Raw genomic sequence first — 55,012 nt, 5'->3', positions numbered from 1 at the left:
CCGCCGGTCTACCCGACGACACCCGTCCTCGCCGCGGAGCACCGCGGCGGCACGTCCGAAGGAGCACGTCATGACCGGAACCCAGATCTTCGTCAACCTGCCCGTGGCCGACCTCGACAGGTCCAAGGCGTTCTACACGCAGCTCGGGTTCTCGATCAACGAGCAGTTCACCGACGAGAACGCGTCGTGCGTCGTCATCAGCGACACGATCTACGTCATGCTCCTGACGCACGACTTCTTCCGCCGGTTCACGTCGAAGGACATCGTCGACGCCCAGAGTGCGACCGAGACCATCAACGCGATCAGCGCCGAGTCCCGCCCGGGCGTCGACGAGCTCGCCGACCGGGCGCTCGCCGCGGGCGGGTCGCAGACCAACCCGCCCCAGGACGAGGGCTTCATGTACTCGCGCAGCTTCTCCGACCTCGACGGGCACCTGTGGGAGGTCATGTACATGGACCCGAGCGCGATCGAGGGCTGACCTGCCGGGACACGACGGGCGGCGGCGCCGGGGAATGCCTCGGCGCCGCCGCCCGTTGCCGCCTTCATGCGAGCCATCACCTACTCCCGCTACGGCGGAGCCGACGTCCTCGAGCTCAGCGAGCTCCCCACGCCCAAGGTCGGGCCGGACACCGTCCTGGTCCGGGTCAAGGCCACGAGCGTCAACCCGGTCGACTGGAAGGTCCGCGAGGGCTACCTCGACGCGGTCATGGACGCGACGTTCCCGGTCGTGCCCGGCTGGGACGTCGCGGGCGTCGTCGAGCAGGTCGGCCTGGACACGCCCGAGCTCTCGGTCGGCGACGAGGTCTTCGGGTACGTGCGCAAGGACGTGGTCTCCGGCGGCACGACCGCCGAGCTCGTCGCGGCCCCGGTCCGCACGCTGGCCCGCAAGCCCGCGGCGTGGACGTGGGAGCAGGCTGCCGGCGCACCGCTCGCGGGGCTCACTGCGCTCCAGACGATCGACCGCGCCGGGGTGGCGAGCGGTCAGACCGTGCTCGTGCACGCGGCCGCGGGTGGCGTCGGGTCGATGGCCGTGCAGATCGCGGTCGCCCGTGGCGCTCGCGTGATCGGCACGGCGTCCGAGCGCAACCACGAGTACCTGCGCTCGCTGGGCGCCGAGCCCGTGACGTACGGCGAGGGTCTCTCCGGGCGCGTGCGCGCCCTCGCGCCCGACGGCGTCGACGTCGTGCTCGACTACATCGGCGGCGAGGCGCTGGCCACCACGCTCGACGTCCTGCGCGACGGCGGCACGGTCGCCTCGGTCGTCGACGCGGCGGCCCGCGACGAGCTCGGCGGGCACTACGTGTGGGTCCGCCCCGACGTCGAAGGTTTGACCGAGCTGGCCCGCCTCGCCGACGCCGGCCAGCTCACGGTCGACGTCGCCGAGGTCTACGACCTGGCCGACGCCGCGAAGGCCCACGAGGCGAGCCGGACCGGGCACGTGCGCGGCAAGGTCGTCATCACGGTCTGAGCCGCCCGTCCGGCTCCGGCGGGGTGCGGATCCCTCGTGCGACTCGCTGCGCGTCGCACGCCAGGGCTCTGCACCCCGCCGCCGGTCGGTGACGTACCGTGAAGCCCATGCCCGCCACCGTCCCCGCCCTCGTCGCCGCCGACTCCGCACGCCTGCGGACCCGTGCCGCCCGGCACGCCCGCTCGCTCCCGCTCGCCGTCGCGGGGCTGGCCGTGTGGGTCATCGCGGGGCTGGGCCTGCTCGACGGCAGCTGGTTCTGGCTCGTCATGCTCGTGCCCGCAGCAGGGTTCCTCGCGACGTACGTCGTGGCCTTCGCCCTGCGGCTGCCCTCGGGGGTGGGCGTCGGGAGCGACGGGTACGGGATCGCGCTCGTCCTGAGCGCACTGATCGCCTTCTTCCTCCCCTGGATCATCTGGACGACGGGCGTCCCGTTCCTCGTAGGGCTCGGCCTCGTCGTCCTGGGGCTGCGCGCCTCCGACCGGTTCCTGTGGGTGGCAGGGCTCGCGACGATGGCCGCGTCGTTCGGGATCGCGACCCTCTCGTCGCCGCTCTTCTTCCCGCTCTCGACGCCCGGCCTCATGGCGATGATCGCCTTGGGCCTCGCCCTGCTGGCAGCCGCACTGGTGGCCCTGCGCGGTGAGCGCCAGACCCTCGCCTCCGGGGACGGCGCCCTGAGCATCGGCGACCCCGCGACCGACAACCTGCGCGTGCTCGCGGTGCTCGGCGACGCCGACGAGGCCGACCAGCCCGCGCTCGCCCGTCTCACGGGCGTCGAGGAGCGCAACCTCGCGGCCCGCCTCCACGACCTCACCGAAGCGGGCCTCGTCCATGCCCGGATCACGAAGAACCGGAACTGGGCGCAGATCACCCGCGAGGGTCGCGAGGAGCTGCGGACCCGCCGCGAGGCGCTGCGCGGGGTCGCGGAGCACCGCAAGGCCTGACCCCCGCCCCCGGGCGCGGCGCACCCGGGCCGCGTCCGCCGTCGGGCACCTCGCCCGGCGCACCGGGGGGAGCGGTGGCAGGCTGGCCCCATGAGGGAGTTCACCGCACAGGACTTCGCCGCGCGCATCGACCGCGCGGCCGCCCAGGCCCGGGACGCCGGCCTCGCCGGGGTGCTGGTCACCCCCGGGCCGGACATGACGTACTTCACGGGGTACACACCCACGGCCATGACCGAGCGCATCACGCTGCTCGTGGTCCCGGCCGACGGCGAGGCGTCGATCGTGGTGCCCGTCCTGGAGCGCCCCGACCTCGACCGTGCGGCCGGTGCCGCGACCCTGCACGTCACGGCGTGGACCGACGGGGTCGACGAGTACGCGGTCACGGCCGACCTGCTCGACACCGCGGGGCACTACGCGATCTCCGACTCGGCGTGGGCCATGCACCTGCTGGGGCTCCAGCGCACGCTGCCGGGCTCGTCGTACTCGGCGATGACGCAGGCCCTGCCCATGCTGCGCGCGGTCAAGGGACCCGACGAGATCGAGCGCCTCGCGGCCGCGGGCGCGGCGAACGACGCGACGTTCGCCGACATCGTCGAGATCCGTTTCAGCGGGCGCCGCGAGCTCGACGTCGCGGCGGACCTCGCGGGCTTCCTGCGCGACCACGGGCACTCGCAGGTCGACTTCACGGTCGTCGGCTCGGGGCCCAACGGCGCCAACCCCCACCACGAGGCGGGCGACCGGGTCATCCAGGAGGGCGACATGGTCGTGCTCGACTTCGGCGGCCTCAAGGACGGCTACGGCTCGGACATGACGCGCATGGTGCACGTCGGGGGCGACGTCACGGACCAGCAGCGCGAGGTCTTCGAGGTCGTGCGAGCCGCGCAGCAGGCCGGGGTCGACGCGGTGCGGCCCGGCGCGACGTGCCAGGACGTCGACCGCGCCGCCCGAGCAGTCATCACCGAGGCCGGGTACGGCGAGCAGTTCATCCACCGCACGGGCCACGGGATCGGGCTCACGACGCACGAGCCGCCCTACATGATCGAGGGCGAGGAGCAGCCGATCGTGTCCGGCATGTGCTTCTCGGTCGAACCAGGGATCTACCTGTCGGGGAACTTCGGGGTGCGCATCGAGGACATCGTGGTCGCGTTCCCGGACGACCTGCCCGACGGCGCCCGTCGCCTCAACAACGCACCGCACGACCTGCACGTGGTCGAGTAGGCGGAACGCGTCTCACGCCGCCGGGGCGTCGGCGGCGCCCGCCGCCACGACCTGCTCGTTGCGGATGCCCGCCCAGCTCACGAGGCCGCCCGCGACGAGCAGCGCGGCGGTGACGATCAGTGCCCGGTGGAACCCTGCGACGTCGAGCACGGGTCCGATGACGATCCCCGCGCACGCGATGACCACGAGGCCCGCGATGCGCGAGACCGCGTTGTTCACGGCCGACCCGATGCCCGCGTCCGCGGCCGGGATCGAGCCGAGGATCGCCGCGGTCAGGGGCGCCACCGTGACGGCGAGGCCCAGGCCGAACAGCAGGATGCCGGGCAGGAGCTGCGTGAAGTAGCCCGCCTCGGCGGTCGTGGTGAGCATGAGCAGGTACCCGCAGCCCGCGATCAGGGGGCCCACCGTCATGAACAGGCGCGGCCCGTACCGGCCCGCGAGCGCCCCGAAGCGTGAGGACAGGAACAGCATGAGCAGCGTCACCGGCAGCAGGGCGAGGCCCGCGAGGGTCGCGCTGTAGCCGGCGACCTGCTGGACGAACAGGGTCACGGCGAACCCGCCGAACGCGAGCGCCCCGTAGATCGCGGCCGTCGCGACGTTGCCCGCGGCGAAGTTGCGCACCGAGAACAGGGACAGCGGCAGCATGGGGTCGGGGGCACGCCGCTCCCAGACGAGGAACGCCACGAGCGCCGCGATCCCGACGACGAGCGGCACCCACACGACCGGGCTGCCCCACCCGAAGCGCCCGTGCTCGATGAGCGCGAAGACGGGCCCGGCGAGCCCGACGGCCGCGAGCACCGCTCCGCGCACGTCGATGCGCCGACCGGTCTCGGTGTCGCCCTCCTCCATGCCGCGAAGGATCCACAGCGTCACCGCGACGGGCAGGAGGTTGATGCCGAACACCCAGCGCCAGGACAGCGTGTCGACGAGCACGCCGCCGAGCAGGGGTCCGGCGATCATCGCTGTGCCGGTCCACGCGGTCCAGGTGCCGATCGCCTTGGCCTGCGCGGCGCCGCTGAACGAGGAGATGATCATCGCGAGCGAGCTCGGTACGAGCAGCGCGCCCGCGATGCCCTGCAGCCCGCGCGCGACCACGAGCACGACGCCCGTCGGGGCCAGCGCGCACAGCACCGACGTGAGCGCGAACCCGACGAGCCCCCACCACATGACGCGGCGGCGCCCGTGGACGTCGGACAGCGAACCGGCCACGAGGATGAGCGACCCGAGCGTGATGAGGTACGCGTCGACGACCCACTGCTGGAGCGCGAGCCCGTCGAGCACTCCCCCGGCCAGCTCGTCGGCGATCGCGGGCAGCGCGACGTTGACCACCGTCCCGTCGAGGAACGACACGAACGAGGCGAGGATCGCGACGAGCAGCACACGGCGCTGGGCGGGTGTCACGGCTCCACGCTAGCCCCGTCCTCGAAGCGCCACCGGGTCGCGGTGTAGTCCTCGCCGCGCCCGTACGCGTAGACCGTCGTGGGCTGCACCCGGAAGACGTACGCCTCCACGGTGGCCTGCTCGCCGGGCTCGGAGCCGTCCGCGGGCGCCTCGCTGTCCCAGAAGGCGCCGTCTCGCACCTCGAAGTGCCAGTCGTACTTGCACGCCCAGCGGTCGGCCAGGCGTTGCAGCAGGTGGTGCTCGGTGATCCGCTCGGCGGCCCCGTCGAGCACGACGTCGAGCCCCGCGCTCAGGAGGTTGGTCCCGGTGGTCAGCACGCACCCGGGGTTCGCCGCGAGGTTGAGCGCCTTGCGCTCGGTGCGGCCGGTGCAGAAGTGGAGCGCCCCGTCGGCCCAGACCGCGATGAGCGGAGTGACGTGCGGGCGCCCGTCGGGGCGGACGGTGGACAGCCAGAAGATCTCGGCGCCCTGGAGCTGAGCCAGGGCGTCGGCCCAGGAGGTCGGTGCAGCGCCGGGGGACGAGAAGTCCGTCATGAGGACCCCGGCGGGCGCGCCGCCGGGCTCGACGGGCTGGGCGGACTCGGCGGCGGGCTGGTCGGGTTCTGCGGCCATGGGAGATCCTCCGTCTCTGGGTGGCTCCGTCGCCACACCGTCCCTCTCCGACCGGCGCGGGCGCCCGAACTCATCGGCAGCTCGGGGCGAGGGCCGCCCGGTTCGCACCGGTGGCAGCGCTCACGCGTTCGGGGCAACGGTCGTCCCGGTTCCACGACGGCGGACCGTGACCCCTGTCCCGCCCGCCTCGCCCGACGGGGCGCCACCGTCTCTCGCCCCGATCCCCGTGCCTGACCCGTCCAGGGGGACGCCGTCGTCGGCGCGCGCCGACTCGACCTCGAAACCTCCGTCGGCGAGCAGGCCGTGGTCCGCCTGCGCGGCCTGCCCTTCGCTCGTGAGGTAGTCGCCCAGGAAGATCGAGCTCACCATCTCCAGCGCGAGCGGCTGGAGCGAGCGCAGGTGCACCTCGCGCCCGGCCGCGAGGCGGAGCTCTGCCGTGGGGCACACGAAGCGCACCATCGCGAGGATGCGCAGGCACCGCTGGGGCGCGAGGTCCCACGTCCCCGCGAGGGGCGTCCCGTCGAACGGCACGAGGAAGTTGACGGGCACGGAGTCCGCCCCGAGGTCGCGCAGCGCGAACGCCACGTCGACGAGGTCCTCGTCGCTCTCGCCCATGCCCGCGATGAGCCCCGAGCAGGGCGAGAGTCCGGCGCCCTTCGCCCGCGCCACGGTCTCGACACGGTCCGCGTACTCGTGCGTGGTGCAGATGTCGGCGTACGTCGCCTCGGACGTGTTGAGGTTGTGGTTGTAGGCATCGGCGCCCGCTGCGGCCAGCCGCTCGGCCTGGCCGTCGCGGAGCAGGCCGAGGCACGCACAGACCTCGACGTCGGGGTGCTCGCGCTTGATCCCGTCGACCATCGCGGACACCCGTGCCACGTCGCGGTCGCTCGGCCCGCGCCCGCTCGCGACGAGGCAGATGCGCCGCGCCCCGCCTGCGACCCCGGCCCGGGCGGCGGCGACCGCGTCCTCGGTGCTCAGCCACGAGTACTTCAGGACCTGTGCCGTGGACCCGAGGCGCTGCGAGCAGTACGAGCAGTCCTCGGGGCACAGGCCCGACCTCACGTTGACCAGGTAGTTGAGCCGCACCCGCCGGCCGAACCGGTGACGACGCACGCGCCCGGCCGCGGCGACGACGTCGAGCAGGTCGTCGTCGCTCGTCCGCAGGACGGCCACCGCCTCGGCGCGCGTCGGCGCGGTGCCGGCGAGGCCGCGGGCGACGAGGGTGTCCAGGAGGTCGCGGACGTCCGCAGGACCGGTGTCGTCGTGGTCGGAGGAGGGCTTCACGACCACGATCCTCCTCGCGCGCCAGCTACCTCTCCCCGGCCTGCCCCGACAAGGCGAGCCGCTTCCCCTTGGGCCGGACCACAGCACGTCGTGGGGATCCTCCAAGGCCCTCGCCCGCACGTTGGCGACAGCCGAGGTCTCGACACCATACCTAGAGGTAGGTATGGTGTTGGCATGACCGACACCGACCTCCCGAGCCGCGAGCGCCTCGTGCGCGCGGCCCGCGACCTGTTCTGGGCACAGGGCGTCGAGGGCACGAGCCCGCGCCAGGTCCTCGAGGCGAGCGGCGTGGGGCAGGGCAGCCTCTACCACCACTTCCCCACCAAGCACGACCTCTCGCTCGCCGCGATCAGCGCGACCACCCACGACGCCCTCTCGTCCGTCGCGAGCGACCTCGAGGACGCCGACCGCTCACCCGCCGAACGCCTCGTGGCCTACCTCGAACGGCCGCGTCCGGCGCTCGCGGGCTGCAAGGTCGGGCGTCTGACGAGCGACCCGTCGGTCATGTCGGACGACGAGCTGCGCGGCGCCGTCCGCGACTACTTCGCGGGCCTGGTCGCGCGGGTCCAGGCGGTCTTCGAGGAGACCGGCCTGCCCGACGACGCCGCGCACGACCGCGCGTACGCGGCGGTCGCGATCGTCCAGGGCGGGTACGTGCTCGCGCGGGCCCTCGACGACCCGGCGGCGATGAGCGCCGCGGTCGAGGGGTTCGTGTCGATGCTCGGACCGGCGCTGGACCCGAGCACGGCGGCACGTCGATGAGCGCCGGGCCGCACGGCTCGCCAGGCCCCGGCGACCCCCGGGACGAGCGCTCCGCCCGTGAGCCCTCGTCGCTCCGTGAGCGCCTCCGCGCCCTGCCGACCTTCGCCCCGGGACTGCCGACCCTCGAACCGGACGCGACGCCGTCGGACCCCGTGACGCTGTTCCGCGCCTGGATCGAGGAGGCGATCGACGCCGGGGTGCCGCTCCCCCACGCCATGACGCTGGCGACCGCCGGGGCCTCCGGCGAGGTGCACGCGCGCACCGTGATCCTCAAGGACGTCGACCCCTCGGGATGGTGGTTCGCGACCGGCTCGACGAGCCCCAAGGCCCGCGACCTCGCAGAGAACCCGCACGCCGCCCTCACGTTCCTCTGGCCAGTCCTGGGACGCCAGGTCCGCGTCACCGGGCCGGTGACGCCCGCCGACCCCGCGACGAGCGCGGCGGACTTCCTCGCCCGCTCGGACGGCTCACGCGCCGCCGCGCTCGTGGGCCACCAGAGCGAGGCCCTCGCGTCCCGGCAGGAGTACCGGGACGCCTTCGCGGGCGCGCTCGCCCGCGCGCAGCACGACCCGACGCTGATCGAGCCCACCTGGACCGCCTACATGCTCGCGCCGACGTCGGTCGAGTTCTGGCAGGCGTCGGACGACCGCGGACAGACCCGGCTGCGCTACCGCGCGGTCGGCCACGACTGGGAGAAAGGGCTGCTCTGGCCATGACGAGGACCACGCAGGACACCAGCACGGGCATCACCGGCACGCACACCACCTCCGACGCGACGCGCGCCGCACGCGCCGACGCGGGTGCCGCGCTGCACCAGCTCGTCGAGGCCGTCCGCACGCTCGACGACGCCGCGCTCCGCTCCCCCAGCGCGCTCGACGGGTGGACCGTCGGGCACGTGCTCTCCCACGTCGCGATGGTCGGCGACGCGCTCGCCCGCCAGACCGAGCTCGCGGCCCGCGGCGAGACGGCCGAGGTCTACGAGGGCGGGGCCGAGGGCCGCGCGGCGGGGATCGAGTCCGGCGCGACCCGCTCGCGCGACGAGCACCTCGACGCGCTCGGGGCGGCAGGCGCACGGCTCGACGCGGCCTGGGACCTGACCGACCGCACGGGGTGGGACGCACCCGTGACGTATCGCGACGGGGCGGTCGCCGACGTCCTCGACTGCTGGTGGCGAGAGGTCCGCATCCACGCGACCGACCTGGGCGAGGTCAGTACCGCCCAGGGACTCACGCCGTCCGCGACCTGGGAGCTCGCCTTCACCGACCACCTGCTCGACTTCCTGGGCCTGCGCCTGGCCGAGCCCGTGCTCGTGGCGCGGGACGAGGACGGGGCGCGCGCCGTCGTCGGGCCCGAGGGCGTGCGGGCCGCCGCCCCGGGAGCAGACGACGCGCTCACGACCGTGACGGGTTCCGCGGCGGACGTCGCCGCGTGGCTCGCAGGACGCGAGAGCGCCACCACCCCGGTCGCACGCCGCGGCAGGGTCGCGGTGGACCTGCCCCCGCTCGCGCCCTGGCCGTCGGGCGTCCCCGTGCGTCGCCGAGCGCCGGTCAGGCCCTGACCAGGACCGTCCCGTCCTCGACCGCGACCTCGAAGGTCGCCAGGGCCTCGGGCTCCTTGCCGCTCGGGTCGAGGCACCGCCCCGTCGTCAGGTCCCAGACCTGCTTGTACATGGGCGAGGTGATGGTCGGGGTCTCGCCCGCCGAACCGACGATGCCGCGCGAGAGCACGTTGGCCCCCGAGTAGGGGTCGCGCTGCTGGACCGCGAACAGCCGGTCGTCGGCCAGGCGGAACACCGCGACCTGGGTGCCGTCGACCAGCGCGGCGACGCCGCGCTCGGGCACGAGCCGCTCGAAGGGGCAGACCGTCGTCCATGCCGTCGCGCTCACTTGCGGACCTCCACCGTGCGGGCGATCACCGGGTTGTTGTCGGACGGCTCGCCGGGGCGGGCCGGTCGCACCTGCCCGCGCACGCCCGTGTAGGCGAGGTCCGGGTCGTGCTGGTCGGGTGCGTTGACGAACGACACGAACCGCGACAGCCGGTCCGGGTCGTCGAGGGTCTGGGCCCACTCGTCGACGTACGACTCGACGTGCCGCGCGACCTCGGCCTCGAGGTCGGCCGCGATGCCCAGCGAGTCCTCGACCAGGACCTTGCGCAGCTCGACGATCCCGCCGGGGAAGTCCGCGACCCAGGGGGCCGTGCGCTGCAGGCGGTCCGCGGTCCGCACGTAGTACGCGAGGAAGCGGTCGACCACCGCGACGAGCGTCTCGTCGTCGAGGTCCTCCGCGAGCAGCTCGGCGTGCCGGGGCGAGAAGCCGCCGTTGCCGCCCACGTACACGTTCCAGCCCTTCTCGGTCGCGATCACGCCCACGTCCTTGCCGCGCGCCTCGGCACACTCGCGCGCACAGCCCGAGACGCCGATCTTGAACTTGTGCGGCGACCGCAGCCCCCGGTAGCGGAGCTCGAGACGCACGGCCATGCCCACCGAGTCCTGCACCCCGAACCGGCACCACGAGGAACCTACGCACGACTTCACCGCGCGCAGCGACTTGCCGTACGCCTGCCCCGACTCCATGCCCGCGTCGACCAGGCGGCGCCAGATCTCCGGGAGCTGGTCGATCCGGGCCCCGAAGAGCCCGATCCGCTGGGCGCCCGTCACGCGCGTGTACAGGCCGAAGTCCTGCGCGACCTGCCCGATCACGATGAGCTTCTCGGGCGTGATCTCCCCGGCGGGGACGCGCGGCACCACCGAGTACGTGCCGTCCTTCTGCAGGTTGGCCAGCGCGCGGTCGTTGGTGTCCTGGAGCGCAGCCTGCTCTCCGTCGAGGATGTACCCGCCCCACAGCGACGCGAGGATCGAGGCGACGACCGGCTTGCAGACCACGCAGCCGCGGCCCGTGCCGTGCGCCGCGACGATCTGGGTGAAGGTGCGCAGCCCGTCCTGCCGCACGAGCGCGAAGAGCTCGGCGCGGGACATCGTGAAGTGCTCGCACATCGCGTTCGACACCGTGACGCCGGCCGCCTCGAGCGTCGTGTTGACGATCTTGGTGAGCACGGGCACGCACGACCCGCACACGGTCCCGGCCTTGGTGCACGCCTTGACCTCGCCCAGGCTCGTGCAGCCGTGCTCGGTCACCGCCCCGCGGACCGTCCCGGCGGTGACGTTCGCGCACGAGCAGACCACGACGTCGTCGGGCAGGTCGCCGCCGAGCGCCGGGGCGCCGCCCTCCGGGGCGAGGAACGCCGACGGGTCGGCGCCCAGCGAACGCCCCAGCAGGGGGCGCAGCGACGAGTAGAGGGCCGCGTCGCCCACGAACACACCGCCGAGCAGGGTCCGTGCGTCGTCCGAGACGACGAGCTTGCGGTAGGTCCGCGCGACCGGGTCGGCGAACGTGACCTCGAGCGCGCCGGGCGTCAGCCCGAACACGTCGCCGAAGCTCGCCGCCTCGATGTCGACGCCCTTGAGCTTGGTCCCCTCGGGCGCCGGGGAGTAGGTCGCGCTGCCGCCGAGCAGCCGGTCGACGACGACGTCGGCCATGGCGTTGCCCGGCGCGACCAGGCCCACGCACTGGTCCTCGAACGACGCGCACTCCCCGATGGCCCACACGGCGGGGTCCGAGGTGTGGCACGCCGCACCCACGACGACGCCGCCGCGCTCGCCGATCGCGAGGCCCGCCTCGCGCGCGACGCGGTCCCGGGGCCGGATGCCGGTCGAGAAGATCACGACGTCGGCGGGGATCTGCGACCCGTCCGACAGGTCCATACCGCCCACCGCGCCGTCGCCCGCGGCCGTGAGGCCCGTGGCGCCGGTCGACGTGCGGACGTCGATCCCGCGGTCGGTCACGAGCACGCGCAGCGCCTCGCCGCCCGCGTCGTCGAGCTGGACGCTCATGAGGCGGTCGGCGAACTCGACGACGGTCGCGGCGGCGCCGAGGGTCTGGAGCGCGGCCGCGGCCTCGAGCCCCAGCACGCCTCCCCCGACGACGACGCCGTGCAGCGGACGCCCCAGGCGTGCGGTGCGCAGCCCGACGTACTCGCGCAGCCCCTCCAGGTCGGCCAGGGTGCGATAGCTGAAGACGCCCGGCAGGTCGGTGCCCTCGGTGCGCGGGGTCCAGGCCCAGGAGCCCGTGGCCAGGACCAGGTGGTCGTAGGCGAGCACGCGCCCGGACCTCGTCGTGACGGTCTGCGTCTCGCGGTCCACTGCCGCGACCGCGTCGCCCGTGACGAGCTCTGTGCGCTGGTCTTCCCAGACCGAGGGCTCCATCGTCAGGTCGTCCGCCGAGCGGCCCGTGAAGTACTCGGACAGGTGCACGCGGTCGTACGGGGCGCGGTCCTCGTCCCCGACGACGGACACGTGCCACGCCCCCTCGGGAGAGCGTGCGATCATCTGGCTCACGAACCGGTGGGCGACCATGCCGGCGCCGACCACCACGACGCGGCCGGGGGTGGGAGTGCTCATGTGGGGGGCCTCACGAGAAGGGTCGGGCGCGGACGGGGCGAGTCGGGTCGCGGGGGGCGGGTGCGACCGTCGTGACCATCCTGGCGCATAGATACGAGGTTTCTGGTCAAAACACCAGATCAGCGCGTCGCGAGGACCTAGGACGCGACGTCCAGGGACCTTGGTCCCGAAAAAGTGTGACGCACGACCGTGACGGACGGCACAGCATGTGCACTCCTTCACAAGCGTAAAATCGAGCGGTGGCGACTAAGAAGACAACGGGTCAGAACACCATCGACGTAGCCCTCATCGGCGGCGGCATCATGAGTGCGACCCTCGGCGCCCTCCTGAAGCTCCTCGAGCCCACGTGGACCATCAAGGTCTTCGAGCGCCTCGACGCGGTAGCCCAGGAGTCCTCCAACCCGTGGAACAACGCTGGCACCGGCCACGCTGCGCTCTGCGAGCTGAACTACACCCCCGAGAAGGCCGACGGGACCGTCGAGATCTCCAAGGCGGTCACGATCAACGAGCAGTTCGAGGTGTCGCGCGAGTTCTGGCACCACCTGCTCACCGGGGGCCACCTGCCCGAGCCCGCGAGCTTCATCAGCCACACCCCGCACATGACGTTCGTGCGCGGCGCGGCCAACGTGGACTACCTCAAGCGCCGCTTCACCGCGCTGAGCGCCCACCCGCTGTTCAGCGAGCTCGAGTTCACCGACGACCCCGCGGTCATCGCGCAGTGGGCACCCCTGCTGGTCCTCGACCGGGACGGCGACGAGGCCGTCGCCGCGACCCGTGCGACGAGCGGCACGGACGTCGACTTCGGCGCGCTCACCTCGCAGCTCTTCGACTTCCTCACGGCCCACGACGTCGAGCTCAACCTCCAGCACGAGGTCAACCGCCTCAAGAAGCGCAAGGACGGCACCTGGGACGTCACCGTCAAGGACGTGTCCTGGAACGCCAAGCAGGGGCCGCGCACCGTCAACGCCCGCTTCGTGTTCGTCGGTGCGGGCGGCGGCGCCCTGCCGCTGCTGCAGAAGGCCGGGATCAAGGAGGCCAAGGGCTACGGCGGCTTCCCCATCAGCGGCGAGTTCCTGCGCACCGACAACCCGGAGATCGTCGCCCAGCACCAGGCCAAGGTGTACGGCAAGGCCGACGTCGGCTCGCCGCCCATGTCCGTCCCGCACCTCGACACGCGCGTGGTCGACGGCAAGACGTACCTGATGTTCGGCCCCTACGCCGGGTTCAGCCCCAAGTACCTCAAGAAGGGGTCGCTGCTCGACCTCTTCACCTCGCTGCGGACCCACAACATCGGGTCCATGCTCGGCGCAGGCCTCAAGAACATCGACCTCACGCAGTACCTGGTCGGTCAGCTCGTCGCGAGCCCCGAGGCCAAGTTCACGGCGCTCCAGGCCTTCATGCCCACGGCTCACCCCAAGGACTGGGAGAAGATCACCGCGGGCCAGCGCGTGCAGGTCATCAAGAAGGACCCCGCCAAGGGCGGTGTGCTCGAGTTCGGCACCGAGGTCATCGCGGCCGCGGACGGCTCGATCGCCGGCCTGCTCGGCGCCTCGCCGGGCGCCTCGACCGCGGTGCCTGCGATGATCGACGTGCTCGAGCGCTGCTTCCCGCAGCACTTCGCCACGTGGCGCCCCGCGCTCGGGGCCATGATCCCGAGCCTCGGCCAGGCCACGTGGGAGGCGACCGAGCTCGACTCGCTCTCCGCCTCCGCGGGGCCCTCGGAGGAGGCGGTCGGCGCCCGCTGACCCCGCCCCCGCAACGCACCGCGCCCCGGTCTCCTTCGTAGAGACCGGGGCGTCGTGCTGTGCGAGGCCCTCGTGTCGCGGGGGGGCACCGTAGCCTCCGGCCCAGCGGATGGGCGGCGCCTACTGCCGCGCCTGTGCGAGCACGTCGGCGACGGCGTTCCAGAGGTCGACACGGGCCTGGTGCGTCGCTGCCGGTTCCGCGCCCGGCTCGTCCAGGGCGATGGGCTGGTAAGGGGCCGGGACGATGAAGTGTCCCGCGTCCTCCTGCACGATCGCGCGCACCTGCGTCGGGTCACTGAACCGAGACGTCGCCTCCGTGAGCAGCAGGCACGCTTCCCACACGGGGTCCGCCCTCCCGCACGCGAGCACCGTGGGGCCGACGATCGCGTCGACGTCCACGACCGCCTCCGGAGGTGGCGGGACGCCCCACCGATACTCGGCGCACGGCAGGCCCTCTCCAGCAAGAGTCCAGGCGGGCACCCCGTGGTTCGGGTACCCGCAGTACAGGCGGCCCGCCCCAGTCGGCGCGAACGCGCCGTACACCTCGTCGGGGTGGTTCGCGGCGAGCCAGAGCGCCATCTCCCCGCCGCGGGACTGGCCGAACGTGAACACCCGTTCGGTGTCGACGCCGGGCTGCTCCCGCAGCCACGCGAGCCCGGTGAGGAAGGTCTCGACGGGCACGTTCTCCAGCTGCGGCGGCTGCCCGGGGCTCTTGAAGTAGCTGATCGCCAGCGCCGGGTACCCGAGCGCGGCCAACGAGATGGCGGTGGCTCGGGCGTTGCCCAGTCCCCCCTCGGACCCGCTGAAGACGAGCACGGCAGGCGTGGGGTTGTCGGCGGCGAAGTCGGTGGGCACGGCGTAGGCGGCGACCATGCCGTCGTCGGTCACGTCCTGGACGTCGACATCGGCCCCGTAGCCGCGCCGCTCGACGACGGCCTCGGTGAGGACGTCGTCGTCGACGCTCACGACGAGGCGGACGTCGTGATCCGCCGACAAGGCGCCCGGGCTGGACGCGCTGGTACCGGTCATCGACCAGAACGGTCCCATCGCGTCGGCCGTCGTCCACGACCCTTCGGTCGGCGCCGTCGTCGCGAGGTCCACCCGCCCGTCCTCGTCCGCCACGAACGTCGCACGCGACGACATCGCGCTTCCCTCGAGCTCCGTCGTCGCGACCAGTCGCACCTCGCGACCCGCGCCGAGCCCGGTCAGCGTGATCGCGAGCGGGTCGAACGCCCCGTCCTGCGGGGCGACCTCGATCGCCGGTTCCTGCTCGGGCGACGCAGAGCACGCCGCGAGAGCCAGCAGCGAAGCGGTCAGCAGGAGGGCAACGGCAGGGGCATGGTCACGTCGTCGGGAGGCCATGGGCAAATGTTCCCGTACCTCACCAATTCGGCACAACCTGCCACGCCGGACGGTCGGCGCAGCCTTGGTCTCATCCTCGAAGGCCTCGCGCACCGACCAGGTCGACCTGTCGGTGCGGGTCCCCCCGCCCGGCCGGCGGCAGGCTCCAGCCGTCGTTCGTCCCGGCGGGGAACCGACCCCCGACCGGTGGGCGCCGGAGCGCCATCACCACGAGCGGCGCCACGAGCGCCGCGACCACGACCACTCTCATCACGAGCTCCACGATGTCCATGCGTCCAGCCTGGTCCGGCATCACGACCCGCACGAGTGGCAGGAGAGACAGGTGTCGACAAGATCCTGCCACGGGCGTAGCGTCGAAGGATGTTGCGCACAGTGGCGGCCGTCGTCGCCGACGGACTGGCCCCGTTCGAGTTCGGCGTCGTGTGCGAGGTCTTCGGCCTCGACCGCACGGACGACGGCGTCCCCCCGGTCGACTTCCGCGTGTGCGGTCCGGTCGCGGGCGAGCCGGTCCGCACCAGCATGGGCGCCTCCCTGGTCCCCGACCACGGGCTCGACGCGCTCGAGGACGCCGACCTGGTCGCGATCCCCGCACTCACGATCCGCGACGAGTACCCGCCCGAGATCGTCGACGCCCTGCGCGCGGCCCACGCTCGCGGCGCGGTCCTGCTGAGCGTCTGCTCGGGCGCGTTCCTGCTCGCCGCGGCGGGGCTCGTCGACGGGCGCCGCATCACGACGCACTGGCGCCACGCGGAGGACCTCAAGGCGCGGTTCCCGCAGGTCGAGGTGGACCCGGACGTGCTGTTCGTCGACGACGGCGACATCGTCACGAGCGCGGGGACGGCCGCCGGGATCGACGCGTGCCTGCACATCGTGCGCAAGGAGTTCGGCAGCGCGGCCGCCAACGCGATCGCGCGGCGCATGGTCGTCCCGCCCCAGCGCGACGGTGGGCAGCGCCAGTACATCGACCGCCCCGTGCCGGTGTGCGAGGAGCAGAGCATCCGCGACGTGCTCGCGTGGATGAGCGAGCACCTCGACGAGCCGCAGACGGTCGAGGACCTCGCGCGGCGCGCACACCTGTCGACGCGCACGTTCGCGCGGACGTTCGTCGCCGAGACGGGCACGACGCCCATGCAGTGGCTCGCGACCCAGCGCGTGCACCATGCGCGGACCCTGCTCGAGGAGTCGGGGCTCGACCTCGAGGAGATCGCGCGGCTGTGCGGGTTCGGGTCGGCCGCGCTGCTGCGGCACCACTTCCGTCGCGCGGTCGGCGTGCCGCCCACGGACTACCGGCAGACGTTCCGGCACGCGTCCTGACCGCAACCCGGTGAGGCGCGCGCAGGGCGGGCGCTCCGCCGTCGGGCCGTGTCCCACGTTGCACGACGGCGCCACGCACCTAGTGTCGAGAGGGTCAGGTCCCGTCCGACGTGAGGTGCCCACATGACCATCCCCACCACCCTGCTCTCGTCCGGCCACGAGATGCCGCTCCTCGGCCTCGGGACGTGGCCCCTCGACGACCACGCGTCGGCGAGGGCCGTGGCGGGCGCGATCGGGCTGGGGTACCGGCTGATCGACACGGCCTCGCGCTACGAGAACGAGATCGGCGTCGGGCAGGGCATCGCGGCATCGGGTGTGGACCGCGCCGACCTGTTCGTCACGACCAAGCTCCGCGGCGCCGACCAGGGGTACGACGCGACGCGCGACGCCCTGCGCGGGAGCCTCGACCGCCTGGGCCTCGACTACGTGGACCTCTACCTGATCCACTGGCCGCTGCCCCGCCTCGACCGGTACGTCGAGTCCTACCGGGCGATGATCGACCTCGCCGCCGAGGGCCTGATCCGCAGCGTCGGCGTCTCGAACTTCCGTGAGCACCACCTCGACCGGCTCATCGCCGAGACGAGCCACGTCCCCGCCGTGAACCAGATCCAGCTCTCACCGGCGCTGGCACGCGCGGGCCTACGACGCTTCCTCACCGAGCGCGGGATCACGGTCGAGGGCTGGAGCCCGCTCGGGCAGGAGGAAGGCGTGCTCGACGAGCCGGTGATCCAGGCGATCGCCGCGGCCCACGGGCGGACCGTCGGTCAGGTCGTGCTGCGCTGGCACGTGCAGCAGGGGATCGTCACCATCCCCAAGTCGGCGAGACCCGAACGCCAGCGGGCGAACGCCGAGATCTTCGACTTCGAGCTCACCGACGACGACATGACCCAGATCGCGAGCCTCGACCGCGGCGAGGACGCCGCGCGCGACTCCGACGAGCACGAGGAGTTCTGATGAGCGACCTGCCGACCGTCACCGTCCTCGGCACGGGCACCATGGGCACCGGCGTGGCGCACTCGCTCCTGCGCGAGGGCTTCGAGGTCACGGTGTGGAACCGGACCGCGTCGCGCGCCGCCCCGCTCGCCGACGCCGGGGCGCGCGTCGCCCCGACCGCGGCACAGGCGGCCCACGGGGCGGACGTCGTCCTGAGCATCCTGTTCGACGCCGCCGCCGTCCTCGACGTCCTGGACGCGGCGGGCCCCTCGGTGGGCACCGGAGCCGTGTGGGTCCAGGCCTCGACGGTCGGGCGCGAGGGAACCGCCCGGATCGTCGAGCGCGCCCGACAGCTCGGCGTGACCCTCGTCGAGGCCAACCTGCTCGGCACCAGGCAGCCGGCCGAGGACGGGCAGCTCACGGTGCTCGCCGCCGGGGACCCCGACGTCCTGGCCGGCATCTCCCCCGTGCTCGACGCGATCTCCGCGAAGGTCGTGGTCGCCGGGACCGAGGTAGGGCAGGGAACGGCGCTCAAGCTCGCGTGCAACGCGTGGCTCGCCGCGATCACGGCCGCGACGGCCCAGTCGATCGCGCTCGCGCGCGCAGAGGGCCTCGACCCGCACCTGTTCCTCGACGCCATCGGGGGCGGAGCGTCCGACTCCCCCTACGCCCACCTCAAGGGCGCCGAGATGATCAGGGGCGGGTTCGCGCCGCAGTTCGCGCTCGACGGGCTGCGCAAGGACATCGGGCTCATCTCGGAGGCCGCCGCAGGGGCCGGGCTGGACCCGGCACTGCTGGACGCGCTGTCTGCCCTGTACGACAGCGCGTCGGCGCGCGGGCACGGGGGCGACGACATCGCCGCTGTCTACACGGCGTTCGGCGCACCGCGCACGGGGGCGACGGACTGAGAGCGAGGCAACCCGCACCCAACCTCCCTGCTTCCTCCACGCCGATCGCGATGTCACACGTAGACTCTCACCATCTGTACAACGGGCATCTCGCTCACCCCGCGGCTGGGAAGTCGACCCCCAGCCCTGTGAGGGATGTATGACCGACACTGCAGTCCGCCCCGGATTCCGCCCGACGAAGCCGCGCACCAGCGACGGCACGAGCGTCACCAGCACCTACACCGAGCTCTCCAAGCGCATCCGCGAGGCCGGGCTGCTCGAGCGGACGCACGGCTACTACGGCTGGGTCGCCGCGATCCTCACGGTCGCTCTCGGCGGCGCCGTCGCCGGCTTCGTGCTCCTGGGCGACTCGTGGTTCCAGCTGCTCATCGCGGGCGCGCTGGGGCTCATCCTCACGCAGTTCGCGTTCCTCTCGCACGAGGCCGCGCACCGCACGATCCTCACGTCCGGTCCAGCCAACGACCGGGTGGGTCGGTTCCTCGCCAACGGCGTCGTCGGGATCAGCTACTCGTGGTGGATGAACAAGCACACGCGCCACCACGCGAACCCGAACCGCGTCGGCAAGGACCCGGACATCGAGACCGACACCATCTCGTTCCTCGAGGAGAGCGCGGCCGAGCAGAAGGGCTTCCTCGCCCTCATCACCCGCCACCAGGGCTGGCTGTTCTTCCCGCTGCTGACGCTCGAGGGCATCAACCTGCACATGATCTCGATCCGCTCGCTGCTGTCGTCGGCGAAGAGCCGGGCGCGGACCATGGAGCTCGTGACGATCGCCGTTCGCCTCACGCTCTACGTGGGCGTCGTGCTCTGGTTCCTCCCCCTGGGCATGGCCTTCGCGTTCCTCGGTGTACAACTGGCGGTCTTCGGTGTGTACATGGGCGCGTCGTTCGCCCCCAACCACAAGGGCATGGCGATCATCCCCGCGACCAGCAAGCTCGACTTCCTGTCCAAGCAGGTCCTGACCTCGCGCAACATCACGGGCGGGCGCGTCATGAACGTCCTCATGGGCGGGCTCAACTACCAGATCGAGCACCACCTGTTCCCGAGCATGCCCCGCCCCCACCTCGCCAAGGCCCGCCTCATGGTCCGCGAGCACTGCGCGCGCCTGGGCATGCCGTACACCGAGACCAACCTGCTGGCGTCGTACGCGATCGTCGTCCGCTACCTCAACCGCGTCGGCCTCTCGGCACGCGACCCGTTCGACTGCCCCATGTTCAACCAGCTCCGCAAGGTCTGAGCCTGCGCCCCTCTGGTCCTGTCAGAGCCGGCGTGACGCAGAGGTCACGCTCGTCCTGACACATCGGGCTCCGCGGGTCCCGCCCCGCCGAGCGCGCGCACCGGCTGACGCAGCACCGTCCGCAGCTTCTCGGGCGCCGTGCGACGCACGTCGCTGAGGTAGATCTCGTGGTGCGGGCCGTTGAACGTCAGCCCGTGCTCGGGCAGGTACTCGTCGTGCAGCCGGGCGAGCGTCGGCGCCTCGTCGTCGTAAGACCCGACGTGCAGGACCTGCACCGCGTCCCCCTCGTCGTACGTCGCGAAGCGCACCCGGTCGAGCGCGGGCAGCCCTTTCTTGCGGCGCGTCACCTCGGCCACGTCGTCCACGAACGCGTCGGTGAGCCAGTCGGGCTGCAGCACCATGAGGGTCCAGCTCCACGCGTCCTTGTCGCGGCGCACGAACGCGGCGGGGTCCTCCGCGGTCCACAGCCCTTCGAGCGGCCCGACGACGTAGTCCCTGCCCAGGTCCTTCTTGCTCGCGAACTTCACGGCGTAGGAGAGCGAGAACAACGCCTCGACCGCCTCGGTGTACGCCGGAGCCGTGTTCGGGTCCCCCTCGCCGTCGATCTGCAGGTACGCGAGCGGTGGCACGACGACCCGTGTGAACTCACGGGGCGGAGCGTAGAGCTCGCGGTGCTCCTTGCGCAGGTCGACCTTGTCCATGGTTCCTCCGAGACGAGCGACGGGTCGAGCGCGACCTGAGCGCGCCCGGTGCGCGGCGCCGTCGGGCCGGGACGACGAGGAGGTGAGCCACGTCGCTCTGCCTGACGACGTCGCCCACCTCCTCAGCCTCCCTCGCCCCGCGCGGGTTCGCACTCCCGCGCCGGGCCTCAGAGCGCCTGGATGATGTTCTCCACCTGATCCTTGGCGTCTCCGAAGAGCATCGCGGTGTTGTCCTTGAAGAACAGCGGGTTCTGGACCCCCGCGTACCCCGTGGCCATCGACCGCTTGAAGACGATCACCTGCTTCGCGTTCCAGACCTCCAGCACAGGCATGCCGGCGATGGGCGAGCCCGGGTCGTCGAGCGCGGCCGGGTTGACCGTGTCGTTGGCCCCGATGACGAGCACCACGTCGGTGTCCGGCAGGTCACCGTTGATCTCGTCCATCTCGAGGACGATGTCGTAGGGCACCTTGGCCTCGGCGAGCAGGACGTTCATGTGCCCGGGCAGGCGGCCCGCGACCGGGTGCACCCCGAACCGGACCTCGATGCCGCGCTCGCGCAGCCGGCGCACGAGGTCCGCGACGGGGTACTGCGCCTTGGCGACCGCCATGCCGTAGCCGGGCGTCACCACGACCGAGCGCGCGTGCTTGAGCAGGTCGGCGACCTCGGCCGCCTGGATCTCGTGGTGCTCGCCGTAGTCCTGGTCCGAGGCCACGACCGTGCCGCCCTCGGCCCCGAACCCGCCCAGGATGACGCTCACGAACGAGCGGTTCATGGCCTTGCACATGATGTAGGACAGGATCGCACCCGAGGACCCGACGAGGGCGCCGGTGATGATGAGCAGGTCGTTGCTGAGCATGAAACCCGCCGCGGCCGCGGCCCACCCGGAGTACGAGTTGAGCATCGAGACGACGACCGGCATGTCGCCGCCGCCGATCGAGGCCACCAGGTGCCAGCCCAGCGCGAGCGCGACGACCGTCATGAGGATCAGCGGCAGCAGCCCGTGACCCGCGATGAACCATGCCATGAGGCCTCCCGAGGCGACGAGCGCCCCGAGGTTCCACCAGTTGCGCCCCGGCAGCATGAGCGGGTTCGACCGGATGCGCGCCGACAGCTTGAGGTAGGCCACGATCGAGCCCGTGAACGTCACCGCGCCGATGAGCACGCCGAGGAAGACCTCGACCAGGTGCACGACGTCACCCTGCTCGGTCAGGTACGAGTTGAAGCCGACGAGCACCGCCGCGAGCCCCACGAAGCTGTGCAGGAGCGCGATCATCTCCGGCATCTGCGTCATCTCGACGCTGCGCGCCCGCCACGTCCCGACGACCGCGCCGATCAGGAACACCATGGCGATGAGCAGCAGCGTCACCATGACGGGACGCTCGCTGTCCTTCATCGCGAGCGCGACCGTGGCCACGAGGGCCAGACCCATGCCGGTCATGCCGAGCAGGCTGCCGCGACGGGCCGTCTCCTGCTTGGACAGGCCCGCGAGGCTGAGGATGAACAGGACTGCTGCGATGACGTAAGCAGCCTGGACCAGGGAGGTCAGCACGGGTCAGGCCTCCTTCCGGAACATGCCGATCATGCGGTAGGCCACGAGGAACCCACCGAAGATGTTGACGGAGGCCAGGGCGGCCGCGACGAAGGCGATCGTGGTGACCACCCAGCTCGAGTCGCCGATCTGCAGGAGCGCGCCGACCAGGATGATCCCGGAGATCGCGTTCGTCTGGGCCATGAGCGGGGTGTGCAGCGAGTGGCTCACGTTCGAGATGACGTAGTAGCCCACGACCACCGCGAGCGCGAACACCGTGAAGTGCCCCACGAACGCGGGCGGCGAGAACGTGATGGCGAGCGCTGCCAGGACCGCGGCCAGGGCGTACCCGACCGCCCGGCGGGTGCCACGCCGTCGGGCGGCGTCCAGCGCGGTCGCTGCGTCCAGCGCGGCCTGGGCCTCGTCCACCACGGGCGGTGCCGGGGCCGCGGGGGCCGCGGCCGAGACCGCGACCGGGGGCGGCGGCCACAAGACCTCGCCGGCCTTCGCGACCGTCATACCACGCAGCACCTCGTCGTCGAGGTCGAGCACGACCTGCCCGTCGCCGCCCGGGGTCAGGAGCTTGAGCAGGTTGACGATGTTCGTCCCGACGAGCTGCGAGGTGTGCTTGGGCATGCGGCTCGTGAGGTCCGTGTACCCGAGGATCACGACGCCGTTCTCCGTGACGACGCGCTCCCCGGGCACCGTGAGCTCGCAGTTGCCGCCGCCCGAGGCCGCGAGGTCCACGATCACGCTGCCGGGGCGCATCGCGGCGACCATGTCGGCGCTGATGGTGCGCGGCGCACGACCCCGCACCAGGGCCGTCGTGACGACGATGTCGGCGCGCGCCGTCTCGGCCGCGTACATCTGGGCCGTGAGGCGCTCCTGCTCGGCGGTCAGCGCGCTCGCGTAGCCGTCGGTGCTGACCTCCTGGCGTGCGCCCTCGGCCTGGACGAACTCCGCGCCCATCGACTCGATCTGCTCGCCGACCTCGGGCCGCACGTCGAACGCGCGCACCTGCGCGCCGAGGCTCGCGGCCGTGCCGATCGCGGCAAGACCTGCGACGCCGGCGCCGATCACGAACACGGTCGCGGGCGCCGTCTTGCCCGCCGCGGTGACCTGGCCGGCGAACATGCCGCCGTACTCCTCCGCAGACTCGATCACCGCGCGGTACCCCGCGACGTTCGACATCGCGCTGAGCACATCGAGCGACTGGGCGCGCGAGATGCGCGGCACGGCGTCGAGGGCCAGCGCCGTGACGCCGTGGTCCGCGAGCTGCTGCACGAGGGCCTCGTTCGCACCGGGGGCCAGCATGGCGACCAGGGTCACCCCCTCGCTCAGCGACGCGACCTGCTCGGCCGACGGGCTGTTGACGGCCGTGACGACGTCCGCTCCCCACGCCTGCGCCGCGTCCCCCAAGGTCGCGCCCGCCTCCGCGTACGCCTCGTCGGGGTAGCTCGCGCGCTCACCGGCACCGTGCTCGACCACGACGTCGTACCCGAGGCCCACGAGCTGGGCCACCGTACGGGGGGTCGCGGCGACGAGCCGCTCGCCGGGACGGGTCTCTCTGGGCACGCCGATGCGCATGCTGACCTCCTTGCTCGGATGGCTGCACGGTATCGGTACGGCAAAGAAAGCGCCGCAAGGCACGCATCGTGGACGAATGTCGTCCACGCGGATCACGGTCCGGGGGGCGAGACAGGCGGTCCGGTCCGAGGCGGGTGCGTACGCCGGCGGCGCGGAGACCCGTCTCGGACGGGCGCACCCGTCTCGCCTGCGCCGCAGGTCCGCCCCTGCCCGACGGCGCCAATCACCTGGCATCTGCCACTCGCCGCTGGCTAGGGTCGCGTCATGAGCGCATCCGGCCCGCCCGACGCCCGTGGGCGACTCGTCGAGGACCCGTTCGACCACCGCGTCACGGCGTCCGGGACCGTCCTGGCCTACCGGGGCGGGCGTCTGGTGGCGACGATCTCCGGCGCCCGGGCGGCGCGACTGATCGTTGCTCTGGAGACGGCTGACGAGGACCGGACGCAGCACCTCCTGGCGCGGGCGACCGGGAACTACCGCCGGGGGAACGAGCGACGGTGACGCCGGCCGAGGCAGCCTGCCCCGTCCCGGGCTGATGCGGCGCACCCGTGAGCCCGCGATCCTTGTGGGGACGAACGGCCTACCCGTGACGTACGACACATTCGGTCCGTAGCGGGTGAAAACAACCCCGGACAACGACGAAGGCCGCCTCCCTCGCGGGAGACGGCCTTCGTGTCGGGTGGAGCTGAGGGGACTCGAACCCCTGACCCCCTGCATGCCATGCAGGTGCGCTACCAGCTGCGCCACAGCCCCAGAACCAGTGCTGGCCCCGTGCTCCCGTGAGGTTTTCCCCCTCGGAAGCATCGCTAGTTTATGCCGAAGTCGGCTGGAAAATCCAATCGGGTCCAGACGCCCACTCGTCGAGCGAGAAGTCCGCTCCGACGTTGTGCGCGACGAGCCTCCACGCAGGGTGGGCGTTGGCCCCCGAGCGCTGCAGCTGGGACCAGTGGACGTTGTTCAGCCCGGAGATCCCCCGCCAGGTCGACGGGTCCAGCCCGAGCATCGCGGTGATCACGAGCGTGATCGCCGCACCGTGCGACACGACGACGAGGGTGTCCGTCTCGTCGAGCGCGTCCGCGTGCTCGGTCACGGACTCGACCATGCGGGCCGCGACGTCGGCCCGCGACTCGGCGCCCGCACGCGCGGGCTCCTCGCCACGGCGCCACGCCGCGTACTCGTCGGGCCAGCGCTCGGAGAGCTCCTCGCCCGTCATGCCCTCCCACTCGCCGAACCCACGCTCACGCAGGCGCTCGTCGAGCGAGACGGGCAGCCCCGTCGCCTTCCCGTAGTACCTGGCGGTCTCGGCCGCACGCGTCAGGTCCGACGCGACGACGACCGTCGCGGCGTGCGCGGCCGCGAGCGACCGTGCGCCCTGCTCGGCCTGCCAGTGACCGACGGCGTCCAGCGGGATGTCGACCTGCCCCTGGAGGCGCATGGCCGCGTTGTACTCGGTGCGCCCGTGGCGCAGGAAGACGACGGTGCGAGCGCTCACGCCTGCGAGTCCTCCGCGAGGTGGATCGAGCCGTCGGACACGTCGCCCGCGTCCGAGGAGCCGTCCCCACCGCGTGCGTCCTCGGGCAGCTCGATGGCCGGGCAGTCCTTCCAGAGGCGCTCGAGCGCGTAGTAGACCCGGTCCTCCGAGTGCTGGACGTGCACGACGATGTCGCCGAAGTCCAGCAGGACCCAGCGCGACTCCGACTTGCCCTCGCGGCGGATGGGCTTGACGCCCACCTTGTGCAGCTCTTCCTCGACGGCGTCCACGATCGCGGACACCTGCCGTTCGCTCGTCCCCGAGGCGATCAGGAAGACGTCGGTGAGCACGAGCTGCTCACTGACGTCCAGGGCGATGATCTCTTCGGCCTTGCGGTCCGATGCGGCGCGGGCCGCGATCACCGCAAGCTCGACAGCGCGTTCCGTTGCAGTCACGACTCTCCGTGTGTTGTCTCGAGGCCCGTCAGAAGGACGGGCCGTGGTGGTGCGTGGGGCTCGAAGCAGTGGCTTCGACGCCGACCTGCGCGGCGGGCTCCGCGGTGCTCGGCCCTTCGCCCAGGAGGAGCTTCCAGATCAGCAGGCCCAGGACGAAGGCCACGGCGATGAGGATCAGGTAGTGCAGCCAGGTGTACGCGTGCCCCGGAGGCCGCTCGTCCACCTCGTCGTCCTCGTCGTCCTCCGCACCGCGGGCCGCGAGGCTCTGCCGCGCTCCCCCGGCGACGGGAAACGGTGAGTCCTCGTCGGGTCCTTGGGCCGCGGCGCTCGGCGCCCCGGGGAACAGGGACGCAGGCGCAGGCGGCTGGGCCGGGGCCTGCGTCTCCCACGGGAGGGCAGCACGGGCCGGTTCCGGCGCCTGCTGCGCGAGCCCGCTGGGAGCGCTCTGCTCCCACGGCAGCGCCGCAGGGGCAGGCGCGGGGGTCGCAGCGGCACGCGGGGTGTCCGGCGCGGGCGTCCGTGACGACACCGACTCCCGCGCGGGCGGGAAGGGGGAGGTCGCGCTCTGGGGCGCCGGCTCGGGGACCGTCGGACGCGTCGGCGTCGCGAACGGCGACGGGGCGGTCGACGGGGCCCGCATGCTCTGGCGGACCGGGGGCGTCATCCCGGGGGGTGGGGACTGGGCAGGACGGATCGCGACCCGCTCGGCCGTCTCCTGGATCGGGGTGAGCCGACCGGTCTCGTCGACGCCGCGCATGCCGCCCGTCATTGACGGCGGGCGCACGACGGGCGCCGGGGTCGAGTAACCGTCCGAGGGGGTAGGGGCCGACACGTCACGCATCGAACGCCGCGACGGCGGCGGGGCGGCCGGGGCCTGGGCCGGCGGCGGGGCGTAGCCTCCCGACGCGGACGGCGCGCCTCCTGCCGCCTGCTCGGCCGCCGCGGCTTCACGCTCGCGGATCTCTCGGCGCGTCAACGGGCGGACGGGCTGCATGCTCCCGTGCTGATCACTCATGATGCTGATCCTCTGTACAGGCCGTGCTTCGCGATGTACTGGACGACTCCGTCCGGCACCAGGTACCAGACCGGTTGGCCGGCCTCCGCTCGTTGACGGCATTCGGTCGACGAGATGGCGAGCGCCGGGATCTCCAACGTGGAGACGACCCCGGGCGGCAGGCTGTCGACACTGAGCCGGTGTCCCGGACGGGAGACCGCCACGAAGTGTGCCATCTTCCAGAGGTCGTCGGCATCCTTCCAGGTCAGCATCTGCTCGATCGCGTCGGCGCCGGAGATGAAGTAGAGGTCCGCCTCGGGGCGCAGCTCACGCAGGTCGCGCAACGTGTCGACGGTGTAGGTGAGCCCCGGACGGTCGACGTCGACCCGGCTCACGGTGAATCGCGGGTTGGAGGCGGTCGCGATCACCGTCATGAGATAGCGGTGCTCCGGCGCGCTGACCTTCTGGTGCTGCTTGAAGCTGGGCTTCCCGGTGGGGACGAAGATGACCTCGTCGAGGTCGAAGCGGGCCGCGGCCTCGCTCGCCGCGACGAGGTGGCCGTGGTGGATGGGGTCGAACGTGCCACCCATCACCCCCAGCCGGGGCCTCCTGCTCGCCGTCATCTCCGAAGGATCCACCAGCGCCCGGGTCAGTGGCGGGTACCGACGCTACGGAAGGCGTAGGTCACGAGGAGCAGGCCGACGAGCACCCCGAAGGCGACGATGCCGAACCCGACGGGCGGGATCGGGAGGTGGGTGACGGCTTCGGTGTTCTCCTGGGCAACCTGTGCGGCAGCAGCGAGCACGATGTCCTCCTAGTGGTTCTGAGCGTGGTGCGGGTCAGCGGGTGATCTGCGCGGGCGCCGATCGCCGTCCAGTCTCTCACGGTCGTGCTGGACGTCGAGCAGCATGTGATCAGGGACGCACGTGGCCGTCGCCGTGCACGACCCACTTGGTCGTCGTGAGCTCGGCGAGCCCCATGGGGCCGCGGGCGTGGAGCTTCTGGGTCGAGATGCCGATCTCCGCACCGAGCCCGAACTGCGCCCCGTCGGTGAAGCGGGTGGAGGCGTTGACCATGATGGCCGCGGAGTCCAGCTCGGCCACGAACCGCTCCGAGGAGGCCAGGTCCCGGGTCACGATCGCCTCGGTGTGCCCCGAGGTCCAGGTGCGGATGTGCTCGATCGCCGCGTCGAGGTCCGGCACGACCCGCACCGCGATCTCCGGGGCGAGGTACTCGCGCGCCCAGTCGTCGTCGGTCGCGGCGAGGACCTCCACGCCGTCCGGGGCGAGCTCGGCCGTCCGGGGGTCACCGTGCAGCACGACGCCGGCGCCGTCGAGCGCCGCGAGCGCCGCGGGCAGGAACTGCGGCGCGGCGTCGGCGTGGACGAGCAGCGTCTCCGCCGCGTTGCAGACCCCGACGCGCTGCGTCTTGGAGTTCAGCAGGATCTCCAGGGCGCTGGACTGGTCGGCCGACGCGTCGACGTACACGTGGCAGTTGCCCACGCCGGTCTCGATCACGGGCACGGTGGACTCGCGGACGACGGTCTGGATGAGGTCCGCTCCCCCGCGCGGGACGAGCACGTCGACGAGGCCGCGCGCGTGCATGAGCGCGACCGCGCCGGGACGACCATGACGGTCGATCGACTGGACGAGGTCCGCGGGCAGCCCCTGGGCCACCAGGGCCCGGCCGAGGACCTCGACGACGACCTCGTTCGAGCGCGCGGCGGCCGAGCCTCCGCGCAGGATCACGGCGTTGCCGCTCTTGAGCGCGAGCCCCGCGGCGTCCACGGTCACGTTGGGTCGCGCCTCGTAGATCATGCCGACGACCCCCATGGGCACGCGCACCTGGCGCAGCCGAAGGCCGTTGGGCAGCGTCGAGCCGCGGACGACCTCTCCGACCGGGTCCGGCAGCGTCGCGAGCTCGCGCAGCGCGTCGGCGATCGCGACGATCCGCTCAGGGGTCAGCGCGAGACGGTCGAGGAGCCCGGCGGACGTGCCGTTCGCCCGCCCTCGCTCGAGGTCCTGCGCGTTGGCCGCGACGATCTCCGCGGTGGCCGCGACCAGGGCGTCGGCCAGCGCGTGCAGCGCGGCGTCCTTGGTGGCTCGCGTCGCGGTCGCGAGCGTGCGCGAGGCCACCTTGGCGCGGCGGGCCGTGTCCTCGACGTCGCGGGCGACGGACGGCGCGGAGGCCGTGGGGTCGTTCGCCTGCGGGCCGCCCGTGACGGCGGTCGCGGGCTGGTCGAGGTCGGAGGCGGGGCTGAGCGCGGTCATGCGACGAGCCTACGACGCACGCGCCGTGCCTGTCTGCGGCGTCCGAGACGTGAAGCGGCCCGACGCCGTCGCGCGCCCCCGTCGTAGAAGACCGGCCGTGCGGTGGCCTGGTCAGGGCCGCCCCGTGGTTCCTGGGCCCTCACTCGACGTCCGCGAGCGCCCGGCGCCCCGGTATGGCCGCGACCAGCTCGCGCGTGTACTCCTCGTGCGGGTCGAGGAGGATCCGGTCGGCGGTCCCCGTCTCGACGAGGTGCCCTCGGTGCATCACGCCCACGTGGTCGGCGACCTGCCGGACCACCGCGAGGTCGTGCGAGATGAAGAGGTACGCCAGCCCGTGCTCGGTCTGGAGCGCGCTCAGCAGGTCCAGGATCTGGGCCTGGACCGAGACGTCGAGCGCCGAGACCGGCTCGTCGAGGACCACCAGGTCGGGGCGCAGGGCCAGGGCGCGCGCGATCGCGACCCGCTGACGCTGCCCGCCCGACAGCTCCCGAGGCCCCCGCCCCAGCGAGGTCGCCGGGAGCGCGACCTGGTCGACGAGCTCGCGCACCCGGGCCCGGCGCTCGCGGGGGTCCCCCACCTTGTACGCGCGCAGCGGCTCCTCGACGATCTGCTCGACCGTGAAGCGCGGGTCGAGGGACGCGTACGGACTCTGGTACACGACCTGGAACCGTCGGCGGAGCCTGCGCAGCTCCTCGCCGCGGGCCGCCGTGAGATCCGTCCCGTCGAGCACCAGCGAACCGGCCGTCGGCTGCTCGAGGCGCAGCACCAGGCGCGCGGTCGTGCTCTTGCCCGAGCCCGACTCGCCCACGAGCGCGAACGTCTGCCCGGCGTGCAGGTCGAAGCTCACGTCGTCGACCGCGACCAGGGAGCGCGACGCGGCCCCGCGCGGTAGCGGGAACTCCTTGCGCAGCCCCCTCGCCTCGAGGAGCGGGGCGGACGGCGCGGCCCGGGCGTCGTCGTCGGGCCTGGCGGCCGGCCGTGCCGTGGCCCGCACCGCGGCCCCCGAGCCTAGGCGGGTGCTCGCGAGGCTCGGCGCGGCTGCGATGAGCTCGCGCGTGTACGGATGCTGCGGGTCCGCCAGGACGCTGCGTGCGGGCCCCTCCTCCACGACCCGGCCGTGCCGCAGGACCACGATGCGATCGGCACGGTCTGCGGCCACCCCCAGGTCGTGCGTGATGAGGAGCACCGCCGTGCCGAGCGTCGAGCGCAGCAGCTCGATGTGGTCCAGGATGCGGCGCTGGACCGTGACGTCGAGCGCGCTCGTCGGCTCGTCGGCGATCACGAGGTCGGGCCCGGCGGCGATCGCGATCGCGATGAGGACGCGCTGGCGCATGCCGCCCGAGAGCTGCGACGGGTACTGCCGGGCGCGAGCGGCCGGGTCGTCGAGGCCCGCCTTCTCCAGGAGCTCGACCGCGCGGCTGCGCGCCTCGCGACGACGTGCGAGCCCGTGGATCACGAGGACCTCCGCGACCTGGTCCCCCACGCGCTGGACCGGGTTGAGCGAGACCGTCGGGTCCTGCGGGACCAGGCCGATCCTGCGGCCGCGGACCTCGCGCCACTCCCCCTCGCTCAGCCCGGTCAGGTCCCGCCCGCCGAACCCGATCGTGCCCGACGTACGGCGGCCCCCGCGCGGCAGCAGGTTGATGACCGCGTGGGCCGTGGTGCTCTTGCCGGACCCCGACTCGCCCACCAGCGCCACGACCTCGCCCGCGCGGACCTGGAGCGAGGCCCCGTCGACAGCGGGCGCGTCACCTCCCGTCGTCGTGCGGTAGCCGACGTGGAGATCCCGGACGTCCAGCAGGACGTCGTCGGGCACGGGGACGCTCATCGGTCCTCTCCGTCCTTCTCGAGCGAGCGAGAGACGCGGTTGGCCGACAGCACGACCGCGACGATCACGAGCCCCGGCAGCGTCGTGAGCCACCACGCGGCGGCGAGGTAGTCGCGCCCGCCGGACACCAGCGCACCCCACTCCGGGGTCGGGGGCGCGGCCCCGTAGCCCAGGAAGCTCAGGGCCGAGATCGCGAGGACGGACGACCCCAGCTCGAGCGCGGTCAGCGCGACCACGGGGCCCGCCGAGTTGGGCAGGACGTGACGTCGCAGCACCGTGTACCAGCGCACGCCCGACGCACGGGCGGCCTCGACGTACGTGGTCGACGACGTCCGCAGAGCCTCCGCACGCATGACGCGCGCGAACGCCGCGATCGTCGTGATGCCGACCGCGATCGCCACCTTGACCGTGCCGAACCCCAGCACCGTGATGATCGCGAGCGAGAGCAGCAGGCTCGGCACCGCGAGCAGCACGTCGACCACCCTCCCCACGACGTCGTCGACCCACCCCCGCAGGAAGCCCGCGAGCAGGCCCAGCAACGAGCCGACCGACAGCCCCAGCGTGACCGCGATCACGGTCGCGCTCAGCGAGAGCCACGAGCCGTGCACCACCCGGGCGTACACGTCGCGCCCCAGGTGGTCGGTGCCGAACAGGTGCTCGCCGCTCGGCGCCTGCAGGCGGTCCGCCGGGACCCCCGTGATCGGGTCCTGGGACGCGAAGACGCCCGGTGCGAGCGCCCACGCGACCACGAGCAGCAGGAACAGCACCGCGAGCAGCAGGCCGGGGCGGCGCAGCACCGCGATCCCTGCCCGGCCGAGCGCGCGCAGCGACGACCGCGCTCCCCTGACGCGGCGGTCCGTGGCGTCGAGCGGGGCCGGGTCGGTGAGGGACGGCCGCGCGTCGGGCCCGTCGAGCGGGGCCGGCCCGTCCGGCGCGGGAGCGTCCGGGGACAAGGTCTCCGGGACGGTGTAGGTGTCGAGTCGTGCGGTCATGATGTCCTCCTCCGTGCCCTCACGCCGCGGCGGAGGGCTGGCGGGTGGTGATCCGGGGGTCGAGCACGGGGTAGAGCAGGTCCACCAGCAGGGTCACGACGACGAAGACCAGGGCCGAGAAGACCACGATCGCCTGGACCACGGGCACGTCCTGCTGGTTGACCGCGGTCACCGTCAGGCGACCGACCCCGGCCCGGGAGAAGACCGTCTCGGTCACGACCGCACCGGCCAGGAGTCCCCCGACCGTCACGCCGAGCACCGTGAACGCCGGGATGGACGCGTTGCGCAGGGCGTGACCGAAGTGCACGCGCGCACGCCCCGCGCCCTTGGCCCGAGCGGTCTCGACGTAGGGCTCGGCCAAGGTCTGGCGCAGGCTGCGCGAGAGGACCTGCGCGAACGCGGCGCTCGCCGGGATCGCGAGCGTGCACGCCGGCAGGACGAGGCTCTCGAACCCCTCGTTGCCCATGGCGGGGAACAGCCGCAGCTCGAACGAGAACCACTGGAGCAGGAGCAGCCCCACCCAGAACGTCGGCAACGAGATGCCCAGGGCCGGCAGCGACGCGAGCGCGTGCCGGAGCCAGCGGGCACGCGGGAAGGTGCTCGCGAGCGCGAACGCGGCTCCGCCGACGAGCGCGAGCCCGAGGGCCAGGGCCGTGAGCTGCAGCGTCGGCGGCAGCGCCTCGGCCAGGAGCTTGGTGGCGGGCGCCCCCGAGGAGAACGAGCGCCCGAAGTCCAGGTGCACCGCTCCCCACAGACCGTGCGCGTACTGGACCAGGACGGGGCGGTCGAGCCCTTGCTCGGCACGCAGGCGCGCGACGAGCTCGGGGTCCGAGAGGTCACCGTCGGCTCCGGCCGCCTTGATCGAGGCCGCGTCGCTCGGCAGGACGTAGAGCAGGAAGAAGGAGATCGTGAAGGCCGCCCACAGGACGAAGCCTCCCTGCCCCAGGCGGCGGGCGATGTACCGGCCCATGGTCGGCTCCTCTCGGGTGGTGGCGCGCAGGTGGTGACGCGGGTCGTGACACGCAGGTGGTCGGCTCGGTGGCGGGAGCGCCGGCCCGGCGGGACGCTCGCGACGCGTCCCGCCGAGCCGCTGCTCAGTCCTGCTGGACCCAGGCGCCGTAGAAGTCGAGGCGGGTCGACGCCTCGAAGCCCAGGCCCTGGACCGTGTCGGCCGCAGCGATCGTCGTCGAGAGCTCGTAGACCGGGATCGCGTGCCCCTGCTGGACCAGGAGACGCGCAGCCTGGGTCACGAGCTCCTGCCGCTCGGCCGGGTCCGTCGACGCGGCCGAGCGGTCGAGCAGGTCGTCGACCTCCTCGGGTGCCCGCTTGTTGATGTTGCGCGCGTTGGCCGAGAAGATCGTGCGCAGCACGTCGGGGTCCGAGCGCGTCAGGTTGTAGTAGTCGAAGTCGAAGTCCCCGGACTTCTTGAGCTCGGTGGACTCGGCGACCGTGACCTGCTTGAGCTGGAGGTCCACGCCGATCTTCGCGAGCTGCTGCTGGACGAGCTCGAGCGGCTCGGCCACCTGCCAGAACGTGACCGTGGTGGACAGCCGCTGACCGTCCTTGACCCGCACACCGTCGGCGCCCTCGACCCAGCCGGCGTCGTCGAGGAGCGCCTCCGCACCGTCCGGGTCGTACGCGAGGTCGTCCGAGACGTCGGCCCACAGCGGGGTCGAGTGCGACAGCACGCTCGTAGCAGGCTCGTCCTGCGGGGTCAGCAGGGTCGCGGCGATCTCCTCGCGGTCGATGCCCTTGCTGATCGCCTGCCGCACCGCCGGGTCGGCGGCGAGCGGTCGCGACTCGTTGGGGAAGAGGTTGAAGACGACGCCCGGGTTCGCCCGGTACGCGAGCCAGAAGCCGTTGCCGTCGAACTGCGGCAGGTCGACCGTGCTGATGGCCGCGGTCGCGTCGATCTGGCCCGAGAGCAGGCTGCCGGTACGCACGCTGGCCTCGGGCACGAACTTCACGGTCACGGTGTCGAGGTACGCCTCCCCGGTGTGGTCGTCGGCCCCGGAGGCCCAGTCGTAGCCGGCGACCTTCTCGAGCACGACCTCCTGGTCGAACGTGTAGGACCTCACCGCGAACGGCCCGGAGCCCACGAACTTCCCGGCGCACCGGTCCTCGACGCTGAGCGCGGCGGAAGCGGGCGAGAGCAGTCCGAGCGAGAACGTCGAGGACGCCTGGAGGAACTGCGCGCTGGGTGCCGAGAAGTCGACCCGCACGGTGCGGGGGTCCACGACCGTGGTTCCCTCGTACCCGACGAGGTAGCCAGAGCCGAGCGAGGCCGCCGCGCCGAGCTCGACGATCTTGTCGAAGTTCGTCTTGACCGCGGCCGCGTCGATCGGCGTGCCGTCGGCGAACGTCGGCCCCTCCCGGAGCGTGAACGTGAAGCTCGTGGCGTCCGCGTCGACCTCCCAGCTCTCCGCGAGCCACGGCAGGATCTCGCCCGTGTCCGGGTCCTGCGCGGTGAGCGAGGCCACGGTCTGGCGGGCCGAGGCGATCGCGTCGTTGTTCCCGACCTGCTGGGGGTCGATGCAGTGCGAGTCGACCGTGACCGCGAAGGTGAGGTTGCCGCCCGGGACGGGCTCCGCCGTCGGGCCGGGGGACGTGCCGTCCGCGGTGCTGCCGCCACCGGAGCCGCACGCCCCGAGCAGGAGCGCCGTCGCGGCGAGCGAGGCCGCGACGAGCGCGCGGCGGGACGGGGCCGTGCGGCCGCCGGGGCCCGAGGGCCAGGTCGAGAGGGACATGCGAGCAGTGCTCCTTCGGTCGTGCGCGCCGTCGGTCCGGCACGGCCGGGGCGCTGAGGGGTCGCCGACGGACCGTGGGTGCGTCGGATCGACGCCGGGCTCACGGTGAGCGGCGGTGGGGGCCGTCAGGGGACGGCGAGGGTGGGACGGGATGTCGGCAGCACGTCAGGAGCGGCGAGGGGTCAGCCGCGTGTCAGCGACAACAGAGCACGAGGGTCCCCGCGTCGAGGCAGCGGACACCCCTGCCGTCGAGCCCCTGTTGCGTTCCGAGTGCGCGCATCGCCCGTTCCTCCGTGTGCTTACCGCGCCCGACGGGTCGCGGTCAGGTACCACCCGGAGCACCCCGTCACGTCGAAGGGTTGCTGGCCAGCGAGCCGGGTCTTGGCGCTGGCGCTCTTCACCTGCCGCACAGGAAAGCCGCCCGAGGCCACCGAGTCAAGGGGTGAGCAGACCGTCCCACCCCGTGAGACGACTCAGGACGCCTTGCGCTTGCGCCCCACGAGCACGAGGTCGTCGCGGTGCACGATCTCGCGGTCGTACCCCTCGCCGAGCTTGTCGCGTAGCTCGTGCGTCGAACGGCCGAGCAGGTCCGGGATGTCGCTCGAGTCGAACGCGACGAGGCCGCGCGCGATCACGCGCCCGTCGGGGGCGACGAGCTCGACGGGGTCGCCCGCGTCGAAGTCTCCCGTGACGCCGACCACGCCCGCGGGCAGCAGCGACGCGCGTCCGCCCAGCACCGCGGCGACCGCCCCCTCGTCGAGCTCGAGTCGTCCGCGCGTGCGGGCCGCGTGCGCGAGCCACAGGCGCCGGCGCGTGGTGCGCTTGCCCGTCACGGCGAACCAGGTCCCCACCTCGTGCCCCGCGAGCGCGCCCTCGGCGTGCGCGGCCTTGGTCAGGACGACCGGGATGCCCGAGCCCGTCGCGATGCGCACCGACTCGAGCTTGGTGAGCATGCCGCCGGTCCCGATCGAGCTGCCCCGGCCCGTGACCTCGATGCCTTCGAGGTCGAGGGCGGACCGGACCTCGCGGATGCGCTGCGTGCCCGGGCGCGAGGGCGGCCCGTCGTACAGGCCGTCGACGTCGGTCAGCAGGACCATCGCGTCGGCGCGCACCAGGTGCGAGACCAGGGCCGCGAGACGGTCGTTGTCCCCGAAGCGGATCTCGTCGGTCGCGACCGCGTCGTTCTCGTTGACGACCGGCACGATGCCCAGGTCCAGGAGCCGCTCGAGCGAGCGCTGCGCGTTGCGGTAGTGCCCGCGGCGGATGGTGTCCTCGGCCGTGAGGAGCACCTGGCCCACGCGGATGCCGTACTCGGCGAACGCCTGGGCGTAGCGGGCGACCAGGAGCCCCTGCCCCACCGAGGCCGCGGCCTGGGCCGTCGCGAGGTCGCGCGGTCGCGCGCTCAGGCCCAGCGGACCGATCCCCGCGGCGATCGCCCCCGACGTCACCAGCACGACCTGCCCGCCCGCCGCGTGGCGGGCCGCGATCACGTCGACGAGCGCGTGCAGGGCCGGGACGCTGAGGTGCCCGTCCGGTCCGGTGAGGGACGAGGAGCCGATCTTGACGACGACCCGGTGGGCCGTGGCGACCTGGGAGCGTGCGGAGAGCGCATTCACGGGCTCATCATCCCGCGCCGGGCGCTCGGACGGGGCGCCGTTTCACCGTGTGACACCTCACGGTGGGACGGCGTGGGCGGCATGCCGCCGGCCCCGGCCCGACGACGACGCTCCCCCTGGGCGCCCGTGCCGCCCGGGCGCGGGGTCGACACCCCCGGGGACGCCGCAGGGCGGGCACGACCCGAGGGGCCGTACCCGCCCTGCGGGCGGACGTGCACGGTCGACGACGCTCGTCGACCCGCGCGGGAGGTCAGTCCTGGTCGGGGTCCGTCCAGTGGCCGGACTCGCGCTCGGTCCAGAGCTCGGCGCGGGCCTCGGCCTTGGCGTCCATGCGCTCGGTGTACTCGCGGCGCTTGTCCGACCGGGTGGGGCGCGAGGTGTCCTCGAGCCGCAGGTCGGAGCCGCGCGGGCCGCCGAGGAGCTCGGAGCCCGTGATGAGCGTGGGCTCCCAGTCGAACACGACGGCGTTCTTGTCCGAGCCGATGCGCACCTCGTCGCCCGCGACGGCGCCGGCCTTGAAGAGCTTCTCCTCGACGCCGAGACGCGCGAGGCGGTCCGCGAGGTAGCCCACGGCCTCGTCGTTCGAGAAGTCGGTCTGGCGGACCCAGCGCTCGGGCTTGGAGCCACGGACCTCGTAGTAGAAGCCGGTCTCGGCACCACCCTTGCGGGTCACGGTGAAGCCCGCGTCGTCGACGGCCTTGGGGCGCAGGATCGTGCGCGCCGGGGCGGGGGCCGGGGCCTCGCGGCGGGCCTGGTCGACGAGCTCGGCGAGCGCGAACGTCAGGGGGCGCAGGCCCTCGTGGCTCGCGGTCGAGATCTCGAAGACGCGCAGGCCGCGGGCCTCGAGGTCGGGGCGCACGAGCTCGGCGAGCTCGCGGGCCTCGGGGACGTCGATCTTGTTGAGCACCACGAGGCGCGGGCGCTCGTTGAGCGGGAGCCGGGCCCCCTCGATGTCGAGGTCGCCCGCGTAGGCGTCGAGCTCGGCCTCGAGGGCCTCGAGGTCGGAGATCGGGTCACGATCGGGCTCGAGGGTCGCGCAGTCGAGCACGTGCACGATCACGGCGGTGCGCTCGATGTGGCGCAGGAACTCGAGGCCGAGTCCCTTGCCCTGGCTCGCGCCGGGGATGAGGCCGGGGACGTCGGCGACGGTGTAGCGCGAGTCGCCCGCCTGGACCACGCCCAGGTTGGGGACGAGGGTCGTGAACGGGTAGTCGGCGATCTTGGGCCGGGCTGCGGAGATCGCGGCGACGAGCGAGGACTTGCCCGCGCTCGGGAACCCGACGAGCGCGACGTCGGCGATCGACTTGACCTCGAGGACGAAGTCGGCCTCCTCACCGGGCTCGCCGAGCAGCGCGAAGCCCGGGGCCTTGCGGCGCTGGGAGGCGAGCGCGGCGTTGCCGAGGCCGCCCCGGCCACCTGCGGCGGCGACGTACTCGGCGCCCTCGCCGACGAGGTCGGCCAGGACGTTGCCGTCGGTGTCCTTGATCACGGTGCCGTCGGGCACGCGCAGGATCAGGTCCCCGCCGTTGGCGCCGGCGCGGTGGTCACCCATGCCCTGGGTACCGGAGGTCGCGTGGCGGTGCGGCGAGTGGTGGAACTCGAGGAGCGTCGTGGTCTGGGAGTCGACGACGATCCGCACGGTCCCACCGTCACCCCCGTTGCCACCGTCAGGGCCGGCGAGCGGCTTGAACTTCTCCCGGCGGATGGAGGCGCAACCGTTGCCGCCGTCACCGCCGGAGGCGTGCAGGACGACGCGGTCGACGAACGTGGCCATGGAAATGGTCCTCTCAAGCAGGGGGGAAGAACACCAGGAGGGGCGCACCGCGTCGGTGCGCCCCTCCTGTCAAGCGTGCTGCGTCGTGGATCAGGCCTCGGCAGAGACGATGTCGACGACCTTGCGCCCGCGGCGCGTACCGAACTGGACCGCACCGGCGGTCAGGGCGAACAGCGTGTCGTCGCCACCGCGACCGACGTTGTTGCCCGGGTGGAAGTGGGTGCCGCGCTGGCGGACGATGATCTCGCCGGCGCTGACGACCTGGCCACCGAAGCGCTTCACGCCGAGGCGCTGGGCGTTGGAGTCACGACCGTTGCGCGAGGAGCTCGCGCCCTTCTTGTGTGCCATGTCGAACCTGCTTTCGTGCTGGAAGAAGAGGGGGTGGGATCACCTGCGGCGGCCCTCACGAGCCGCCGAGGGAAGTCACTTGATGCCGGTGACCTTGAGGCGGGTCAGCTGCTGACGGTGACCCTGGCGCTTGCGGTAGCCGGTCTTGTTCTTGTACTTGAGGATCGTGATCTTCGGGCCCTTTTCGTCCCGGACGACCTCAGCAGTGACCTTGACCTTCGCGAGCGCCGCAGCGTCGTGGGTCACCTTCTCCCCGTCCACCAGCAGGATCGCAGGAAGCTCGACGGACTGTCCGGCACCAGCCGACAGACGGTCGACGACGACGATATCGCCGACGGACACCTTCTCCTGGCGGCCACCGGCCTTGACGATCGCGTACACCACGTTGTTGCTCATCTCTTCTAGTCTTGGCGTGCTCGCCATGTCTGGTCGTCTTGGCAGGACTCAACACACCGTGGCGTGCGAGTGCGACCGGACCATGGGCACACGGGACCAGTGCGCACCGAGCGCACCGACGTTCAAGGGTACGGGAATCCCGGAGGCAGGGTCAAATAGCCGCCCGTGCTGGCACGGGTCAAGCCGGCGCGCCCGCCGAGCCCACCGTCAGTCGAGGACGAACGTGACCTCGAGCGCCACCTGCCAGGCGACGATCTTCCCGTCCCTGACCTCGACCTTCTGCTCCTTGACCCACGCCCCCGTGAGGTTGCGCAGCGTCTCGCTCGCCCTCTCGATCCCGGTCTTCACCGCGTCGTCGAAGCTCACGTCGGACCGTGCACTGATCTGGGTGATGCGCGCTACCGAGCCGCTCATGACGTCCTCCGCCGTCCGGGGCGGACGCCTCGTCGCGTCCACGCTCCCCCTCCACGATCCTCCGCAGGGCGTCGGCCCGCCAGCGCGGGCGGCCGCGGAGCCGGGTGTCAGCGGAGCCGGGTGTCAGCGGAGCCGTTCCCCCAGCCCCGCGACGATCACGTCGGCACCGAAGCTGAACCGCTCGTCGAAGCCGCCCGCCCCTTCGGTACCGCCAGCACCTCCGGCACCACCGCCCGCCTGCTCCTCGACGACGAAACCCAGGACGAAGCTGAGCACGGTCCCCCAGGCGCGCGCGGCGTCGTCGGGCGTGAAGCCTGCGGCCGTGAGGACGCCCAGCGGGACCTCGACCGCGTCGCGCAGCGCCTCGTCCGTGACGAGGGTGCCGCTGAAGACGCGCGCACCGTCGCGGTGCGCGAGCAGCATGCGGCGCAGGTTCGTCGCGGAGTCGCGCACGCAGTCCTGCCAGGGAGACCCGGCGAGCGTCGCCTCGTCCCAGGCCTCGCCGTCGACGAGGTCTCGCAGCATGGTGACGGCCATCTCGTGGAGCAGGTCGGCCTTGCTCGCGACGTGCCAGTAGAGCGCGGGCGCCTTGACGCCGAGGTCCTGGGCGAGCCGGCGCAGGGTCAGCCCGTCGAGCCCGACCTCGTCGAGCAGCGCGAGCGCCGCGCGCACCACGCGTTCCCGGTCCAGCCGCTCGACCATCGCCAGTCCTCCTCGGATCGTCGGCGGCCACGGGTCGGCCGCACGCCCTCACCTTGACACCTTAACGATGTTCAGCAACTCTAACGTTGTTAGATTGAACAACGTTAAGGAGAGTTCTCGTGCGCGTCCTGCTCGTGATCGACCACCCCTACGAGGGCAGCTACAGCCGGGCGCTCGCCGCCGCCGCGATCCGCGGCGCGACCAGCGCCGGGCACGACGTCGACGTGATCGACCTCGACCTCGACGACTTCGACCCCGTGGTCCGGCGCGCAGACCTGGGCGCGTGGCGCGAGGGACGGACCGTCGACCCCCGGGTCGCGCAGTACCAGGACCGCCTGGCCGCCGCCGACCACCTCGTCCTGGTCCACCCCGTCTGGTGGGAGGTCATGCCCGCGCGCCTCAAGGGGTTCTTCGACAAGGTCCTGGTCCCCGGCTTCGCGTACACCGAGAGCCGGGTCGGAACCCTTCGAGGACTGCTCGGGCTCTCGGGCGTCACGCTCGTGACGACCATGACCACCCCCGGACCGCTCTACCGCCTGTGGTTCGGCGCCCCGGTGCACCGCGTCGTGGCCCGCGGGGTCTTCGGCCAGCTCGGCGTGCCACGGGTCCGGTGGGTCAACCACCCGCGCGTCGCCGAGGTCTCCCCCGCCCGGCGCGCACGGTGGTTGACCGCGCTCGAGCGGCGGTTCGCGAGCCTCCCCGAGCCCTCGGACCGGGCGCGCGAGCGCGCGGCCCGCCGGAACGCCGCACGGCCGGTGGCCGCACGAGGGGCCGCCGAGCACGAGCCGGCCGCACGGCCGGCCGCCTGACGACCACGACCCACGACCCGCCCTGCACGACGAAGGACCCCGGCCGAGGCCGGGGTCCTTCGGTGATGCTGGGCGGTCGACGCGTCAGGCGTTCGCCTGGCCGTTCGACTCCGCGGCCGAGGCCTGGGCGATCTGCGCACGGACGTCGTCCATGTCGAGCCCCTTGACCGCTTCGACGACCTGCTCGAGAGCGGGTGCGGGGAGCGCGCCGGGCTGCGAGAAGACGAGGACGCCTTCGCGGAACGCCATGAGCGTCGGGATCGAGGTGATGTTCGCGGCGGCAGCGAGCGCCTGCTCTGCCTCGGTGTCGATCTTGCCGTGCACGACGTCGGGGTGGGTCTCCGAGGACGCCTCGAACACCGGGGCGAACTGGCGGCACGGGCCGCACCACGACGCCCAGAAGTCCACCAGGACGATGTCGTTGTCCTTGATGGTCTGCTCGAACGTGGCGCCGGTGAGTTCCTGGGTTGCCATGAAGGTCCTTCCTGAGGGGTTCACCAGGTGCAGCAACGGGTTCCCGGGAGGTATTCCCGGCCCGCGGGCGAACATACGCCGGGTTCCTCGCGGCCGCCTGCCGGACCCTCGGAGCGCCGACCTCCCCGGACCTCCCGGGCAGTGACCGAGATCACGTCTAGGCTGTGGCGCGTGGAACGCCTCAGGCCGCGCACGATCGCGGGATACGCCATCGGTTCGGTCGGCACGGGTGGCTTCGGCACCCTGCCGGGCCTCATGCTCCTGTACTACCTGACCGACGCGCTCGCCGTGCCGGCCGCGGTCGCAGGCCTGGTCGTCACGGGCGCCAAGGTCTGGGACGTCGTGATCGACCCGTTCATCGGGTACGGCAGCGACCGCGACCTGGCGCGCACGGGCTCGCGGCGGCGCTTCATGACGATCGGCGCGTGCACGATCCCGGTGTTCTTCGCGCTGACGTTCGCGGTGCCGGGCGGGGCGTCGACGGCCGCGGCCTCGATCTGGGTGCTCGTGGCCTTCCTGCTCGCCGCGACGGCGTTCTCGCTGTTCCAGGTGCCGTACATCGCGCTGCCCGCAGAGATCGCACCGACGTACGACGAGCGCACGCGCCTCATCAGCTGGCGGGTGGCGACGCTCGCGTTCGCGATCCTGCTGTTCGGGGCGGGGGGCCCGGTGCTGCGCGGCGAGACGAGCTCGCTGTCGGGGTACCTGACGCTGGGCGTGGTCGCGGGGCTGGTGATCGGCGCGGGCATGTTCGTCGCGTCCCGGGTGGCCCCGCGCGGCGCACGAGCAGCCGGCCCGACGGCGTCGCTCCCCGCGGGCGCACAGGCCGCGGCCCCGCAGGCGGCCACCTCGGCCGCGGGCGCCTTCCGCCTCGCGGTCTCGGAGGCCGTCGCGACCCTGCGCCGCAGCCAGCCCTTCCGGGTCCTGCTCACGGCGTTCTTCCTGCAGGCCCTCGCGACGGGCCTCATGCTCGCGGCCGCGAACTACGTCGCGACCTACGTCCTCGAGTCGAACCTCGCGGTGAGCCTGCTGTTCGCGGCACTCATCGCGCCCGCGCTGCTGGTCATGCCGCTCTGGAACCGGCTCGCGCGCCGGGTCGGCAAGGAGCGCAGCTTCGTCCTCGCGAGCTCGCTGTTCGCGGTCGCGACGCTGTGCATGGTGCCGCTCGCGTGGGCTCCGGGTGACTGGGTGTACCTGCCGACCGCGCTCGCGGGCGTCGGGTACGCGGGCATGCAGGCGCTCCCGCTCGCGATGCTGCCCGACGTGATCGCGCACGACGCCCGTACGGTCCCCGTCGCGGGCCAGGGGCCGTCTGACCGTGGCGGGGCGTTCAGCGGCGTGTGGACCGCGGGCGAGACGACGGGTATGGCGTTCGGCGCCGGGCTGCTGAGCCTCGTGCAGTGGGTCACGGGCTACCAGTCGTCGAGCGCGGGCTTCACGCCCGAGCAGACGACGGCCGCAGTGGACGGCATCGCGCTCTCGTTCTCGCTGGTCCCGGCGGTTCTTGTCGCGCTGAGCCTCCTGGCCCTCGTACGCTATCGACTGCGCAGGGGCGACATCGACGTGCCCACCGAGGAGCCCGCAGCGCATGAGCGCCCTTGACGACACCCCCCTGCCCGCCCCGCCCGTCCTGCGGACCGAGGGCATCCTCGACCGCCTCGCAGCGCTGCGGGCGGCCGACGCCCCGACGCACGGAGGACGCGTCCTGTCGTACGTCTACGACCCGGACCTGGCCGAGCTCGACGCCCTCGCGGGGGACGCGATCCGGGCGGTCCAGCCGCTCAACGCCCTGGACCCCACGACGTTCTCCTCGGTCGCGGTCATGGAGCGCGAGCTCGTGGCCTTCGCGCGCGACATGCTGCACGGGACGGGCGCGCAGGACGCGAGCGGCGTCGTCGGGACGGTGACGTCCGGCGGGACCGAGAGCTGCCTGCTCGCCGTCAAGACGGCCCGTGACGCGTTCCTCGCGGCGCAGCCGCCGCGGGCGGACGGCACGCCGCACACGCTCGCGACGCTCGGCCGGGCGCCCAAGGTCGTGGCGCCGAGCACCGTCCACGCGGCGTTCCACAAGGCCGCGACCTACCTGGGGCTCGACCTCGTGCTCGTCCCCGTGGACCCGGCGACGTGCCGCGCGGTCCCGGCCGACCTGGCCGCGGCGGTGGGCGACGGGAGCGACGTCGCCCTCGTCGTGGTCTCCGCGCCGTCGTACCCGCACGGGGTCGTGGACCCGGTCGAGGAGGTCGCGGCGGCCGCGAGCGCCCTGGGGGTCCCGGTCCACGTGGACGCGTGCGTGGGCGGTTGGGTGCTGCCCTTCTGGCCCGACGACGCCGCGCACGTCCCGCTCTTCGACTTCCGCGTGCCGGGGGTCACCTCGATCTCGGCCGACGTCCACAAGTACGGCTACGCCCCCAAGGGCGCCTCGGTCCTGCTCACGCGGGACCGGGACCGGCAGCGCCACCAGCTGTTCGCGACGACGCGCTGGCCGGGCTACCCGGTCGTGAACTCGACGATCATGGGCTCCAAGTCGGCGGGGCCGCTCGCCGCGGCCTGGGCCGTGACGCAGGCGCTCGGTGTGCCCGGCTACCGGGCCGTGACGGCCCGGTGCGCGGTCGCGACGCTCGCGCTGCGCCAGGTGCTCGACACGGTCGAGGGCCTGCGCGTGGTCGGCGACCCGGTGGGGCCGCTCGTGGCGGTCGCGACCGACGAGTCGCTGCCCGCGGACCGGCGGGTCGACCCGCACGTGTGGTCGGACGCCGTCCGCGCGAGCGGGTTCGTGCTCCAGCCGCAGCCCGGGTACACCCAGCCCGACGGCTCACGCCTGCCGCACACGACGCACCTCACGGTGACCCCTGTGACGGCGAGCGTGGTCGACGAGCTCGGTGCCGCGCTGGTCACCGCCGCGCAGGCCGTGCGCGGTGTGCCGCGCCCGGACCCGCAGGAGGTCCTGGGCGCCCTGCTCGCGAGCCTGGCCCCGGGGATCGAGCCTGCCGAGGCGGTCGCCGGGCTCGGGTCGCTCGACGCGGCCACGGCGTGGGGGCTCGTGCAGGCCACCGTGCTGGGCGGCGCGGACCCGCGCGGCGGCGACGCCCCCGAGCCCGGCACGGGTCCCATGGCTCCGCTGCTGGCCCTCGTCGAGGCGCTGCCGTCCGCGGTCGGCGAGCGCCTGCTCGTCGAGCTCATCGCGCGTCTCGCGGAGCCCGTGGCGCCGCCGGTCGACGCCCTGGCGGCGGAGCCCGGGGGCTCCTGAGACTCGACCGGTGGGCAGGGTCCGGGGCCGTGCAGCCACCGCTGCCCGGGAGCCGACCCCGCCCACCGGGTTCAGCGCGAGTCCGCGTCCCGGGTGGTAGAACAGTCAGGTGACGGACACCGCCGACTTCCCGCCCGACGACTTCTCCCGCGAGATCCCCCAGCCCGCCGGGTGGCTGAGCGCGGAGGACCTCGCGGCCGCACGCTCCCACCTGCCCCTCGTCTACGTCGACGCGGTCCCGGTCCGGGTCGACGACTCGGGCGATGTGGTCGCCGTCGGGCTGCTGCTGCGCGTGACGCCCGAGGGGCAGATGACCCGGGCGCTCGTGTCGGGGCGCGTGATGTACCACGAGCGGATCCGCGACGCGCTGCTGCGGCACATCGAGAAGGACCTGGGGCCTGTGGCCCTGCCCCACGTCCCGGCATCCCCGCAGCCGTTCACGGTCGCCGAGTACCTGCCCACCCCCGGGATCACGGGGTACCACGACCCCCGCCAGCACGCGGTCTCGCTCGCGTACGTCGTCCCGGTCTCGGGCGACTGCCAGCCGCAGCAGCAGGCGCTCGAGCTCGCATGGCTCACGCCGGAGCAGGCGTGCAGCGACCAGGTGCAGCTCGAGATGCACGGTGGGCAGGGCACGCTCCTGCGGCAGGCCATGGCGTACGTCGGCCGCCTCTCGTGACCTCCGCTCCCGTGACCGCGTCGTCGGGCGGCGGTGCGGGCGACCGCCTGCGCGGACCGGTCGCGGCGCGCTGGTGGCACGGCGTCGTCGCGGCCATGGCGCTCGTCGGCGTCGTCTGGGAGCTCTTCGGCACGCTCGGGCGCGGACCGCTCCCGGGCGACACGACCACGGACGTCGTCGTGCACTTCTTCAGCTACTTCACGATCCTGTCGAACGTCCTGGTCGGGGCCACGTGCGCGCTGCTGCTCGTGGACCCGCTGCGGGACGGACGCGTGTTCCGCGTCGCGCGGCTCGACGCGCTCCTGTGCATCGCCGTGACGGGCCTCGTGTACAACACCGTCCTCGCGGGGCTCCAGGAGCTGAGCGTCGCCGGGATCTTCACGAACCTCCTGCTGCACCAGGCGGGGCCGCTGCTCGCGGTCCTCGGGTGGCTCGTCGTGGGGCCGCGGCCGCGCATCGACACCACGACGATCTGGTGGTCGGTCCTCGCACCGCTCGTGTGGATCGTCTACATCTTCGTGCAGGGCGCGTTCTCGCACTGGTACCCGTACCCGTTCATGGACGTGACCGAGATCGGGTACCCGCAGGCGCTGCTCAACACGGGCGTCGTGGCCGTGGTGTTCCTGCTGCTCGCGGCAGGGCTCGGCTGGGTCGACCGGCGGATGAAGCCCGCGCCCTCGCCCGCGGCCGCAGGGCGCTGACGGGCGGACGGCCACAGCCCGCGGGGCGCCCGCGGGCGTCGAGCGCGTCCCGCCCGCGTCGTCCCGCCCCAGCGGTAGCGTGACGCCATGTCGAAGACGTCGAAGAAGAAGTCGAAGAAGGACAAGGGGCTGCCTCGCGAGGTCTACGAGGCCGAGCTGTTCCGGCTGCAGGCCGAGCTCGTCAGGCTCCAGCAGTGGACCCAGGCCACCGGGGCGCGTGTCGTCGTGATCTTCGAGGGGCGCGACGCAGCCGGCAAGGGCGGCGTGATCAAGCGCATCACGCAGTACCTGAGCCCGCGCGTCGTGCGTATCGCGGCCCTGCCGACACCGACCGAGCGCGAGCGGTCCGAGTGGTACTACCAGCGGTACATCGCCCACCTGCCCGCGGCGGGCGAGATCGTGCTGTTCGACCGCTCCTGGTACAACCGGGCCGGCGTCGAGAGGGTCATGGGCTTCTGCACCCCCGAGGAGTACGACCGCTTCATGCGGCAGACGCCCGTCTTCGAGCAGATGCTCATCGACGACGGGATCATCCTGCGCAAGTACTGGTTCTCGGTCTCGGACGGCGAGCAGCTCAAGCGCTTCCGGTCGCGACTCTCGGACCCCGTGCGCCAGTGGAAGCTGAGCCCCATGGACCTCGAGTCGATCCACCGCTGGGAGGACTACTCGCGCGCCAAGGACGAGATGATGGTGCACACCGACGTGCCCGGCAGCCCGTGGTTCGTCGTCGAGTCGGACTCCAAGAAGAACGCGCGGCTCAACATGATCTCGCACCTGCTCTCGACGATCGGCTACGTCGACGTGCCGCACGACAAGGTCGTGCTGCCCGAGCGCCCGCCCGCGTCGGGCGACTACGTGCGTCCCCCGCGCGAGCTCGCGAACTACGTCCCCGACCACGTGGCCCAGCTCCTGGGCGACCCCGAGAACGGGTTCTGACGCCTCGTCGGGTGCGCTAGAGCTCGAGGGTCGGCCAGTCCGCGAAGTCCTCGCGCATCCTGCGGTCGTGCGTCGCGACGACCACGGCCGCAGGCGTGACGCGCAGCGCCTGGGTGAGCTCGTCGACGAGGTCGATCGAGAGGTGGTTGGTCGGCTCGTCGAGCAGCAGGACGTGCGGCACCGCGAGCAGCGCGCGGGCCAGGTCGAAGCGGCGGCGCTGCCCCGCGGACAGCTCGCGCAGGGGGCGGTCCAGGTCCTCCTCGGTCAGCAGCCCGAGGAACGCGACCGGCACCAGGAAGTCCGGGTCGAGCGTGCCCGCCGAGAGCAGGTCGAGCGCCTCCTGCGCGTACTCCTCGAAGCCCGTGCGCTCCTCGGCGCCCGGCGGTAGCGCGGGCCCCTCCTGCGCGACGATCCCGACCCGCACGCCGTCGGCGACCGTCCTGGTGCCCCGGTCGAGCCCCACCGTGCCCGCGAGCGCCGCGAGCAGGGTCGACTTGCCCGAGCCGTTCGGCCCCGTGATCAGCAGCCGGCCCGACGGCGGGATCGCGATGCGCGTCCCGGGCAGGTCGAGCCGGGCACCGGTGGGCACGGCAGAGGGCGCGGCGGGGGTGACGACGCCGGGCAGGGCGGGGCCGCCGTCGGGCAGGTCGCCCGGCGCGCCGCCCCGCTCCCGAGGCGTGGCGTCCACGCGCGGGCTGCGCACCTCGAGCAGCGGGGTGTCGGGCGACCAGCCGGGCGACATTGCCAGCAGGTCCGGGAAGCGCAGCTCGAGCGGCGGGACCGGGACCTCGACGGCCTCGGCCTCGAGCTTCTGCACGAGCCGGTCCGCAGCCTTGACGTGGATGCGCGCGTGCGTCGCACGCCGGTGCTTCTGGCTGCCCTTGGCGGGGCGCCACTCGTCCGAGAGCCCCTCGTACGACGCGTCGAGCCGTTCGGCGAGCTTCTCGGCGCGCTTGCGCTCGGCCCGGTAGCGCTGACGCCACCGGTGCAGGGCCTGGTTCTTCGCGAAGCGGTAGGCCAGGTAGCCGGGCTGGCCGTACAGCACGGGCTTGCCGTCCATCGCGGGGTCGAGGTCGAGGATCTCGGTCGCGACGTCGTCGAGCAGCTGGCGGTCGTGCGTGACCATGACGACCCCACCGCCCCACGCCACGATCTCGCCCGTGAGGAAGTCGATACCGCTCGTGTCGAGGTGGTTGGTCGGCTCGTCGAGCAGCAGCAGGTCGCTCCGCTCGGCCAGGCGGCATGCGAGACGGACTCGGTAGCGCTCGCCCACGGAGAGCGTCGAGAGCTCGCGCAGCGGGTCGCGGCACGCCCCCAGCCGGGACAGCGCGACCTCGACGCGCCGGTCCGCGTCCCACACGGCCAGGTGCTCGGCGCGGGCCAGGACGTCCGAGAGCTCGGCGAGGTTGCCGTGCTCGTGGTCGAAGTCGCGCGTCACGGCGTCGAGCTCGGCGCCCACGGCACGCACGGTCGCGAGGCTGTCGCGGACCAGGTCGCCGACCGTCTGCCCGGGCTGCGGCACGAGCTCCTGCTCGACGACGGCGAGCGAGCCCTGGCGGCGCACCTCGCCCCCGCTCGGGGCGAGCGTCCCGGCCAGGACACCCAGGAGGGTCGACTTGCCCGTGCCGTTCTCCCCCACCACGCCGAGCCGCGTGCCGGCGCCGACGCGCAGCGAGACGCCCGAGAGGACGGGGCGTCCCGGGTAGGAGAAGGAGAGGTCGTCGACAGCCAGGTGCACAGGTCAACCCTAGGGGCAGTCGCCGAGGAGGTGGCTCACGCGCGCTGGCGACCGGCCCGTCGGGGACACGACCGGTCGCCGTCCCGGCTCGTGGACGCGGCACGTGCGCTACCTGGCGGCGGGCAACGCCCGCGCTGCCCTCCGGTAGCGTCGGGACCATGACCTCGCCGTCCTCTGCCGCCCCCACCACGTCCCGTCCGACCGTCCGGCCCGGCATCGTCGCCCTGGCCGTCGTGCTCGACGTCGTCGCGGTCCTCGCGTTCGCCGCCGGCGGGCGCGCGACCCACTCCGCAGACAGCTCGCTGACCGCCCTCCTGACGATCGCGTGGCCCTTCCTCGTGGGCCTCGCCGTGGGCTGGGTCCTGCTTCGTGCCTGGCGCTCGCCGCTCACGGCCTGGCCGACCGGGCTGATCCTGTGGGTGTCGACGTGGGTCGTGGGCATGGCGCTGCGCGGGGCCACGGGTGAGGGCCTCGCGACGGCGTTCCTCGTGGTGTCCGCGGCGTTCCTGCTCGCGACGCTCGTGGGCTGGCGGCTCGTCGCCCTCCTGGTCCTCAAGGTGCGCGGGCGTGTCTCGACGTCCTGAGCCCCCCTGGTGCCGAGAACGAAGTTGAGGTCGTTCTGCCCGCCTTGGCGACCGCAACCTCGTGGTCGGGCGCACGGAACGTCGTTCTCGACGTGCAGCCCGACGTCCGGGCGAGCGCGACCCGGAGGTCACGCCCGCTCGGACGTCCTTGGCCGATCCGTCCAGTGGGCTGGCACGGGCCACCACCTGCGATCAGGCGGGACCCGGCGGGGACCGTTCAGGCGAGCGGCTGAGCCTGGGGTTCGTCGACCGTCGTCCGGGTGAGCACCGCCACGACCTGCGGGGCGATCGCACGGAACGCCTTGCCCCGGTGGCTGATCGCGTTCTTCTCCGCGGCCGACAGCTCGGCGGCGGACCGGGTCTCGCCGTCGGGCAGGAGGATCGGGTCGTATCCGAAGCCGCCCTCGCCGCGCGGTGCCGACAGGAGCGTCCCGCGCATCTCGCCCGTGCGGACCCACTCTCCCCCGTCCGGGGTCACGAGCGCGGCCGCGCACACGAAGCCCGCCGCGCGGTGCTCCGCCGGGACGTCGCCGAGCTGCGCGAGCAGCAAGTCGAGGTTCGCCCGGTCGTCGCCGTGCCGACCCGACCAGCGCGCGGAGAAGATCCCCGGCGCCCCGCCCAGGACGTCGACCGCGAGGCCCGAGTCGTCGGCCACGGCCGGCAGACCGGTCGCCGCGGCGAGCGCGCGGGCCTTGATGAGCGCGTTCTCCGCGAACGTCACGCCGTCCTCGACGGGCTCCGGGGCACCGACCTCGCGCGCCGAGACCACGGCCTCCGGCGGCAGGTCCAGGCCGGGCTGCGCGGCCAGGATCGCGCGGAGCTCGGCGAGCTTGCCCACGTTGTGGGTCGCCAGGACGAGCCGGGCCCCCGCCGGAACGTTCACGCCGGACCCAGCGCTCACCGCGACGCCTCGTCGAGCGCGAGCTGCTGGATGATCGCGAGCTCGGACGTACCGCGCAGGGCGAGGTCCAGCAGCACGTCGAGCTCGGTGCGGTTGAACGGCGCGTGCTCAGCCGTGCCCTGCACCTCGACGAAGTCTCCCGAGCCCGTGACCACGACGTTCATGTCGGTGTCCGCGCGCACGTCCTCGACGTAGGGCAGGTCGAGCATGGGCGTGCCGTCGATGATGCCGACGCTCACGGCCGACACCGAGTCCGTGAGGACCTTCTTGCCGCCCTTGATCGCGCCGTGCTTCTTGCCCCAGGTCACGGCGTCGGCGAGCGCGACGTACGCGCCCGTGATCGCCGCGGTGCGCGTGCCGCCGTCGGCCTGCAGGACGTCGCAGTCGAGCACGATCGTGTTCTCGCCGAGCGCCGAGACGTCGATCACGGCGCGCAGCGAACGGCCGATGAGGCGCGAGATCTCGTGCGTGCGCCCGCCGATGCGGCCCTTGACCGACTCACGGTCGCTGCGGGTGCTGGTCGCGCGCGGGAGCATCGAGTACTCGGCCGTGACCCAGCCCTGGCCCGAGCCCTTGCGCCAGCGCGGCACGCCCTCGGTGAACGAGGCCGCGCACAGCACGCGCGTGCGGCCGAACTCGACGAGCACGCTGCCCTCGGCGGCGTCGAGCCAGTTCCGGGTGATCGTGACGGGGCGGAGCTCGTCGGGCGTGCGACCGTCCGCGCGGACGGTCTGGGAGGTGGAGGCTGAAGTCATGGAGCCAGCCTATCCGGGCCTCAGAGCGTGAAGACCCGACCCGTCGCCGCGAGGTCGACCGGCCCGGCGTAGACCGCCGTGGCCTCCTCGCGCGCCGCCTGCTTGTCGTTCCAGGCCGGCAGGTGCGTGAGGACCAGCCGCTGGGCGCCGGCCGCCGTGGCGACCTCGCCCGCGCGCCTGCCCGTCAGGTGGATGCCGCGGTCGACCGCGTCGTCCCGCCCCTCCTGGAACGCGGCCTCGGCGAGCAGGAGGTCCGCGTCGCGCGCGAGCTCGACGACGGCGTCGCACGCGTCGGTGTCCCCCGTGTAGGCGAGCGTGACCCGCTCGCCCGGGACCAGGCTGGAGGGCCCCGTGACGCGCACGCCGTAGGCCTCGACCGGGTGGTAGACCCGGAAGGGCTCGATCTCCAGAGGACCCACCGTGACGACCTGCCCCGGCTCCCAGGCCCCGAAGGCGAACTGGGACTCCATGGACTCCCCCGCCTCGAGGCCGTAGGCCGCCCCGATGCGCTCGGCCGTGTTCGACGGCCCCCAGACGGGCAGCGCCCCCGCGGCGGGTGTGGCCCCGGACCGCGCAAGAGGCGTCGCAGACGCCCCGGCCGCCCGGTCCGGGTGGTACTTCAGGTAGACGTACAGCCCGCACACGTCGACGAAGTGGTCGGGGTGCAGGTGGGACAGCCCGATCGCGTCGAGCCGACGCGGGTCGACGAACCGCTGCAGCGCGCCGAGCGCGCCGTTGCCCATGTCGAGCAGGAGGTTCCACTCGCGCCCGTCCGGTGAGACGTCGTCGGGCACCTGGACGAGGTACGACGAGGCCGGGGAGTCGGGGCCCGCGAACGAGCCCGAGGAGCCGATGACGACCAGGCGCATCAGACGGCCTCCACGAGCGAGACCTCGGGCCCGAGGAAGCGGCGCGCGAGCTGGTCGAACGGCTCGGCGCTGCCCGTCGCCCGGAACCGGTGCGCCGGCGCGCCCGCCTCGCGCGAGCGTTCCAGTCCGTGCGCGACGAGCGTGCGGTACACGTCCTTCGCGGTCTCCTCGGCGCTCGAGACGAGCGTGACCTCGTCGCCCATGACGTAGGAGATCGCCCCCGCGAGGAGAGGGTAGTGCGTGCAGCCGAGCACGAGCGTGTCCACGCCGGCTGCCCGGACGGGGGCGAGGTACTCGTGCGCGATCTCGAGCACCTCCGGCCCGGACGTCACCCCGGCCTCGACGAGACGCACGAACTCAGGGCAGGCCTGCGACGTGAGCCGCAGGCCGGGGGCGACCGCGAACGCGTCGTCGTACGCGCGCGACTCGATGGTCCCCCGCGTCCCGATGACACCGATGTTGCCCGTCCGGGTCGCGGCCACCGCACGCCGCGCAGCAGGCAGGATCACCTCGATCACCGGCATCCCGTAGCGGGCCGTGTACCGCTCGCGGGCGTCGCGCAGCACCGCCGACGACGCCGTGTTGCACGCGATGACGAGCATCTTGACGCCCTCGTCGACGAGCTGGTCCATGATCGAGAGCGCCATGGCACGCACAGCGGCCAGCGGCTTGGGTCCGTACGGGCTGTTCGCCGTGTCACCGATGTACAGCAGCGACTCGTTCGGCAGCTGGTCGAGGATCGAGCGGGCGACCGTGAGGCCCCCGACTCCCGAGTCGAAGATGCCGATGGGTGCGTCGTTCACGGTGACGAGCCTAGTGCCGGGGCGGCGGAAAGGGAGGTCGCGCTGCCTGCACCGGCCTGTGGGACCGACCACAGGGGCGTCCTGCGGCGGCGCGCGGAAGCGGTCCGGGGAAGAGTCAGGACGACGGAGGAGGCGACGTGCCGGTGAACCCGGCCGGGTCCGGGCACGACGAAGGGCGCCGCACTCGCGTGCGACGCCCTCGGTCCCGGCTCCCGGGTCGCTGCCCTCAGGCGGCGACCCGGGTCCCCTAGACCTTCGCCTTGCCCCGTCCGATCAGCCCCACCACGAGGCTGACGACGAGCACGATGATGCCGAGCCAGATCAGGAACTTTGCCGCTTCGACTGCCACACCGAACACGAGCAGCACGACTCCGACGAGCAGGATGATGAGCCACGTAGGCATGTTGTCCCTCTTTCTCTCGGCCAGGACGCGGACGTCCCGGTTCAACCAGGACAATCGTGGCACTACTCCACCCCTCACGCATCTTGACACACATCTCGCGAGTGGCTTATAAGCATGATAGGCGGGCACGGGTGGCCCGACGGGCCCCGGCGAGGTCAGCGGGGCGTGCGCCGCACCTCGGCGAGCATGAGCTCGACCAACGACTCCTGCAGCCACCCCGAGAGCAGGAACACGCTCGCCAGGAAGCGCCGCGCGGCGTCCGGAGCCTCCTCGGGGGGCTCGGCCCCCGACTCCTCACGCGCCAGCAGCTCGTCGTGGAGGTCCTCGACCTGGTCGTCGGTGCGCAGGTCCAGACGCTCCGCGAGGACGACCCGGATGTCGGTGAGGGCCCCCGCGACGCGACGGGCGTCGTCGGGCCGGACGATCAGCGGCGTGAGCGCCTCCGCGTCCTGCGGGTCCCCCGCGAGGAGCAGGTCCGCGAGGAGCAGCAACCGCTGCGACTTCTCGGCCGCCAGGTCGCCCTGGGTGAACCGGCGGAACTCGGCCGAGACCCCCGCGTCCTCGGGAGCGGCGTCAGGGAGCAGACGGCGGACCGCAGGGTCCGTGGGCGCGCGCACCTCCTCGGGTGGCGCCGACAACGGCGCGACGCCCTCGATCCGTGCGGCCTCGAGGCCCTCCGCGGGAGCCGTGCCCGTCTGCTCCTGCAGGAGCTCGACGACGTCGCCCACCACGTGCGCGAGCACGAGGCGCTCGGACGCGCTCAGCTCCGCGACGTACCCGCGACGCGCGCGCCGGAACGGCCGCACTACTCCCCGCTCCGCTGCATCGTGGCCCACAGCCCGAACTCGTGCATCGCCTGCACGTCCACCTCGACCTTCTCCCTGCCGCCCGACGACACGACCGCGCGCCCCTCCTGGTGCACCTGGAGCATGAGCGTCCTCGCCTTCTGCTGCGTGTACCCGAAGTAGCTCTCGAAGACGTACGTCACGTAGCTCATGAGATTCACCGGGTCGTTCCACACGAGGGTCACCCAGGTGTCGGCGAGGGACAGCCCCTCCCGCGTGTCGATCTGCTCGTCGAGGCGAGGCCCCGCGGTCGCCGTTCCAGTCACTCCCCCACTCTATGGGGTGGGTGAAGTCCAGCAGTGCCGTGTCCACGCCCCGAGGGCCTGTCCACGGCCTGGTGGGAGGCCCGGAACGTGTCCACGGGCGTCCCGCGCCCGCCGCCGCGCCGTCCTCTGCCCTAGGTTGGGCACATGAGCCCCGCAGACCACCCGGGCACGGACGCCCCGGCCGCCCGGACCGCCCCGTTCGCACCGTACGCCCCCTCCCCGCAGACCTCGCTCCTGACGGACCGCTACGAGCTCACCATGCTCCAGGCCGCGCTCGCCGACGGCACCGCCGACCGGCACTGCCTGTTCGAGGTCTTCACGCGCCGCCTGCCCGCAGGTCGGCGCTACGGCGTGCTCGCCGGCACCGGCCGCGTCCTGGAGTCGCTCGCGACGTTCCGCTTCACGGACCTCGAGCTCGCCTGGCTCCAGGAGGCGCGCGTCGTCGACGACCGCACGCTCGACTACCTCGCGGGATACCGGTTCACCGGCTCCGTCACCGGGTACGCCGAGGGCGACGTGTTCTTCCCGCAGTCCCCCGTGATGGTCGTCGAGGGCACGTTCGCCGAGGCCGTGCTGCTCGAGACCCTCGTCCTGTCGATCCTCAACTACGACTCCGCGGTCGCGTCGGCTGCCTCACGCATGACGAGCGCCGCCGTCGACCGCCCCTGCCTCGAGATGGGCTCACGCCGCGCGAGCGAGCTGGCCGCGGTCGCCGCCGCCCGCGCGGCCGCGGTCGCGGGATTCGCCGGGACGTCGAACCTCGAGGCGGGGCGGCGGTACGGGATCGAGACGATCGGCACGGCCGCGCACGCGTTCACGCTCCTGCACGACGACGAGCAGTCGGCGTTCGCCGCCCAGGTCGCCTCGCTCGGGGTCGGCACGACCCTGCTCGTCGACACCTACGACGTCCGCCGGGGCGTCGAGAACGCGATCGCCGCCGCGGGCACGGGGCTCGGCGCGGTCCGTCTCGACTCGGGCGACCTCGGCATCCAGGCCGTCGAGGTGCGCAAGCAGCTCGACGGCCTCGGCGCGACCGGCACCCGCATCACGGTCACGTCTGACCTCGACGAGTACGCGATCGCCGCCCTGGCAGCAGCCCCGGTCGACGCCTACGGCGTGGGCACCTCGCTCGTGACCGGCTCGGGCGCCCCGACCTGCGGCATGGTCTACAAGCTCGTCGCCCGCTCCGACGCCGACGGCGTCCTGCAGCCGGTCGCCAAGGCCTCGACGCTCAAGACCAGCACCGGAGGGCGCAAGGCTGCGGCACGCCAGTACGGCGAGGACGGCAGGGCCCTCGCCGAGGTCCTCGTCACCGGGCCCGACGACGTCGTGGCAGCCTGGGAGCCGGGCGACGACGAGGACCTGCGCCCCCTGCACGTCCCCCTCGTGGTCGACGGCGCCGTCGACTCGCGCTGGATCGGCGCCTACGGGGTCCACAACGCGGCGCGACGGCACGCCGAGGCACGGGCCGAGCTGCCCCGCGGCGCACGCCGCCTGTCCGCGGGCGACCCCGCGCTGCCGACCGTGACACGCACGCT

The 55,012-nt window shown here is 72.9% G+C and carries 56 protein-coding genes, 1 tRNA gene and 1 riboswitch (1 of these 58 only partly in view); of the genes, 21 read left to right on the top strand and 36 right to left on the bottom strand.

What is annotated here, in order from left to right; translation table 11 throughout:
• The first annotated feature begins 70 nt into the window (after positions 1 to 70).
• The 4 genes from ACZDYF_RS12420 to ACZDYF_RS12405 all read left to right on the top strand — a co-directional run bounded on the left by ACZDYF_RS12420 (position 71) and on the right by ACZDYF_RS12405 (position 3,627).
• A complete protein-coding gene (locus tag ACZDYF_RS12420; protein ID WP_204809487.1) occupies positions 71 to 478 on the top strand; it encodes a VOC family protein in 408 nt (135 codons plus the stop codon).
• Between the two features lie 66 nt (positions 479 to 544).
• Positions 545 to 1,468, top strand: coding sequence for an NADP-dependent oxidoreductase (locus tag ACZDYF_RS12415; protein ID WP_475057154.1), 924 nt, complete (start codon positions 545 to 547; stop codon positions 1,466 to 1,468).
• Between the two features lie 107 nt (positions 1,469 to 1,575).
• Positions 1,576 to 2,409, top strand: coding sequence for a hypothetical protein (locus ACZDYF_RS12410; RefSeq protein ID WP_475057152.1), 834 nt, complete (start codon positions 1,576 to 1,578; stop codon positions 2,407 to 2,409).
• Between the two features lie 90 nt (positions 2,410 to 2,499).
• Positions 2,500 to 3,627: a M24 family metallopeptidase gene (locus tag ACZDYF_RS12405; protein WP_475057150.1), complete on the top strand. Its 1,128-nt coding sequence runs from the start codon at positions 2,500 to 2,502 to the stop codon at positions 3,625 to 3,627.
• 12 nt (positions 3,628 to 3,639) lie between these two features.
• On the opposite strand, the gene ACZDYF_RS12400 is transcribed toward ACZDYF_RS12405, so the two are convergent.
• The 3 genes from ACZDYF_RS12400 to bioB form a co-directional block, all read right to left on the bottom strand.
• A complete protein-coding gene (locus ACZDYF_RS12400; protein WP_475057147.1) occupies positions 3,640 to 5,028 on the bottom strand; it encodes an MFS transporter in 1,389 nt (462 codons plus the stop codon).
• Positions 5,025 to 5,639: a pyridoxamine 5'-phosphate oxidase family protein gene (locus tag ACZDYF_RS12395; protein WP_204809502.1), complete on the bottom strand. Its 615-nt coding sequence runs from the start codon at positions 5,637 to 5,639 to the stop codon at positions 5,025 to 5,027. Before ACZDYF_RS12395 ends, ACZDYF_RS12400 begins: the two co-directional genes overlap by 4 nt.
• 120 nt (positions 5,640 to 5,759) lie before the next feature.
• Positions 5,760 to 6,869 (bottom strand): biotin synthase BioB, encoded by a 1,110-nt coding sequence (gene bioB, locus ACZDYF_RS12390; protein WP_475057198.1) that lies wholly within the window; start codon positions 6,867 to 6,869, stop codon positions 5,760 to 5,762.
• Between the two features lie 228 nt (positions 6,870 to 7,097).
• Here bioB and ACZDYF_RS12385 point away from each other — a divergent pair, with 228 nt between their 5' ends.
• The 3 genes from ACZDYF_RS12385 to ACZDYF_RS12375 are packed head-to-tail and all read left to right on the top strand — an operon-like array spanning position 7,098 to position 9,243.
• Complete coding sequence (locus tag ACZDYF_RS12385) at positions 7,098 to 7,685, top strand: TetR/AcrR family transcriptional regulator (RefSeq protein WP_475057144.1); 588 nt, start codon at positions 7,098 to 7,100, stop codon at positions 7,683 to 7,685.
• On the top strand, positions 7,682 to 8,401 hold the full coding sequence (locus tag ACZDYF_RS12380) for a pyridoxine/pyridoxamine 5'-phosphate oxidase (RefSeq protein ID WP_475057142.1): 720 nt from the start codon (positions 7,682 to 7,684) through the stop codon (positions 8,399 to 8,401). The genes ACZDYF_RS12385 and ACZDYF_RS12380 overlap by 4 nt, the downstream gene beginning before the upstream one ends.
• On the top strand, positions 8,398 to 9,243 hold the full coding sequence (locus ACZDYF_RS12375; RefSeq protein ID WP_475057139.1) for a maleylpyruvate isomerase family mycothiol-dependent enzyme: 846 nt from the start codon (positions 8,398 to 8,400) through the stop codon (positions 9,241 to 9,243). The genes ACZDYF_RS12380 and ACZDYF_RS12375 overlap by 4 nt, the downstream gene beginning before the upstream one ends.
• Here ACZDYF_RS12375 and nirD read toward each other — a convergent pair.
• Both nirD and nirB read right to left on the bottom strand, forming a co-directional pair.
• Positions 9,233 to 9,571 carry a nitrite reductase small subunit NirD gene (gene nirD / locus ACZDYF_RS12370; protein WP_191788924.1) on the bottom strand — a complete coding sequence of 113 codons (339 nt, stop codon included), beginning with the start codon at positions 9,569 to 9,571 and terminating at the stop codon, positions 9,233 to 9,235. The two genes, ACZDYF_RS12375 and nirD, sit on opposite strands and share 11 nt — an antisense overlap.
• Entirely contained in the window at positions 9,568 to 12,141 is a 2,574-nt protein-coding gene (nirB, locus tag ACZDYF_RS12365) for a nitrite reductase large subunit NirB (RefSeq protein WP_475057137.1), read from the bottom strand. Before nirB ends, nirD begins: the two co-directional genes overlap by 4 nt.
• A 239-nt stretch (positions 12,142 to 12,380) precedes the next feature.
• On the opposite strand from nirB, the gene mqo reads away from it, so the two are divergent.
• Positions 12,381 to 13,886: a malate dehydrogenase (quinone) gene (mqo, locus tag ACZDYF_RS12360; RefSeq protein ID WP_475057134.1), complete on the top strand. Its 1,506-nt coding sequence runs from the start codon at positions 12,381 to 12,383 to the stop codon at positions 13,884 to 13,886.
• A 120-nt stretch (positions 13,887 to 14,006) separates the two neighbouring features.
• On the opposite strand, the gene ACZDYF_RS12355 is transcribed toward mqo, so the two are convergent.
• Together ACZDYF_RS12355 and ACZDYF_RS12350 are read right to left on the bottom strand one after the other, a co-directional pair.
• Entirely contained in the window at positions 14,007 to 15,248 is a 1,242-nt protein-coding gene (locus ACZDYF_RS12355; RefSeq protein ID WP_475057130.1) for an acyl-CoA thioesterase/BAAT N-terminal domain-containing protein, read from the bottom strand.
• 70 nt (positions 15,249 to 15,318) lie between these two features.
• Complete coding sequence (locus ACZDYF_RS12350; protein ID WP_475057126.1) at positions 15,319 to 15,519, bottom strand: hypothetical protein; 201 nt, start codon at positions 15,517 to 15,519, stop codon at positions 15,319 to 15,321.
• An 89-nt stretch (positions 15,520 to 15,608) separates the two neighbouring features.
• Between ACZDYF_RS12350 and ACZDYF_RS12345 the strand changes: the two genes are divergently transcribed.
• The 4 genes from ACZDYF_RS12345 (at position 15,609) to ACZDYF_RS12330 (ending at position 19,640) form a co-directional block, all read left to right on the top strand.
• Complete coding sequence (locus ACZDYF_RS12345; protein WP_191788919.1) at positions 15,609 to 16,562, top strand: helix-turn-helix domain-containing protein; 954 nt, start codon at positions 15,609 to 15,611, stop codon at positions 16,560 to 16,562.
• Between the two features lie 123 nt (positions 16,563 to 16,685).
• Complete coding sequence (locus tag ACZDYF_RS12340) at positions 16,686 to 17,516, top strand: aldo/keto reductase (RefSeq protein ID WP_475057120.1); 831 nt, start codon at positions 16,686 to 16,688, stop codon at positions 17,514 to 17,516.
• The gene (locus ACZDYF_RS12335) at positions 17,516 to 18,403 is read left to right on the top strand and encodes an NAD(P)-dependent oxidoreductase (RefSeq protein ID WP_475057116.1); all 888 of its coding nucleotides are present in this window, start codon (positions 17,516 to 17,518) and stop codon (positions 18,401 to 18,403) included. The genes ACZDYF_RS12340 and ACZDYF_RS12335 overlap by 1 nt, the downstream gene beginning before the upstream one ends.
• Positions 18,404 to 18,542: 139 nt before the next feature.
• Positions 18,543 to 19,640 (top strand): fatty acid desaturase family protein, encoded by a 1,098-nt coding sequence (locus ACZDYF_RS12330; protein ID WP_400273376.1) that lies wholly within the window; start codon positions 18,543 to 18,545, stop codon positions 19,638 to 19,640.
• A 44-nt stretch (positions 19,641 to 19,684) separates the two neighbouring features.
• Here the strand turns inward: ACZDYF_RS12330 and ACZDYF_RS12325 are convergent, their stop codons facing one another.
• From ACZDYF_RS12325 to ACZDYF_RS12315, 3 genes are all read right to left on the bottom strand, one after another.
• Positions 19,685 to 20,341, bottom strand: a complete 657-nt coding sequence (locus ACZDYF_RS12325) for a GyrI-like domain-containing protein (protein ID WP_475057109.1) — start codon at positions 20,339 to 20,341, stop codon at positions 19,685 to 19,687.
• A gap of 167 nt (positions 20,342 to 20,508) precedes the next feature.
• The gene (gene pntB, locus ACZDYF_RS12320; RefSeq protein ID WP_475057105.1) at positions 20,509 to 21,891 is read right to left on the bottom strand and encodes a Re/Si-specific NAD(P)(+) transhydrogenase subunit beta; all 1,383 of its coding nucleotides are present in this window, start codon (positions 21,889 to 21,891) and stop codon (positions 20,509 to 20,511) included.
• Between the two features lie 3 nt (positions 21,892 to 21,894).
• On the bottom strand, positions 21,895 to 23,457 hold the full coding sequence (locus tag ACZDYF_RS12315; protein ID WP_475057103.1) for a Re/Si-specific NAD(P)(+) transhydrogenase subunit alpha: 1,563 nt from the start codon (positions 23,455 to 23,457) through the stop codon (positions 21,895 to 21,897).
• A gap of 264 nt (positions 23,458 to 23,721) precedes the next feature.
• Here ACZDYF_RS12315 and ACZDYF_RS12310 point away from each other — a divergent pair, with 264 nt between their 5' ends.
• A complete protein-coding gene (locus ACZDYF_RS12310; protein ID WP_475057101.1) occupies positions 23,722 to 23,958 on the top strand; it encodes a hypothetical protein in 237 nt (78 codons plus the stop codon).
• 179 nt (positions 23,959 to 24,137) lie between these two features.
• On the opposite strand, the gene ACZDYF_RS12305 is transcribed toward ACZDYF_RS12310, so the two are convergent.
• The 17 genes from ACZDYF_RS12305 to ACZDYF_RS12225 form a co-directional block, all read right to left on the bottom strand.
• Positions 24,138 to 24,210: transfer RNA gene (locus ACZDYF_RS12305), tRNA-Ala, on the bottom strand.
• Positions 24,211 to 24,268: 58 nt separating this feature from the next.
• Positions 24,269 to 24,949: a histidine phosphatase family protein gene (locus tag ACZDYF_RS12300; protein WP_475057099.1), complete on the bottom strand. Its 681-nt coding sequence runs from the start codon at positions 24,947 to 24,949 to the stop codon at positions 24,269 to 24,271.
• Positions 24,946 to 25,383, bottom strand: coding sequence for a ribosome silencing factor (gene rsfS, locus ACZDYF_RS12295; RefSeq protein ID WP_191788910.1), 438 nt, complete (start codon positions 25,381 to 25,383; stop codon positions 24,946 to 24,948). The genes ACZDYF_RS12300 and rsfS overlap by 4 nt, the downstream gene beginning before the upstream one ends.
• 28 nt (positions 25,384 to 25,411) lie before the next feature.
• The gene (locus ACZDYF_RS12290; protein ID WP_475057094.1) at positions 25,412 to 26,398 is read right to left on the bottom strand and encodes a hypothetical protein; all 987 of its coding nucleotides are present in this window, start codon (positions 26,396 to 26,398) and stop codon (positions 25,412 to 25,414) included.
• Complete coding sequence (gene nadD, locus ACZDYF_RS12285) at positions 26,395 to 27,000, bottom strand: nicotinate-nucleotide adenylyltransferase (RefSeq protein WP_191788908.1); 606 nt, start codon at positions 26,998 to 27,000, stop codon at positions 26,395 to 26,397. The genes ACZDYF_RS12290 and nadD overlap by 4 nt, the downstream gene beginning before the upstream one ends.
• A gap of 26 nt (positions 27,001 to 27,026) precedes the next feature.
• Complete coding sequence (locus tag ACZDYF_RS12280; protein ID WP_191788907.1) at positions 27,027 to 27,182, bottom strand: hypothetical protein; 156 nt, start codon at positions 27,180 to 27,182, stop codon at positions 27,027 to 27,029.
• Positions 27,183 to 27,291: 109 nt separating this feature from the next.
• Positions 27,292 to 28,647 (bottom strand): glutamate-5-semialdehyde dehydrogenase, encoded by a 1,356-nt coding sequence (locus tag ACZDYF_RS12275; RefSeq protein ID WP_364072516.1) that lies wholly within the window; start codon positions 28,645 to 28,647, stop codon positions 27,292 to 27,294.
• A gap of 139 nt (positions 28,648 to 28,786) precedes the next feature.
• Entirely contained in the window at positions 28,787 to 30,475 is a 1,689-nt protein-coding gene (locus ACZDYF_RS12270; RefSeq protein ID WP_475057090.1) for a dipeptide ABC transporter ATP-binding protein, read from the bottom strand.
• Complete coding sequence (locus ACZDYF_RS12265; protein ID WP_475057088.1) at positions 30,472 to 31,467, bottom strand: ABC transporter permease; 996 nt, start codon at positions 31,465 to 31,467, stop codon at positions 30,472 to 30,474. Before ACZDYF_RS12265 ends, ACZDYF_RS12270 begins: the two co-directional genes overlap by 4 nt.
• Before the next feature lie 19 nt (positions 31,468 to 31,486).
• Positions 31,487 to 32,437, bottom strand: a complete 951-nt coding sequence (locus tag ACZDYF_RS12260; protein WP_475057086.1) for an ABC transporter permease — start codon at positions 32,435 to 32,437, stop codon at positions 31,487 to 31,489.
• 124 nt (positions 32,438 to 32,561) lie between these two features.
• On the bottom strand, positions 32,562 to 34,214 hold the full coding sequence (locus ACZDYF_RS12255; RefSeq protein WP_475057084.1) for an ABC transporter substrate-binding protein: 1,653 nt from the start codon (positions 34,212 to 34,214) through the stop codon (positions 32,562 to 32,564).
• A 290-nt stretch (positions 34,215 to 34,504) separates the two neighbouring features.
• A riboswitch (SAM riboswitch) is annotated at positions 34,505 to 34,616 on the bottom strand.
• A gap of 71 nt (positions 34,617 to 34,687) precedes the next feature.
• Positions 34,688 to 35,830, bottom strand: a complete 1,143-nt coding sequence (gene proB / locus ACZDYF_RS12250) for a glutamate 5-kinase (protein ID WP_191788901.1) — start codon at positions 35,828 to 35,830, stop codon at positions 34,688 to 34,690.
• 250 nt (positions 35,831 to 36,080) lie between these two features.
• Positions 36,081 to 37,604: a GTPase ObgE gene (gene obgE, locus ACZDYF_RS12245; RefSeq protein WP_475057082.1), complete on the bottom strand. Its 1,524-nt coding sequence runs from the start codon at positions 37,602 to 37,604 to the stop codon at positions 36,081 to 36,083.
• 90 nt (positions 37,605 to 37,694) lie between these two features.
• Positions 37,695 to 37,952 carry a 50S ribosomal protein L27 gene (gene rpmA, locus ACZDYF_RS12240; RefSeq protein ID WP_030151568.1) on the bottom strand — a complete coding sequence of 86 codons (258 nt, stop codon included), beginning with the start codon at positions 37,950 to 37,952 and terminating at the stop codon, positions 37,695 to 37,697.
• A gap of 75 nt (positions 37,953 to 38,027) precedes the next feature.
• Positions 38,028 to 38,336, bottom strand: a complete 309-nt coding sequence (rplU, locus tag ACZDYF_RS12235; RefSeq protein ID WP_191789147.1) for a 50S ribosomal protein L21 — start codon at positions 38,334 to 38,336, stop codon at positions 38,028 to 38,030.
• Between the two features lie 219 nt (positions 38,337 to 38,555).
• Positions 38,556 to 38,762, bottom strand: coding sequence for a dodecin family protein (locus ACZDYF_RS12230; RefSeq protein WP_056651409.1), 207 nt, complete (start codon positions 38,760 to 38,762; stop codon positions 38,556 to 38,558).
• A gap of 123 nt (positions 38,763 to 38,885) precedes the next feature.
• Positions 38,886 to 39,464, bottom strand: coding sequence for a TetR/AcrR family transcriptional regulator C-terminal domain-containing protein (locus ACZDYF_RS12225; RefSeq protein ID WP_475057077.1), 579 nt, complete (start codon positions 39,462 to 39,464; stop codon positions 38,886 to 38,888).
• Between the two features lie 119 nt (positions 39,465 to 39,583).
• Between ACZDYF_RS12225 and ACZDYF_RS12220 the strand changes: the two genes are divergently transcribed.
• A complete protein-coding gene (locus tag ACZDYF_RS12220) occupies positions 39,584 to 40,273 on the top strand; it encodes an NAD(P)H-dependent oxidoreductase (protein WP_400273365.1) in 690 nt (229 codons plus the stop codon).
• Between the two features lie 84 nt (positions 40,274 to 40,357).
• Here ACZDYF_RS12220 and trxA read toward each other — a convergent pair whose 3' ends face one another.
• Positions 40,358 to 40,747 carry a thioredoxin gene (gene trxA / locus ACZDYF_RS12215; RefSeq protein WP_191788897.1) on the bottom strand — a complete coding sequence of 130 codons (390 nt, stop codon included), beginning with the start codon at positions 40,745 to 40,747 and terminating at the stop codon, positions 40,358 to 40,360.
• Positions 40,748 to 40,918: 171 nt separating this feature from the next.
• On the opposite strand from trxA, the gene ACZDYF_RS12210 reads away from it, so the two are divergent.
• The 5 genes from ACZDYF_RS12210 to ppk2 all read left to right on the top strand — a co-directional run bounded on the left by ACZDYF_RS12210 (position 40,919) and on the right by ppk2 (position 46,310).
• Positions 40,919 to 42,349, top strand: a complete 1,431-nt coding sequence (locus tag ACZDYF_RS12210) for an MFS transporter (RefSeq protein ID WP_475057072.1) — start codon at positions 40,919 to 40,921, stop codon at positions 42,347 to 42,349.
• The gene (locus ACZDYF_RS12205; RefSeq protein WP_475057069.1) at positions 42,336 to 43,994 is read left to right on the top strand and encodes a pyridoxal phosphate-dependent decarboxylase family protein; all 1,659 of its coding nucleotides are present in this window, start codon (positions 42,336 to 42,338) and stop codon (positions 43,992 to 43,994) included. The genes ACZDYF_RS12210 and ACZDYF_RS12205 overlap by 14 nt, the downstream gene beginning before the upstream one ends.
• Positions 43,995 to 44,103: 109 nt before the next feature.
• Positions 44,104 to 44,673 (top strand): NUDIX hydrolase family protein, encoded by a 570-nt coding sequence (locus tag ACZDYF_RS12200; protein WP_191788895.1) that lies wholly within the window; start codon positions 44,104 to 44,106, stop codon positions 44,671 to 44,673.
• Positions 44,670 to 45,374 carry a Pr6Pr family membrane protein gene (locus ACZDYF_RS12195; RefSeq protein WP_475057066.1) on the top strand — a complete coding sequence of 235 codons (705 nt, stop codon included), beginning with the start codon at positions 44,670 to 44,672 and terminating at the stop codon, positions 45,372 to 45,374. The genes ACZDYF_RS12200 and ACZDYF_RS12195 overlap by 4 nt, the downstream gene beginning before the upstream one ends.
• 87 nt (positions 45,375 to 45,461) lie before the next feature.
• Complete coding sequence (gene ppk2, locus ACZDYF_RS12190; protein ID WP_475057064.1) at positions 45,462 to 46,310, top strand: polyphosphate kinase 2; 849 nt, start codon at positions 45,462 to 45,464, stop codon at positions 46,308 to 46,310.
• 16 nt (positions 46,311 to 46,326) lie between these two features.
• Here ppk2 and ACZDYF_RS12185 read toward each other — a convergent pair whose 3' ends face one another.
• The gene (locus ACZDYF_RS12185) at positions 46,327 to 48,048 is read right to left on the bottom strand and encodes an ABC-F family ATP-binding cassette domain-containing protein (RefSeq protein WP_191788893.1); all 1,722 of its coding nucleotides are present in this window, start codon (positions 48,046 to 48,048) and stop codon (positions 46,327 to 46,329) included.
• Positions 48,049 to 48,206: 158 nt separating this feature from the next.
• Between ACZDYF_RS12185 and ACZDYF_RS12180 the strand changes: the two genes are divergently transcribed.
• Positions 48,207 to 48,632: a DUF3054 domain-containing protein gene (locus tag ACZDYF_RS12180; RefSeq protein WP_475057063.1), complete on the top strand. Its 426-nt coding sequence runs from the start codon at positions 48,207 to 48,209 to the stop codon at positions 48,630 to 48,632.
• Between the two features lie 217 nt (positions 48,633 to 48,849).
• On the opposite strand, the gene rdgB is transcribed toward ACZDYF_RS12180, so the two are convergent.
• From rdgB to clpS, 7 genes are all read right to left on the bottom strand, one after another.
• Positions 48,850 to 49,515 carry an RdgB/HAM1 family non-canonical purine NTP pyrophosphatase gene (rdgB, locus tag ACZDYF_RS12175; protein WP_475057195.1) on the bottom strand — a complete coding sequence of 222 codons (666 nt, stop codon included), beginning with the start codon at positions 49,513 to 49,515 and terminating at the stop codon, positions 48,850 to 48,852.
• Positions 49,516 to 49,529: 14 nt separating this feature from the next.
• Positions 49,530 to 50,288, bottom strand: coding sequence for a ribonuclease PH (gene rph / locus ACZDYF_RS12170; RefSeq protein ID WP_191788891.1), 759 nt, complete (start codon positions 50,286 to 50,288; stop codon positions 49,530 to 49,532).
• A 20-nt stretch (positions 50,289 to 50,308) separates the two neighbouring features.
• Positions 50,309 to 51,157: an MBL fold metallo-hydrolase gene (locus tag ACZDYF_RS12165; protein ID WP_475057060.1), complete on the bottom strand. Its 849-nt coding sequence runs from the start codon at positions 51,155 to 51,157 to the stop codon at positions 50,309 to 50,311.
• Complete coding sequence (murI, locus tag ACZDYF_RS12160; RefSeq protein ID WP_191788889.1) at positions 51,157 to 51,960, bottom strand: glutamate racemase; 804 nt, start codon at positions 51,958 to 51,960, stop codon at positions 51,157 to 51,159. The genes ACZDYF_RS12165 and murI overlap by 1 nt, the downstream gene beginning before the upstream one ends.
• A 247-nt stretch (positions 51,961 to 52,207) precedes the next feature.
• Entirely contained in the window at positions 52,208 to 52,363 is a 156-nt protein-coding gene (locus tag ACZDYF_RS12155; protein ID WP_168210118.1) for a hypothetical protein, read from the bottom strand.
• Positions 52,364 to 52,518: 155 nt separating this feature from the next.
• On the bottom strand, positions 52,519 to 53,169 hold the full coding sequence (locus ACZDYF_RS12150) for a DUF2017 family protein (protein WP_475057057.1): 651 nt from the start codon (positions 53,167 to 53,169) through the stop codon (positions 52,519 to 52,521).
• Positions 53,169 to 53,432, bottom strand: coding sequence for an ATP-dependent Clp protease adapter ClpS (clpS, locus tag ACZDYF_RS12145; RefSeq protein WP_307824305.1), 264 nt, complete (start codon positions 53,430 to 53,432; stop codon positions 53,169 to 53,171). The genes ACZDYF_RS12150 and clpS overlap by 1 nt, the downstream gene beginning before the upstream one ends.
• A 186-nt stretch (positions 53,433 to 53,618) precedes the next feature.
• Here clpS and ACZDYF_RS12140 point away from each other — a divergent pair, with 186 nt between their 5' ends.
• Positions 53,619 to 55,012 carry the 5' portion of a nicotinate phosphoribosyltransferase gene (locus tag ACZDYF_RS12140; protein WP_475057054.1) on the top strand. The gene runs 7 nt beyond the window's last position, so the window shows 1,394 of its 1,401 coding nt (coding positions 1–1,394); its start codon is at positions 53,619 to 53,621; its stop codon lies beyond the right edge, outside the window.

It is taken from the genome of Oerskovia sp. PE-21s, from assembly GCF_056158145.1.
This window is presented reverse-complemented; position numbering and strand designations above follow the sequence as displayed.

Excerpts from the sequence above, each read along its gene's own strand:
- nirB (WP_475057137.1), bottom strand. The coding sequence starts at position 12,141 with ATGAGCACTCCCACCCCCGGCCGCGTCGTGGTGGTCGGCGCCGGCATG.
- ACZDYF_RS12345 (WP_191788919.1), top strand. The coding sequence starts at position 15,609 with ATGTTGCGCACAGTGGCGGCCGTCGTCGCCGACGGACTGGCCCCGTTC.
- trxA (WP_191788897.1), bottom strand. The coding sequence starts at position 40,747 with ATGGCAACCCAGGAACTCACCGGCGCCACGTTCGAGCAGACCATCAAG.
- ACZDYF_RS12265 (WP_475057088.1), bottom strand. The coding sequence starts at position 31,467 with ATGACCGCACGACTCGACACCTACACCGTCCCGGAGACCTTGTCCCCG.
- ACZDYF_RS12415 (WP_475057154.1), top strand. The coding sequence starts at position 545 with ATGCGAGCCATCACCTACTCCCGCTACGGCGGAGCCGACGTCCTCGAG.
- rpmA (WP_030151568.1), bottom strand. The coding sequence starts at position 37,952 with ATGGCACACAAGAAGGGCGCGAGCTCCTCGCGCAACGGTCGTGACTCC.
- ACZDYF_RS12255 (WP_475057084.1), bottom strand. The coding sequence starts at position 34,214 with ATGTCCCTCTCGACCTGGCCCTCGGGCCCCGGCGGCCGCACGGCCCCG.
- ACZDYF_RS12405 (WP_475057150.1), top strand. The coding sequence starts at position 2,500 with ATGAGGGAGTTCACCGCACAGGACTTCGCCGCGCGCATCGACCGCGCG.
- ACZDYF_RS12335 (WP_475057116.1), top strand. The coding sequence starts at position 17,516 with ATGAGCGACCTGCCGACCGTCACCGTCCTCGGCACGGGCACCATGGGC.
- ACZDYF_RS12230 (WP_056651409.1), bottom strand. The coding sequence starts at position 38,762 with ATGAGCGGCTCGGTAGCGCGCATCACCCAGATCAGTGCACGGTCCGAC.
- ACZDYF_RS12355 (WP_475057130.1), bottom strand. The coding sequence starts at position 15,248 with ATGGCCTCCCGACGACGTGACCATGCCCCTGCCGTTGCCCTCCTGCTG.
- ACZDYF_RS12395 (WP_204809502.1), bottom strand. The coding sequence starts at position 5,639 with ATGGCCGCAGAACCCGACCAGCCCGCCGCCGAGTCCGCCCAGCCCGTC.
- ACZDYF_RS12225 (WP_475057077.1), bottom strand. The coding sequence starts at position 39,464 with ATGGTCGAGCGGCTGGACCGGGAACGCGTGGTGCGCGCGGCGCTCGCG.
- obgE (WP_475057082.1), bottom strand. The coding sequence starts at position 37,604 with ATGGCCACGTTCGTCGACCGCGTCGTCCTGCACGCCTCCGGCGGTGAC.
- ppk2 (WP_475057064.1), top strand. The coding sequence starts at position 45,462 with ATGTCGAAGACGTCGAAGAAGAAGTCGAAGAAGGACAAGGGGCTGCCT.
- ACZDYF_RS12310 (WP_475057101.1), top strand. The coding sequence starts at position 23,722 with ATGAGCGCATCCGGCCCGCCCGACGCCCGTGGGCGACTCGTCGAGGAC.
- ACZDYF_RS12325 (WP_475057109.1), bottom strand. The coding sequence starts at position 20,341 with ATGGACAAGGTCGACCTGCGCAAGGAGCACCGCGAGCTCTACGCTCCG.
- ACZDYF_RS12350 (WP_475057126.1), bottom strand. The coding sequence starts at position 15,519 with ATGGACATCGTGGAGCTCGTGATGAGAGTGGTCGTGGTCGCGGCGCTC.
- ACZDYF_RS12290 (WP_475057094.1), bottom strand. The coding sequence starts at position 26,398 with ATGAGTGATCAGCACGGGAGCATGCAGCCCGTCCGCCCGTTGACGCGC.
- ACZDYF_RS12380 (WP_475057142.1), top strand. The coding sequence starts at position 7,682 with ATGAGCGCCGGGCCGCACGGCTCGCCAGGCCCCGGCGACCCCCGGGAC.
- ACZDYF_RS12165 (WP_475057060.1), bottom strand. The coding sequence starts at position 51,157 with ATGCGCCTGGTCGTCATCGGCTCCTCGGGCTCGTTCGCGGGCCCCGAC.
- ACZDYF_RS12330 (WP_400273376.1), top strand. The coding sequence starts at position 18,543 with ATGACCGACACTGCAGTCCGCCCCGGATTCCGCCCGACGAAGCCGCGC.
- ACZDYF_RS12410 (WP_475057152.1), top strand. The coding sequence starts at position 1,576 with ATGCCCGCCACCGTCCCCGCCCTCGTCGCCGCCGACTCCGCACGCCTG.
- ACZDYF_RS12420 (WP_204809487.1), top strand. The coding sequence starts at position 71 with ATGACCGGAACCCAGATCTTCGTCAACCTGCCCGTGGCCGACCTCGAC.
- ACZDYF_RS12180 (WP_475057063.1), top strand. The coding sequence starts at position 48,207 with ATGACCTCGCCGTCCTCTGCCGCCCCCACCACGTCCCGTCCGACCGTC.
- ACZDYF_RS12340 (WP_475057120.1), top strand. The coding sequence starts at position 16,686 with ATGACCATCCCCACCACCCTGCTCTCGTCCGGCCACGAGATGCCGCTC.
- ACZDYF_RS12205 (WP_475057069.1), top strand. The coding sequence starts at position 42,336 with ATGAGCGCCCTTGACGACACCCCCCTGCCCGCCCCGCCCGTCCTGCGG.
- ACZDYF_RS12260 (WP_475057086.1), bottom strand. The coding sequence starts at position 32,437 with ATGGGCCGGTACATCGCCCGCCGCCTGGGGCAGGGAGGCTTCGTCCTG.
- ACZDYF_RS12375 (WP_475057139.1), top strand. The coding sequence starts at position 8,398 with ATGACGAGGACCACGCAGGACACCAGCACGGGCATCACCGGCACGCAC.
- ACZDYF_RS12275 (WP_364072516.1), bottom strand. The coding sequence starts at position 28,647 with ATGACCGCGCTCAGCCCCGCCTCCGACCTCGACCAGCCCGCGACCGCC.
- ACZDYF_RS12270 (WP_475057090.1), bottom strand. The coding sequence starts at position 30,475 with ATGAGCGTCCCCGTGCCCGACGACGTCCTGCTGGACGTCCGGGATCTC.
- ACZDYF_RS12385 (WP_475057144.1), top strand. The coding sequence starts at position 7,098 with ATGACCGACACCGACCTCCCGAGCCGCGAGCGCCTCGTGCGCGCGGCC.
- ACZDYF_RS12315 (WP_475057103.1), bottom strand. The coding sequence starts at position 23,457 with ATGCGCATCGGCGTGCCCAGAGAGACCCGTCCCGGCGAGCGGCTCGTC.
- ACZDYF_RS12155 (WP_168210118.1), bottom strand. The coding sequence starts at position 52,363 with ATGCCTACGTGGCTCATCATCCTGCTCGTCGGAGTCGTGCTGCTCGTG.
- nadD (WP_191788908.1), bottom strand. The coding sequence starts at position 27,000 with ATGACGGCGAGCAGGAGGCCCCGGCTGGGGGTGATGGGTGGCACGTTC.
- rph (WP_191788891.1), bottom strand. The coding sequence starts at position 50,288 with ATGACTTCAGCCTCCACCTCCCAGACCGTCCGCGCGGACGGTCGCACG.